At 65.4% G+C, this 57,051-nt stretch carries 45 protein-coding genes, 1 tRNA gene, 6 other RNA genes and 3 pseudogenes (2 of these 55 cut by a window edge); 31 read left to right on the top strand and 24 right to left on the bottom strand.

Annotated features, from left to right (window positions below; translation table 11 throughout):
* Positions 1-1,200: the 5' portion of a tyrosine--tRNA ligase gene (gene tyrS, locus ACZZ0O_RS03265; RefSeq protein WP_463592214.1), read on the bottom strand. Its footprint begins 12 nt before the window's first position; 1,200 of the gene's 1,212 nt are visible here — the first part of the coding sequence; it begins with the start codon at positions 1,198-1,200; its stop codon lies beyond the left edge, outside the window.
* A 170-nt stretch (positions 1,201-1,370) separates the two neighbouring features.
* On the opposite strand from tyrS, the gene ACZZ0O_RS03270 reads away from it, so the two are divergent.
* Both ACZZ0O_RS03270 and ACZZ0O_RS03275 read left to right on the top strand, forming a co-directional pair.
* The gene (locus tag ACZZ0O_RS03270; protein WP_055847426.1) at positions 1,371-2,789 is read left to right on the top strand and encodes a M23 family metallopeptidase; all 1,419 of its coding nucleotides are present in this window, start codon (positions 1,371-1,373) and stop codon (positions 2,787-2,789) included.
* Between the two features lie 500 nt (positions 2,790-3,289).
* Positions 3,290-4,423, top strand: a complete 1,134-nt coding sequence (locus ACZZ0O_RS03275; RefSeq protein ID WP_463592215.1) for an anhydro-N-acetylmuramic acid kinase — start codon at positions 3,290-3,292, stop codon at positions 4,421-4,423.
* A gap of 416 nt (positions 4,424-4,839) precedes the next feature.
* Here the strand turns inward: ACZZ0O_RS03275 and ACZZ0O_RS03280 are convergent, their stop codons facing one another.
* From ACZZ0O_RS03280 to ACZZ0O_RS03290, 3 genes are all read right to left on the bottom strand, one after another.
* On the bottom strand, positions 4,840-5,067 hold the full coding sequence (locus tag ACZZ0O_RS03280) for a hypothetical protein (protein WP_055847421.1): 228 nt from the start codon (positions 5,065-5,067) through the stop codon (positions 4,840-4,842).
* Positions 5,068-5,125: 58 nt separating this feature from the next.
* Entirely contained in the window at positions 5,126-6,421 is a 1,296-nt protein-coding gene (locus ACZZ0O_RS03285; protein WP_463592216.1) for an AmpG family muropeptide MFS transporter, read from the bottom strand.
* Positions 6,422-6,677: 256 nt separating this feature from the next.
* Entirely contained in the window at positions 6,678-7,478 is an 801-nt protein-coding gene (locus tag ACZZ0O_RS03290) for an exodeoxyribonuclease III (protein WP_463592217.1), read from the bottom strand.
* A 122-nt stretch (positions 7,479-7,600) separates the two neighbouring features.
* Here ACZZ0O_RS03290 and pyrE point away from each other — a divergent pair, with 122 nt between their 5' ends.
* From pyrE to ACZZ0O_RS03340, 10 genes and pseudogenes are all read left to right on the top strand, one after another.
* Positions 7,601-8,260: an orotate phosphoribosyltransferase gene (gene pyrE, locus ACZZ0O_RS03295; protein WP_463592218.1), complete on the top strand. Its 660-nt coding sequence runs from the start codon at positions 7,601-7,603 to the stop codon at positions 8,258-8,260.
* A 22-nt stretch (positions 8,261-8,282) separates the two neighbouring features.
* Positions 8,283-8,948 (top strand): hypothetical protein, encoded by a 666-nt coding sequence (locus tag ACZZ0O_RS03300; protein WP_463592219.1) that lies wholly within the window; start codon positions 8,283-8,285, stop codon positions 8,946-8,948.
* A 115-nt stretch (positions 8,949-9,063) separates the two neighbouring features.
* Positions 9,064-9,861, top strand: a complete 798-nt coding sequence (locus ACZZ0O_RS03305; protein ID WP_055847409.1) for a ParA family protein — start codon at positions 9,064-9,066, stop codon at positions 9,859-9,861.
* Entirely contained in the window at positions 9,861-10,790 is a 930-nt protein-coding gene (locus tag ACZZ0O_RS03310) for a ParB/RepB/Spo0J family partition protein (RefSeq protein ID WP_055847405.1), read from the top strand. The genes ACZZ0O_RS03305 and ACZZ0O_RS03310 overlap by 1 nt, the downstream gene beginning before the upstream one ends.
* A 25-nt stretch (positions 10,791-10,815) precedes the next feature.
* A pseudogene (locus tag ACZZ0O_RS03315) lies at positions 10,816-11,103 on the top strand (helix-hairpin-helix domain-containing protein); the annotation flags it as partial.
* A gap of 89 nt (positions 11,104-11,192) precedes the next feature.
* Positions 11,193-11,921 carry a suppressor of fused domain protein gene (locus tag ACZZ0O_RS03320; protein ID WP_463592220.1) on the top strand — a complete coding sequence of 243 codons (729 nt, stop codon included), beginning with the start codon at positions 11,193-11,195 and terminating at the stop codon, positions 11,919-11,921.
* A 40-nt stretch (positions 11,922-11,961) separates the two neighbouring features.
* Positions 11,962-12,927: an SDR family NAD(P)-dependent oxidoreductase gene (locus ACZZ0O_RS03325; RefSeq protein WP_463592221.1), complete on the top strand. Its 966-nt coding sequence runs from the start codon at positions 11,962-11,964 to the stop codon at positions 12,925-12,927.
* Between the two features lie 261 nt (positions 12,928-13,188).
* Positions 13,189-13,911, top strand: a complete 723-nt coding sequence (locus ACZZ0O_RS03330) for a glycosyltransferase family 2 protein (RefSeq protein WP_115563215.1) — start codon at positions 13,189-13,191, stop codon at positions 13,909-13,911.
* Entirely contained in the window at positions 13,911-14,252 is a 342-nt protein-coding gene (locus tag ACZZ0O_RS03335; protein WP_055847392.1) for a lipid-A-disaccharide synthase N-terminal domain-containing protein, read from the top strand. The genes ACZZ0O_RS03330 and ACZZ0O_RS03335 overlap by 1 nt, the downstream gene beginning before the upstream one ends.
* A 220-nt stretch (positions 14,253-14,472) precedes the next feature.
* Complete coding sequence (locus ACZZ0O_RS03340; RefSeq protein ID WP_463592222.1) at positions 14,473-15,012, top strand: hypothetical protein; 540 nt, start codon at positions 14,473-14,475, stop codon at positions 15,010-15,012.
* A gap of 131 nt (positions 15,013-15,143) precedes the next feature.
* On the opposite strand, the gene ACZZ0O_RS03345 is transcribed toward ACZZ0O_RS03340, so the two are convergent.
* The 3 genes from ACZZ0O_RS03345 to coaBC are packed head-to-tail and all read right to left on the bottom strand — an operon-like array spanning position 15,144 to position 19,231.
* Complete coding sequence (locus tag ACZZ0O_RS03345; protein WP_463592223.1) at positions 15,144-17,489, bottom strand: phosphomannomutase/phosphoglucomutase; 2,346 nt, start codon at positions 17,487-17,489, stop codon at positions 15,144-15,146.
* A gap of 12 nt (positions 17,490-17,501) precedes the next feature.
* Positions 17,502-17,969 (bottom strand): dUTP diphosphatase, encoded by a 468-nt coding sequence (dut, locus tag ACZZ0O_RS03350; RefSeq protein ID WP_055847387.1) that lies wholly within the window; start codon positions 17,967-17,969, stop codon positions 17,502-17,504.
* Entirely contained in the window at positions 17,966-19,231 is a 1,266-nt protein-coding gene (gene coaBC / locus ACZZ0O_RS03355) for a bifunctional phosphopantothenoylcysteine decarboxylase/phosphopantothenate--cysteine ligase CoaBC (RefSeq protein ID WP_463592224.1), read from the bottom strand. Before coaBC ends, dut begins: the two co-directional genes overlap by 4 nt.
* 96 nt (positions 19,232-19,327) lie before the next feature.
* On the opposite strand from coaBC, the gene radC reads away from it, so the two are divergent.
* The 6 genes from radC to ACZZ0O_RS03385 all read left to right on the top strand — a co-directional run bounded on the left by radC (position 19,328) and on the right by ACZZ0O_RS03385 (position 24,293).
* The gene (gene radC / locus ACZZ0O_RS03360; RefSeq protein WP_055847382.1) at positions 19,328-20,005 is read left to right on the top strand and encodes a RadC family protein; all 678 of its coding nucleotides are present in this window, start codon (positions 19,328-19,330) and stop codon (positions 20,003-20,005) included.
* Between the two features lie 86 nt (positions 20,006-20,091).
* A complete protein-coding gene (argS, locus tag ACZZ0O_RS03365; protein ID WP_115514128.1) occupies positions 20,092-21,780 on the top strand; it encodes an arginine--tRNA ligase in 1,689 nt (562 codons plus the stop codon).
* Between the two features lie 172 nt (positions 21,781-21,952).
* Positions 21,953-22,831, top strand: coding sequence for an SPOR domain-containing protein (locus ACZZ0O_RS03370; protein WP_463592225.1), 879 nt, complete (start codon positions 21,953-21,955; stop codon positions 22,829-22,831).
* Between the two features lie 5 nt (positions 22,832-22,836).
* Positions 22,837-23,370, top strand: a complete 534-nt coding sequence (locus ACZZ0O_RS03375) for a hypothetical protein (protein WP_463592226.1) — start codon at positions 22,837-22,839, stop codon at positions 23,368-23,370.
* A gap of 61 nt (positions 23,371-23,431) precedes the next feature.
* Positions 23,432-23,505, top strand: a non-coding RNA gene (locus ACZZ0O_RS03380) — sX9 sRNA.
* Positions 23,506-23,537: 32 nt separating this feature from the next.
* Positions 23,538-24,293: an SDR family NAD(P)-dependent oxidoreductase gene (locus ACZZ0O_RS03385; RefSeq protein WP_323538886.1), complete on the top strand. Its 756-nt coding sequence runs from the start codon at positions 23,538-23,540 to the stop codon at positions 24,291-24,293.
* Positions 24,294-24,489: 196 nt separating this feature from the next.
* On the opposite strand, the gene ACZZ0O_RS03390 is transcribed toward ACZZ0O_RS03385, so the two are convergent.
* From ACZZ0O_RS03390 to speA, 5 genes are all read right to left on the bottom strand, one after another.
* Entirely contained in the window at positions 24,490-25,614 is a 1,125-nt protein-coding gene (locus tag ACZZ0O_RS03390; RefSeq protein ID WP_115514132.1) for an acyltransferase family protein, read from the bottom strand.
* 431 nt (positions 25,615-26,045) lie between these two features.
* A non-coding RNA gene (locus tag ACZZ0O_RS03395) (sX9 sRNA) lies at positions 26,046-26,121 on the bottom strand.
* 136 nt (positions 26,122-26,257) lie between these two features.
* Positions 26,258-27,589, bottom strand: a complete 1,332-nt coding sequence (locus tag ACZZ0O_RS03400) for a glycosyltransferase (protein ID WP_463592227.1) — start codon at positions 27,587-27,589, stop codon at positions 26,258-26,260.
* Positions 27,582-31,562 (bottom strand): amino acid adenylation domain-containing protein, encoded by a 3,981-nt coding sequence (locus ACZZ0O_RS03405; protein WP_463592228.1) that lies wholly within the window; start codon positions 31,560-31,562, stop codon positions 27,582-27,584. The genes ACZZ0O_RS03400 and ACZZ0O_RS03405 overlap by 8 nt, the downstream gene beginning before the upstream one ends.
* A gap of 1,103 nt (positions 31,563-32,665) precedes the next feature.
* Positions 32,666-34,552, bottom strand: coding sequence for an arginine decarboxylase (gene speA / locus ACZZ0O_RS03410; protein ID WP_055847359.1), 1,887 nt, complete (start codon positions 34,550-34,552; stop codon positions 32,666-32,668).
* A 228-nt stretch (positions 34,553-34,780) separates the two neighbouring features.
* On the opposite strand from speA, the gene speE reads away from it, so the two are divergent.
* Positions 34,781-35,638, top strand: coding sequence for a polyamine aminopropyltransferase (gene speE, locus ACZZ0O_RS03415; RefSeq protein WP_463592229.1), 858 nt, complete (start codon positions 34,781-34,783; stop codon positions 35,636-35,638).
* A gap of 380 nt (positions 35,639-36,018) precedes the next feature.
* Here speE and ACZZ0O_RS03420 read toward each other — a convergent pair whose 3' ends face one another.
* Both ACZZ0O_RS03420 and ACZZ0O_RS03425 read right to left on the bottom strand, forming a co-directional pair.
* Positions 36,019-36,624, bottom strand: a complete 606-nt coding sequence (locus tag ACZZ0O_RS03420; RefSeq protein ID WP_463592230.1) for a PH domain-containing protein — start codon at positions 36,622-36,624, stop codon at positions 36,019-36,021.
* A 190-nt stretch (positions 36,625-36,814) separates the two neighbouring features.
* Positions 36,815-37,633 (bottom strand): outer membrane beta-barrel protein, encoded by an 819-nt coding sequence (locus ACZZ0O_RS03425; RefSeq protein ID WP_463592231.1) that lies wholly within the window; start codon positions 37,631-37,633, stop codon positions 36,815-36,817.
* Positions 37,634-38,246: 613 nt separating this feature from the next.
* On the opposite strand from ACZZ0O_RS03425, the gene ACZZ0O_RS03430 reads away from it, so the two are divergent.
* Positions 38,247-38,903, top strand: coding sequence for an RIO1 family regulatory kinase/ATPase domain-containing protein (locus ACZZ0O_RS03430; protein WP_463592232.1), 657 nt, complete (start codon positions 38,247-38,249; stop codon positions 38,901-38,903).
* 12 nt (positions 38,904-38,915) lie between these two features.
* On the opposite strand, the gene ACZZ0O_RS03435 is transcribed toward ACZZ0O_RS03430, so the two are convergent.
* The 4 genes from ACZZ0O_RS03435 to ACZZ0O_RS03450 all read right to left on the bottom strand — a co-directional run bounded on the left by ACZZ0O_RS03435 (position 38,916) and on the right by ACZZ0O_RS03450 (position 42,295).
* Positions 38,916-38,989, bottom strand: a non-coding RNA gene (locus ACZZ0O_RS03435) — sX9 sRNA.
* A gap of 82 nt (positions 38,990-39,071) precedes the next feature.
* On the bottom strand, positions 39,072-41,042 hold the full coding sequence (locus ACZZ0O_RS03440) for a beta-N-acetylhexosaminidase family protein (RefSeq protein ID WP_463592233.1): 1,971 nt from the start codon (positions 41,040-41,042) through the stop codon (positions 39,072-39,074).
* Positions 41,043-41,806: 764 nt separating this feature from the next.
* Positions 41,807-42,181 carry a P-II family nitrogen regulator gene (locus tag ACZZ0O_RS03445; RefSeq protein WP_202863455.1) on the bottom strand — a complete coding sequence of 125 codons (375 nt, stop codon included), beginning with the start codon at positions 42,179-42,181 and terminating at the stop codon, positions 41,807-41,809.
* A 37-nt stretch (positions 42,182-42,218) separates the two neighbouring features.
* A non-coding RNA gene (locus ACZZ0O_RS03450) (sX9 sRNA) lies at positions 42,219-42,295 on the bottom strand.
* A gap of 183 nt (positions 42,296-42,478) precedes the next feature.
* Between ACZZ0O_RS03450 and ubiK the strand changes: the two genes are divergently transcribed.
* The gene (ubiK, locus tag ACZZ0O_RS03455) at positions 42,479-42,766 is read left to right on the top strand and encodes a ubiquinone biosynthesis accessory factor UbiK (protein WP_055847344.1); all 288 of its coding nucleotides are present in this window, start codon (positions 42,479-42,481) and stop codon (positions 42,764-42,766) included.
* 13 nt (positions 42,767-42,779) lie between these two features.
* Positions 42,780-44,300, top strand: coding sequence for a YifB family Mg chelatase-like AAA ATPase (locus ACZZ0O_RS03460; protein ID WP_463592234.1), 1,521 nt, complete (start codon positions 42,780-42,782; stop codon positions 44,298-44,300).
* Between the two features lie 3 nt (positions 44,301-44,303).
* Here the strand turns inward: ACZZ0O_RS03460 and ACZZ0O_RS03465 are convergent.
* Positions 44,304-44,382, bottom strand: a non-coding RNA gene (locus ACZZ0O_RS03465) — sX9 sRNA.
* 266 nt (positions 44,383-44,648) lie between these two features.
* Here ACZZ0O_RS03465 and ACZZ0O_RS03470 point away from each other — a divergent pair.
* Positions 44,649-45,158 (top strand): lipocalin family protein, encoded by a 510-nt coding sequence (locus ACZZ0O_RS03470; RefSeq protein WP_161963980.1) that lies wholly within the window; start codon positions 44,649-44,651, stop codon positions 45,156-45,158.
* 300 nt (positions 45,159-45,458) lie between these two features.
* A non-coding RNA gene (locus ACZZ0O_RS03475) (sX9 sRNA) lies at positions 45,459-45,531 on the top strand.
* Positions 45,532-45,728: 197 nt separating this feature from the next.
* On the opposite strand, the gene ACZZ0O_RS03480 is transcribed toward ACZZ0O_RS03475, so the two are convergent.
* Entirely contained in the window at positions 45,729-45,905 is a 177-nt protein-coding gene (locus ACZZ0O_RS03480) for a hypothetical protein (RefSeq protein ID WP_005989247.1), read from the bottom strand.
* Positions 45,906-46,289: 384 nt separating this feature from the next.
* Here ACZZ0O_RS03480 and ACZZ0O_RS03485 point away from each other — a divergent pair.
* Both ACZZ0O_RS03485 and ACZZ0O_RS03490 read left to right on the top strand, forming a co-directional pair.
* Positions 46,290-47,883: pseudogene (locus tag ACZZ0O_RS03485) on the top strand (EAL domain-containing protein).
* A 301-nt stretch (positions 47,884-48,184) separates the two neighbouring features.
* Positions 48,185-48,301 (top strand): annotated as a pseudogene (locus ACZZ0O_RS03490) (lipocalin family protein); the annotation flags it as partial.
* 385 nt (positions 48,302-48,686) lie between these two features.
* Here ACZZ0O_RS03490 and ACZZ0O_RS03495 read toward each other — a convergent pair.
* Positions 48,687-49,808 (bottom strand): fatty acid desaturase family protein, encoded by a 1,122-nt coding sequence (locus tag ACZZ0O_RS03495; RefSeq protein ID WP_115514138.1) that lies wholly within the window; start codon positions 49,806-49,808, stop codon positions 48,687-48,689.
* 9 nt (positions 49,809-49,817) lie between these two features.
* Positions 49,818-50,894, bottom strand: coding sequence for a ferredoxin reductase (locus tag ACZZ0O_RS03500; RefSeq protein ID WP_463592236.1), 1,077 nt, complete (start codon positions 50,892-50,894; stop codon positions 49,818-49,820).
* A gap of 93 nt (positions 50,895-50,987) precedes the next feature.
* Here ACZZ0O_RS03500 and fabR point away from each other — a divergent pair, with 93 nt between their 5' ends.
* Positions 50,988-51,635 (top strand): HTH-type transcriptional repressor FabR, encoded by a 648-nt coding sequence (gene fabR / locus ACZZ0O_RS03505; protein WP_055847328.1) that lies wholly within the window; start codon positions 50,988-50,990, stop codon positions 51,633-51,635.
* 455 nt (positions 51,636-52,090) lie between these two features.
* Here the strand turns inward: fabR and ACZZ0O_RS03510 are convergent, their stop codons facing one another.
* A complete protein-coding gene (locus ACZZ0O_RS03510) occupies positions 52,091-52,354 on the bottom strand; it encodes a hypothetical protein (RefSeq protein ID WP_463592237.1) in 264 nt (87 codons plus the stop codon).
* 398 nt (positions 52,355-52,752) lie between these two features.
* Here ACZZ0O_RS03510 and ACZZ0O_RS03515 point away from each other — a divergent pair.
* The 4 genes from ACZZ0O_RS03515 (at position 52,753) to ACZZ0O_RS03530 (ending at position 56,594) form a co-directional block, all read left to right on the top strand.
* Positions 52,753-52,819 (top strand) — tRNA-Arg (locus ACZZ0O_RS03515).
* Between the two features lie 354 nt (positions 52,820-53,173).
* Positions 53,174-54,295 (top strand): slipin family protein, encoded by a 1,122-nt coding sequence (locus ACZZ0O_RS03520; protein ID WP_463592238.1) that lies wholly within the window; start codon positions 53,174-53,176, stop codon positions 54,293-54,295.
* Positions 54,296-54,352: 57 nt separating this feature from the next.
* Positions 54,353-55,576 (top strand): RtcB family protein, encoded by a 1,224-nt coding sequence (locus ACZZ0O_RS03525; RefSeq protein WP_463592239.1) that lies wholly within the window; start codon positions 54,353-54,355, stop codon positions 55,574-55,576.
* A 217-nt stretch (positions 55,577-55,793) separates the two neighbouring features.
* A complete protein-coding gene (locus ACZZ0O_RS03530) occupies positions 55,794-56,594 on the top strand; it encodes a hypothetical protein (RefSeq protein ID WP_463592240.1) in 801 nt (266 codons plus the stop codon).
* A gap of 233 nt (positions 56,595-56,827) precedes the next feature.
* On the opposite strand, the gene ACZZ0O_RS03535 is transcribed toward ACZZ0O_RS03530, so the two are convergent.
* Positions 56,828-57,051, bottom strand: partial view of an alpha/beta hydrolase family protein gene (locus ACZZ0O_RS03535; protein WP_055847320.1) — the final stretch only. Its footprint extends 640 nt past the window's final position; the window shows 224 of its 864 coding nt (coding positions 641-864); the start codon falls outside the window, past its right edge — the gene reads right to left on this strand; its stop codon occupies positions 56,828-56,830.

Genomic DNA, 57,051 nt, shown 5'->3' on the forward strand with positions numbered 1-57,051 from the left:
CAGCAATACCCTAGCGAAATTGCGCTTGCCCACCTGGATGACGGCTTCGAATCCTGGGCCGAAGACGCGGCCGGCATCCTCGATCACCTCACCGTCGATCTTGACCGCACGCTCCTTGAGCTTGCGATTGGCCTCTGAGTTGCTCGGCGTAAGCCCGGCAGCCGTCAGCAGGCTGGCGATCCGCAGTCCTTCCGCCGGGACCACGACCTCCTGCAGCGGCAGCAGACTGGTGTCGCCCTGCCCTGTGACCACGGCGTGCCAGCCGGCGATGGCCTGTTCGGCTGTCGCTGCATCGTGGAAACGCGTCGTCAGTTCGCGGGCTAGGCGCAATTTGACATCGCGCGGGTGCAGTTCACCGGAAGCGACCTGCTCTTTCAGGCGTGCCGCCTCGGCCACGCCGATGTCGAAGGACAACAGATCGATCCAGCGCCAGGTCAGCTCGTCGCCGATCTTCATGGTCTTGGTGACGATATCGATCGCCGGCTCATTGATACCGATGTAGTTGCCCAGCGACTTGGACATCTTGGCGACGCCGTCCAGCCCTTCCAGCAACGGCATGGTCAGCACGACCTGTGGTGCCTGGCCGTAATGCTCCTGCAGACCACGGCCCATCAACAGGTTGAACTTCTGATCGGTGCCGCCCAGCTCGACGTCGGCCTTCAACGCCACCGAGTCGTAGCCTTGCACCAATGGATAGAGGAACTCGTGGATGGCGATCGGCTGCTGGCCGGCGAAGCGCTTGGCGAAATCGTCGCGCTCGAGCATGCGCGCCACGGTGTGCTGGGCGGACAGCTTGATCATGTCGGCGGCGCTCATCTGGCCGAACCACTCGGAGTTAAAGCGTACTTCGGTGCGCTCGCGGTCCAGGATCTTGAAGACCTGCTCTTCATAGGTGCGGGCATTAGCTAGCACATCTTCGCGACTGAGCGGTTTGCGGGTGACGTTCTTGCCGCTCGGGTCGCCGATCATGCCGGTGAAGTCGCCGATCAGAAAGATGACCTGGTGACCCAGCTCCTGAAATTGCCGCATCTTGTTGAGCAACACGGTGTGGCCCAGGTGCAGATCCGGCGCCGTGGGGTCGAAGCCGGCCTTTACCCGCAGCGGGACGCCCGACGTCAGGCGGGCTTCAAGCTGATCGAGCTTGAGAATCTCGTCGGCGCCACGGCCGATGAGTGCAAGGGATTCTTCGATAGTGGCCAACCACAGACTCCAGCGGCGTTTGCCGTCAACAACGTGAATGATGTTAAACGCGGGTTAATTCCGCGCCAAGTGAAAATAATGAACAGGCTCAATGGTTTGACGCGCTGTTACAGGCTGTCTATGGTACCGGCGATTGGGCTCGCACTTCGAGCCAGCGAGGAAATCCAACGATGCAGAACTCAGAGCAGGGCCGTGCACGCAAACGGCGCTTTCAAGAACGCCTCCACGTCCTCCACGACACTGCACTGCATCGCAAGCTCAAGCAGCACCTCCCGGCCGCGTTCAACGACCGTTGGACGCGCCGCCACTGGATCCACGCCAGCCTGTTCGCGACCATCGGCGCGATGGTGGCCACGATCGTGCCGGGTTTCTCCAATGCCATCGACACCCCGCTCTCCAGCCATTCCACGCTGGCATTGCCATTGCCTCCGCTGGTGCCTAGCCGCAAGCAATTGGCGCCGAGCACCGAGTGGGAAATCCTGCAGGTCAAGTCGGGCCAGACGCTGAGTACGTTGTTCGGGGAGTTGGGAATCCCGACTGCAGTGATGTATCAGGTGCTGGCGCATCCGGGCACCAAGGAGGCGCTGACCAAGCTGCGCCCGGGGACCGAGATTGCGTTCGATCTGCCGACGCCGGGTGAGTTACGAGCGCTGCGCTTTGATCGCGACGACAGCCATCGGGTGGAATTGCGCCTATTGGGCGACAGCGTGCGCGAAAAGGTGACCGAGCGCGCGACGACCACGCGCACCGTGGTGGCCAGCGGTGAGATCAGCAGTTCGCTGTCCGCCTCGGCCGGCAAGTCCGGGCTGTCGCCAGCTGCGGTGGCGATCATGACCGACGAGATCTTCAAGTACGACATCGACTTCGACAAGGATCTGCAGCCGGGCGACCGTTTCAGCGTGGTGATGGATGAAACCTGGCGCGAGGGCGAGCGGATCAACACCGGCGACATCCTGGCGGCGACCTTCACCACCGGCGGCAAGACCTACACCGGATTCCGCTTCGAGCGCGCCGGCAAGCCGGCCGAGTATTACGACATCACCGGCCGGCCGTTGAAGAAGAGCTTTATCCGCATGCCGGTGGCGTATAGCCGCATCAGCTCCACCTTCGGTGCGCGCAAGCATCCGGTGCTGGGCACGATGCGCATGCATAAAGGTGTGGATTACGCGGCCGCGTCGGGCACGCCGATCATGGCGGCCGGCGATGCGCGGGTGGTGTTCGTCGGCACCCAGCGCGGCTACGGCAATGTCGTGATCCTGGATCACGGCAAGAACTACAGCACGCTGTACGGGCACATGTCGCGCTTCGGCAAGGTCAAGGCCGGCCAGCGCATCAATCAGGGCACGGTGATTGGCTATGTCGGCATGACCGGCCTGGCCACCGGCCCGCATCTGCATTACGAATTCCGGGTCGCCGGGCAGCAGCGCAACCCGATGTCGGTGACGATGCCGCCGCCGGAGCCGCTGCAGGGCGCCGAACTGGCCGCCTTCCGTGCACAGACCGCACCGGCCATGGCGCGCATCGAAGGCATGGAAAAGATGATCTATGCCGATGCCAACAAACCCGCCAAGAACAAGTCGCGCGGCTGAGGAACACAGCGGACATTAACCGGTGCGGGTCGCACTGGTCCGCGTGCCGCCGTGCCGAGCGACTGCAGTTGCGCGAGTTCGCTTGAGATCTGCGGGGCGCTCTTGGCAGTGCCCATGGTCGGCACGCGTGTCCGCGCCGACCAGCACGTCAGCACGTCAGCACGTCAGCAAACTGTTGCAATCAGCGGAAGCGGTGAAGACGTCAGCGCCGCATTGAAAGCAGCTGACAAAGCTACGGTGCAGCCAACAGACGGGCGCGGACGGTGCTCGTTGCAGCAGCTCACCCTCGTACACTCCGGTTTTTCCGCGTCGTCCATCCCCACCTGACGATTGCTCGCGACGCTTTGCTCGCCGCTCCTAGATGGTCGCGTGGATTCCTGTCTGCTGGCGGCCTTCGCTTGTAAGGGTCACCGCCCTTCCGGGCCAGCCCATCGACAGGCCAGTTGACTGGCCTCCCTGAGCTGCACAAGCTGGGTGACCGCTGCGCAATTGGCTCTGGCATGACTGTTCTGGAACACGAAAACTCCCCGCTGTATCTGGGCCTGATGTCGGGCACCAGCGCCGATGGCATCGATGCTGCGCTGGTGCGTTTTGCCGATGACCGCCACTGTCGTTGCGAACTGGTGGCAGGCATGACAGTGCCGTGGGCACCGCAGCTGCGCGAGACGTTGGTGGCGCTGGGCCAGGGCGCCGAGACCATCGCCATCGATGCGCTGGGCCAGCTGGATGCGCAGGTAGGCCTGGCCTTCGCGGACGCGGCCAATCAATTGATCGACACCTGTGGCATCGCGCGACAGCACATCCGCGCAATCGGCTCGCATGGGCAGACCATTCGCCATCGGCCGACCGGCGACCCAGCCTTTACCTGGCAGATCGGCGATGCGAGCCGGATTGCCGAGCACACCGGGATCACCACGGCGGCCGACTTCCGCCGCCGCGATGTGGCGGCCGGGGGCCAGGGCGCGCCGCTGATGCCGGCGTTTCATCTGGCGATGCTGGGGGCTGGCGATGAAGACCGCGCCGTGCTCAATCTGGGCGGGATCGGCAACCTGACCTTGATTCCGCGCGACGGCAGGGTGCTGGGCTTCGACACCGGCCCGGCCAATGCGTTGCTGGATAGCTGGTGCCTGCACCATCGCGGCACGGCGTTCGACGCCGAGGGTGCGTTTGCTGCCAGTGGCAGTGTGGATGCGTCGTTGCTGCAGGCGTTGCTGGCCGACCCGTGGTTTGCGCTGGCGCCGCCCAAGAGCACTGGGCGCGAACATTTCCATCTGGCCTGGGTGCGGCAGGCGATGGGCAGCGCGACGCTGCAGGCCGCCGATGTGCAGGCCACCTTGCTCGAGCTCACTGCCGCTACCGTGGCCGATGCCTTGCTGCGCCTGCAGCCGCAGACCCGCCGCGTGCTGGTGTGCGGCGGCGGCGTGCGCAATCCGGTACTGATGGCGCGGCTGGCGGCGCGGCTGCCAGGTGTGGTGGTGGAATCCAGCGCACGACACGGGCTGGACCCGGATTATCTCGAGGCGATGGGATTTGCATGGCTGGCGGCCGAGTTGCTGGCCGGGCGCCCGGCAAATCTGCCTTCGGTCACCGGGGCTGCGGGGCCGCGACTGCTGGGGGCGATCTATCCGGCGTGAATCGCCACACGACCAACGCTGGCACCCTAAGCCAGGGGCCCGCGCTGGCGCAACGCGCCAGGTTGCCAAGGCCAATGCAACGCGGTGGTCCTGAAAACACGCAAGCTTGCCGGCCGCTATCGAGCCGTAGCGCTCAGTGAGTGATGCATGGGCGGTAATCCATGGCAACTGCATTCATAACGACTGGCTTGGCCTGCGCAACTGGATGCATCGATTGAGCTGAAGCTCTACGACGAACACCTTGCAAGGCGCGCAGGTAGAGAGTGACCGCGGAGAGCGGCTAACAAGATAACTGCGCGCACCGCCAGGCGGGCGCGTGCAGTGCTGGCAAGCCTTGCTTACCACACGCAACTGCGATTCTGAGCACGCGTTCGGCACCCATCCGAAGACTGTCCGCGCCGTTTTTGTCAGCCGCTCTAAGGCGTGTTGCCGGCCGGCAGCGCCTTGAGCGCGGCGATGGCTTCGGCCAGGGCATCGACTTCCGGGTGCTGCAGGCCACCGGTGACTTCGAACTCGCTGGCGAACAGGCCTTGTTCGAGCAGATGCATGACGGTCTGGTGCTGGGTCCAGCCGCGTGCGACGGAAATGCGGCGGATGCGGTCTACCAGCACCGGATCGATATCACGCAACACCAGATCGGTCATGCCCTTCCTCGTGCGATGGATTGCCCCGCCGGCATCATCGGCAACCTTGGCGGACGTTTCAATCCGGCCGCCGGTCGTGTGCCAGCAAGCGCGGCCATAGCCAGGCCAGCAGCGCCAGGGTGGGAATCACGGTGAGCGCGCTGAGGATGAAGAAAGTGCTGTATGAGGTGGCCTGGACCAGGAACCCGGACACGCCGCCGGCGAACTTGCCCGGCAGATTAGCCAGCGACACCAGCAGTGCGTACTGGGTAGCAGTGAAGTTGCGATCGGTCAGCGACGACATAAAGGCCACCAGCACGGTGGCAGCAAAGCCCTGGAACAGGTTGTCGGCACTGAGCGCGGCGTAGAACGCCCACAGCTTGCCCGGGTTATGCGCCATCAGCAGGAAGGCCAGATTGGACAGCGCCACTCCCAGCGAGGCCACCAGCAACATGCGGCGAAAGCCGAACGCCGCCACTGCGGCACCACCGGCGAAGGCACCGGCAATGCCGATCCAGACACCGAACAGCTTGGAGACGGTGGCAATGTCGGCCTTGGTATAGCCGGAGTCCAGATAGAACGGGCCGGCCATCACGCCGATCACTTGGTCGGGGAACTTGTACAGGCCGACGAATAGCAGCAGCACAATCCCCAGCGCCAGGCCATTGCTGGAAAAGAAGCTGGAAATGGGCTGCCAGAATGCACCCGCAACGTCGACGCGGCGTACCACGGTGGCTTCGGGGCGGTCCGGCTCCCGGCATACCAGGGTGGTGATGATCGGCAGCACCATTAACGCCGACATGCCCAGGTAGGCCCAGGTCCAGTCGAGGTATTCGGCCATGTACAGCGCACCCGCGCCGCCCAGGATCAAACCGACGCGATACCCCAGCGTGTAGGTCGCGGCCAACGCGGCCTGTGCGGTCTCCGGGGCGATCTCGATGCGATAGGCATCCACAACCGAATCCTGGGTGGCGCCCCAGAACGAGGCGAACAGCACCCAGCTCACCAGCCCGGTGACGCTCAGGTCCGGCCGCGAAAACGCCAGTGCGACCAGGCCGATAGTCACGCCGATCTGCGCGACCAGCAGCCAGGACCGGCGACGGCCCAGGAAGGCGGTCAGCGGAAACGCGTAGCGGTCGATCAGCGGCGCCCACAGGAATTTGAGCAGATAGAAGAAGCTGGCCAGGCTGATCAGGCCGATGCTGCCCAGGTCCAGGCCGACATCGCGCAGCCGGGTCGACAGCGTCTGCGAGGCGATCAGCAGGAATGGCAGCCCGCTGCCGAAACCCAGCAGCGCCATGGTCGCCGCCGATGGAGTGGCGAATGCCTGCCGGATGCCGCGCAACCCTTTGTATTTTGGCGCGGGCTTGGTCATGCGTGCAGCCGGTGGAAGCGATTGGCGAGCGATACGGCCGGTGGATTGTCAGCGGCCGGCGCGCAGGCCGAGCTCCCGGAGGCGAGCAGGCCGGTCCAGAGGGGATGCCCAATACCTGCACTGACCAGACCCCAGCAGCGACGTGCTGTCCATATGCCGATCCTCATCGCAGCCATGTCTCTGTTGGTTGCAGGCACTGAACCAATCGACCGTCCATCCTTACCGGTCGCAGCGCCGGCCGGCTGCACGCGCTCACTCACTGCGCGTAATCCACGATATACGGCGCGTGATCGGAGAAGCGCTGCTCACGATAGATCGCGCAGGCCTGCAATGCGTCGCGCAGGCCGGGGGTGACCAGCTGGTAGTCGATGCGCCAACCGACATTGTTGGCGCGCGCCGCGCCGCGATTGCTCCACCAGGTGTAGTCCTCGCCCTGCGGATGCAGGACGCGGTAGCTGTCGACCCAACCACGGCCGTCGGCGGCGCTGGCTTCGCTTGCCGCGTCGGCGCACAGGCCATTGAGCCAATCGCGCTCGGGCGGCAGGCAGCCGGAATTTTTCTGGTTGGACTTCCAGTTCTTGATGTCCAGCGCCGAGCGCACGATGTTCCAGTCGCCGCACAGCACGTACTGGCGACCACTGACCAGCCACTCGTCCAGGATCGGCCGTAGCCATTCCATCACCTGGAACTTGTAGCCCTGGCGCAGCTCGCCGGAAGACCCGGACGGGATATAGAAGGACACGACACTCAGATTGCCGAAGCGCGCTTCGATGTAGCGGCCTTCTTCGTCGAACTCCGGCCAGCCCAGCGCGGTGCGCACTTCGTCGGGCGCGCGCTTGGCGTAGATCGCCACGCCGCTGTAGCCCTTCTTGGTGCTGGCATCGCGAAACCAGGCCTTGTAGCCAGCGGGCAGGAATTCCGGCCCGGTCAGCTGATGCTCCTGCGCCTTGGTTTCCTGGATGCACAGCACGTCCGCGTCCTGGGTGGCGAACCACTCGAAGAAACCTTTGCTGGCGGCCGAGCGCAGGCCGTTGGCGTTGAAACTGATGATGCGCATTGGGGGCCGGGAATGGGGAGTCGGGAATAGGGAATGGTAAACGCATCGCGCACCGGCAGCCTTCCTTGTGCGGCTGGGGTAGGCTTTACGATTCTCCATTCCCTATTCCCCATTCCCGTCCAATGACCGACCACCGCACCCGTTTCCTGCAACTGGCCCTGGGCGCCGATGCCCTGCGCTTTGGCGAGTTCACGCTCAAGTCCGGGCGGCTCAGCCCGTACTTCTTCAACGCCGGGCGCTTCGATTCCGGGGTCAAGACCGCGCAGCTGGCGCAGTGCTATGCCGATGCGATCGATGCGGCCGGGGTGGAGTTCGACCTGCTGTTCGGCCCGGCCTACAAGGGCATCCCGCTGGCCACCGCGCTGGCCTGTGCCTATGCCGGGCGCGGGCGCGATCTGCCGCTGGCGTTCAACCGCAAGGAAGCCAAGGATCATGGCGAGGGCGGCACCCTGATCGGCGCGCCGCTGGCCGGGCGCAAGGTGCTGATCGTCGATGACGTGATCACCGCCGGCACCGCGATTCGCGAGGCGCTGGGCATCATCCGCGCCGCTGGCGGTACGCCGTCCGGCATCGTGGTGGCGCTGGACCGGCAGGAGATCGCCTCCGAGCAGGACCGCCGTTCGGCGGCGCAAGCGGTGGCGGCCGAGGCCGGCATTCCGGTGATCGCGGTGGCCAACCTGGCCGATCTGCTTGCTTTTGCGGCAGGAAACGCCGACCTTGTCGGCTACTGGGAACCGCTGCTGGCCTATCGTGGCCGCTACGGAACCGACACCACAGGCTGACGGCAGGCGACAGGGGGCTGCGATGATGCCGAAACACAGACGTTTGGCGTTACTCGCTGCCGTGACCGTGGCTGTCATGGCCGTGCCGGTTGCTGCGCAGGACAAGCCGGCCGCCAAGAAGCTGTACTGCTGGAACCAGAACGGCGCCCGGGTGTGCAGCGATACGCTGCCACCGGAGGCGGTGAATCAGGCGCGCGACGAGTTCAACGTCAAAAGTGGCATGCGCAGCGCCGAGGTACAGCGCGCGTTGAGTAGCGACGAGCGCACTGCGGCCGCGGCCAATGAGCAACAACGCCAGGCCGACCTGGCCGCCGAGCAGATGCGCCAGCGCACCGATCAGGCCATGCTGATGTCGTATCAGAGCGAGGACGATCTGCGCCGGGTGTTCAACGAGCGCATCGCCATCGTGGACAACAACATCCACACCGCACGCTTCAATGTCACCAGCCTGCGCGAGGGCCTGGCCAGCATGTTGCGTGCCGCCGGCGACCGCGAGCTGGCCGGCCAGGCAGTGGCCGACAAGCTGGCCGGCGACATTCAGCAACGCCATCGCGAACTGATGGCGCAGTTGCGGCTGCAGACCAGCTTCGAGCAGCAGCGCACCGCGCTGGACGGCGAAATTGCCGACATCCTGCAGCGCTACCGCGCCATGAAGGAACCGCCCGGCGCCACCGCGCCCACCGGCTGAACCGCACAGGCGGCATTCCCGCTCGCCTGCCGCGCCGCTGCGGGCGGCATTTCCCGATCCGACGCCCTGCCCGCATAATGGCCGGTCTTACTCCTTGCCCACGAGGCTCTCCCGCATGGCCCGGATCATCGCCATTGCCAACCAGAAAGGCGGCGTCGGCAAGACCACGACGGCAGTCAATCTGGCGGCCGGCCTGGCGCGCGCGCCCAAGCGTGTGTTGCTGGTGGATCTGGACTCGCAGGGCAACGCCACCATGGGCAGCGGCATCGACAAGCGCGATGTGGCCGCCTCAACCTGCGATCTGCTGCTGGGCGAGAACACCGCTGCCGAGATCCGGGTGACCGCGCCGGAAGGCTTCGACCTGCTGCCGGGCAACATCGACCTGACCGCTGCCGAGATCCAGCTGATGGATCAGGGCGAGCGCGAGCAGCGGCTCAAGCGCGCGCTGGCGCCGATCCGCGACGAGTACGACTTCATCCTGATCGACTGCCCGCCGGCGTTGTCGCTGCTGACGCTCAATGCGCTGACCGCGGCCGACTCGATCATCGTGCCGATGCAGTGCGAGTACTACGCACTGGAAGGGTTGACCGCGCTGCTGGAAACCATCGAAGCGCTGCGTGCCAACCTCAACCCGGCGCTGGAAATCGAAGGCGTGCTGCGCACGATGTTCGATATCCGCAACAACCTGGCAAATGCGGTGTCGGCCGAGCTGACCGAGCATTTTGGCGACAAGGTGTTCCGCACCATCGTGCCGCGCAACGTGCGCCTGGCCGAGGCGCCCAGCCATGGCCAGAGCATCCTCGGTTACGACCGCACCTCGCGCGGTGGCGTGGCGTACCTGGGGCTGGCCGGCGAAATCGTGCGCCGCCAGAACGACCGCAACAAGGCCGTCCGGCCCGTGGAGACCGTCTGATGAGCAAGCCGCCCCTGGCAAAGAAGCGCGGTCTGGGCCGTGGCCTGGAAGCGCTGTTGGGACCGAAGGGCGCAGCAGCGGCAACGGCACCTGGCGCAACCAGCGAAGACGCGCTGCAGCCGGGCGACACCCTGCGCCAGTTGCCGGTGGGACAACTACAGCCGGGCAAGTACCAGCCGCGCCGGGAGATGGACGAGGTCAAGCTGGCCGAGCTGGCGGAGTCGATCAAGGCGCAGGGCGTGATCCAGCCGATCGTGGCGCGCGCATTGGGGCCGGCGCAGTTCGAGATCGTGGCCGGCGAACGCCGCTGGCGCGCCTCGCAGCTGGCCGGGCTGAGCGAAGTGCCGGTGGTGGTGCGCGAGCTGGACGACCGCACCGTCATCGCGATGGCGCTGATCGAGAACATCCAGCGCGAAGACCTCAACCCGCTGGAAGAAGCGCAGGCGCTGCAGCGGTTGATCGACGAATTTTCGCTGACCCACGCCGAGGCTGCCGAAGCGGTGGGCCGCTCGCGGGCGTCGGTGTCCAACCTGCTACGACTACTGGAATTGCCGGTGGCGATCCGGGTGCTGCTGGAAACCCGCCGTCTGGAAATGGGCCATGCGCGTGCGCTGCTCACCCTGGCGCCGGAACTGGCCAGCAAGCTGGCGCAGGAAGCGGCCGACCAGGGTTGGTCGGTGCGCGAGGTCGAACACCGCGCGCAGCAGTTCGCCGCCGGCAAGGTGCCGGGCTCGCTGCGCAAGGGCAAGCCGGTGACCGCTGCGCCGCAGGCCGATATCGCCTCGCTGCAGACCGAGCTGTCCGAATCGCTGGGCACCAAGGTGGTGTTCAATCACGGCCGCGGCGGCAAGGGCAAGCTGGTGATCCATTACACCGACCTGGACACCCTGGAAGGCGTGCTGGAACGCTTGCGCACCCGCAAGGGGTGATGCAGCCAGCGCAGGAGAATTAGCGATGCATCCCGCCAAAGTGGACCGCGCGCATCTACTGCGTCTGACCGACTTGCCCAACGTCGGGCCGGCCTGCGAAAAGGATCTGCAGCGGATCGGCATCCGCATGCCGGCGCAGCTGCACGGCCGCGATGCCTATGACATGTACGCCCAGCTCTGCCTGCGCACCGGCGTCACCCATGACCCGTGCGTGATCGATGTGTTCCTGTCGCTGGTGCGCTTCATGCAGGGCGAGCCGGCACGCAATTGGTGGGACTTCAGCGCCGAGCGCAAGGCAACGTTGGCAGCCGAGCGCGCAGAGGCGCCAGCCACTGCACCGCTGCCGGCGCGCCGTGTCGCCAATACCGGCACTGGCAGCAGCAACGACGGCAAACACCGCCCATGAGCCACGCCGACGCGACGATCAGCTCGTCCGGCAGCCCGGTCCTGCATCACGCGCAGGCCAAGGACTTCGAGCCGGCACGCGGCGAAGAAAGCATCGAGCAGATCAGCGCGCATATCGAGCAGCACCTCGGGCCGATTGCGAACGTATTTCATGAAATCCTCTCCGACACCGTGCATCTGGACGTGCACATCGTGCCGCCCAATGCGCACTTGTCGTCCCTGCGCCTGGTGACCTCGGGCATGAGCGATCTGCCGATGACGCTGCCCGACGGAGTGGAGGCGCCGCGCTACATGGAGCTGATGCTGAGCCTGCCGGCCGACTGGCCGATGGACCAGCGCGACTTCGACGACGAGCGCCATTACTGGCCCATCCGCCTGCTCAAGAACCTGGCGCGGCTGCCGCACAAGTTCGACACCTGGCTGGGGTTTGGCCATACCGTTCCCAATGGCAACCCGGCCGAGCCGTATGCGCCGGGCGTCGCCTTCGACGGCGCGATCGTGCTGCCGCCGCTGAGCGCGCCGCCAGAGTTCGCACATCTGCGCATCGATGCCGACAAAACCATCGCCTTCATGACGGCGGTGCCGTTGTATCCGGAAGAAATGGCGTTGAAGCTGAGCCAGGGCAGCGATGCACTGCTGGACCGCTTCGATGCCAGCAAGATTCAGGACAACATCGACCTGCGCCGCCGCAACGTGGCAAAGAAGCGCTTTTTCGGGCTGCTCTGAGCGCTGCTTCCCTCCCTTTGATGTTTTCAGGACCACTGCCATGACCATCCTCGTCACCGGCGCTGCCGGTTTCATCGGCGCCTACACCTGCCGCGCACTGGCTGCGCGTGGCGAGAACGTGGTGGGCCTGGACAACTACAACAGCTACTACGACCCGCAGCTCAAGCGCGACCGGGTGGCGGCGTTGTGCCCGCAGATCGACATCCGCACGCTGGACCTGACCGACCGCGAGGGCCTGGCGGCGCTGTTCGACGAGATCCAGCCCACCCGCGTGGTGCATCTTGCCGCACAGGCCGGGGTGCGTTATTCGCTGGAAAACCCTTCGGCCTATGTCGACAGCAACCTGGTCGGCTTCGTCAACATGCTCGAGCTATGCCGGCACCGCGGTGTGCAGCACTTGGTGTATGCGTCCAGCAGCTCGGTCTACGGCGATTCGGCCACCCCGCCATTTTCCGAAGACCAGCGCGTGGACCAGCCGCGTTCGTTGTACGCAGCCACCAAGGCTGCCAACGAATTGATGGGCTATACCTATGCGCAGCTGTACGGCTTGCGCGCTACCGGGCTGCGCTTTTTCACCGTGTATGGCCCGTGGGGCCGGCCGGACATGGCGCCGCTGATCTTCAGCCGCGCGGTGCTGGCCGGACGCCCGATCGAGGTGTTCAACCACGGCAAGATGCAGCGCGACTTCACCTTCGTGGCCGATATCGTGGCCGGCGTGCTGGGCGCGCTGGACACCCCCAGCGGCGAGGTGATCCCGCACCGGGTGTTCAACCTGGGCAACCATACCCCGGTGGAACTGGAATATTTCATCGACGTGATCGCCCAGGCCGCGGGCCGCCCGGCCGAAAAGGTCTACAAACCGATGCAACCAGGCGACATGATCCGCACCATGGCCGACACGCAGCGCGCGCAGGCTGCGTTCGGCTTCGATCCGGCCACCCCGGTGGAACGCGGCTTGCCGCAGGTGGTGGAGTGGTGCCGCAGCTACTTCGGCGAGCGTGCCTGAGCCCATCGCAGCCGCGTGGTACTCAGGCAGCACGCGCCCTGCGTGTGTTCGTACACTACGATGTGGTGAGTCCTGGGGCACGCCGACGGATGCAGGCTTGCGCCGTTCGATAGCCGCGTTGATTGCCTGCTACGAACGCTACAGGCCGTTTTGCGCGCGCTCCACTGCACATAACGCGCCTCAGCTTCATGCCTGGCTCAGACGGTCAGGGCACAATGCGCGATCTTTTTTGCTCAGCCATCATCGGGCCACCACGAATCCATGAGCCAACCTCAGCTTTCCGTCGTCGTCCCGGTGTTCAATGAGCGCGATAACGTCGCAGCCCTGATCGGCGAAATCGTCGTCGCCTTGCGCGGCCTGGTGGCCTTCGAGATCGTCTACGTCGACGACCATTCGCGCGACGACACCCTGGCGGTGCTGCAAGGCCTGAAGACCACCACGCCGGAACTGCGGGTGCTGCACCACGTGACCCAGAGCGGCCAGAGCACCGCAGTGCGCAGCGGGGTCAAGGCCGCGCGCGCCAGCTGGATCGCCACGCTCGATGGCGACGGCCAGAACGACCCGGCCGACATCCCCAAGCTGTTGATCGCGCGTAGCCAGGCCGAGCCGCAGGTCAAATTGTTCGCCGGCTGGCGGGTCAACCGGCAGGATTCCGGGTCCAAGCGCTGGGCCAGCAAGTGGGCCAATGCGATCCGCTCGCGCATGCTGCAGGACAACACGCCCGACACCGGCTGCGGCATCAAATTGTTCGAGCGCGAGGCGTTTCTGGACCTGCCCTACTTCGACCACATGCACCGCTACCTGCCGGCACTGATGCAGCGCGCCGGCTGGCGCACGGTGAGCGTGCCGGTCAACCACCGCCATCGCACCGCCGGCGTGTCCAAGTACAACAATCTCAATCGCGCGCTGGTCGGCATCCGCGATCTGCGCGGCGTGGCGTGGCTGATCACCCGCAGCAAGCGCACCGTGGCGGAGGAGCGTTGATGGAACCGACCTTTCTCGACCAGCAGCTGACCTGGCTGTACTGGACCGGCATCCACGTTACCGGCTGGAAGCTGATCGGCTATGTGGGCGCGCTGATGTTCGGCGGGCGCTGGCTGGTGCAGTTCGTCGCCTCCAAGCGTGCCGGCAAGCCGGTGATTCCGCGGATGTTCTGGTACATGAGCGTGGTCGGCAGCCTGATGACGCTGAGCTACTTCGTGTTCTCGGCCAAGCAGGATTCGGTGGGCGTGCTACAGAACATGTTCCCGGCGTTTACCGCGTTCTACAGCCTGTATCTGGATGTGAAGCATCGCGGCTGGAAGCGGGATCGGGCGGAGCATTGAGTGGCAGGGATTTGGGATTTGGCTAACGGCTAACGGCTAGCGTGTTGAGTGGATGCTGTTGTCGCTGCAAGTGATGCTTTGGGTTCTGTGCGACCGGCTGTGACCGCAGCGGCGCCGACAATCGATGCGTTTGTCCGGACATGGCGATACGCGATTGACTGACCTGAGACCGCGCCGGCGGCCGATGTCGCTGCGCTGAGGCCGTGGGCACGCTGTGGTCATGCCCAGCGCCCTGCTCCATCGCCCGTTTGCCGTGTCCACACCTGCCATAACGCATTGGCATCTGCGCCTGCACACACATCAGCACGTACCGCTGTTTTCGGACTGGCGCTGCGCGCGTGCAGCGGCCGCCATCCTGGCGATGCCACGCAGCTGGCTTGGTGCGCAGGTGCTGTGTTGGGTGTTGCTGCCAGAGATGTGGTGCGCCTTGCTGCAGGCGCCAGATAAACCCACCGTGCTGCACGCAGCGACTGCTGCACGGCAGGCCGCCGGCGAAGCGATCAATCGTGCGCGCGGGCGCGGCGGCACGGTCTGGCAACCGGAGATGGAGGCGAGCGCGCTGGCGTTGCAGGTCGATTATCGGCAATTCGCCCGCAGCCTGATCGCCCTGCCGTTACATGCCGGCCTGGCGGAGCGGATCGGCGCGTACCCGTACTGGGACGCGGTGTGGCTGTTGCCCGATGCGCGGGCTGCGGCACGGCAACCTGCATCGGAAGCCGCCGCCGCTTGCCTGGCAAGCGCGGGCGGCACAAGAACGTGATCGTGCATGCTCGTTCGATATCCGTCGGCAAGCGCCGAGTCGATGCGCGGCGGTTATGCCGCGCATCAGGCACCCCAGCTGGCCGTGAGCGCGGCCCACGCGGTGGGCGCACTTCCCTCAGCGTGCGCGGCTCAGAACCCCAGCGGGTGCTCGGGCAGCAATGCCTGCAATTGGCTGCGGAACAGCGCGCGGATGCGCTCCAACGCAGCGTCGGTGTCGGCTTCGAAACGCAGCACCAGGATCGGCGTGGTGTTGGACGCACGCACCAAGCCCCAGCCATCGACAAAATCCGCGCGCAGGCCATCGATCGTCGACAAACGCGCCGATTCGAACGGCGACTCGTCCCCGGCTTGCGCGCGCTCGACAAAGCGCGCCACCAGCGCATGCGCATCGCCCTCCACAGGCACCTTGATCTCCGGTGTGGACACGCTTTCCGGCAAGGCATCCAGCACTTCGGAGGGGGTTTCCTCGCGCTGGGCCAGGATTTCCAGCAAGCGCGCAGCGGCATAGATGCCGTCGTCGAAGCCGTACCAGCGTTCCTTGAAGAAGAAATGCCCGCTCATCTCACCGGCCAGTTCGGCATCGGTCTCGCGCATCTTGGATTTGATCAGCGAATGCCCGGTCTTCCACATCAGCGGGCTGCCGCCGTTGCGCAGCACGTAGTCCGACAGCTTGCCGGTGCACTTCACGTCGTAGATGACCAGGGCGCCGGGGTTGCGCTGCAGCACGTCGGCGGCGAACAGCATCAGCAGGCGGTCGGGGAAGACCACCTTGCCTTCCTTGGTGACCACACCCAGACGGTCGGCATCGCCATCGAAGGCCACGCCGATGTCCGCATCGAAGCGCTGCACCATCTTCACCAGATCGTCGAGGTTGTGCGGCTCGCTCGGGTCGGGGTGATGATTGGGGAAAGTGCCGTCGATATCGCAATACAGCGGCACGACCTCGGCACCGATGGCTTCCAGCAGACGCGGCGCAATCTCGCCGGCCGCGCCGTTGCCGGCATCCACCACCACCTTGATCGGGCGGTCCAGCTGCACGTCGTCGGCGATGCGCTGGATGTAGGCATCGCTGATGTCGCGCTGTTCCAGCTCACCCGGCGTGGCTGCGGTATGCAGGCGGCCTTCGTTGATGCGCTGATGCAGCTCGGCGATTGCAGCGCCGGACAGCGTCTCGCCGCCGATGACGATCTTGAAGCCGTTGTAGTCGGGCGGATTATGGCTGCCGGTAACCGCCACGCAGCTGCCGGCGCGCAGTTCATAGGCGCCGAAATACACCACTGGCGTGGGCGCCAGGCCGATGTCGGTCACGTTGCAGCCGGCACGCCGCAGGCCTTCGATCAGGCCATTGGTCAGCTCCGGTCCGGACAGACGCCCGTCGCGCCCCACCACCACATCGCGCAGCCCCTGCGCCTGCATCACGCTGCCGATGGATTGGCCGATCAACGCGGCAACGCCTGGATTGAGGTCTTTACCGACCACGCCGCGGATGTCGTAGGCGCGGAACATCTCGCTGGCGATCTGCACCGCCGGTACCAGCGGCGGCGGCGCAGGCGCTGTCGCCTCGTCCAGCACGCGCACGTCGCTGGCAAGGCTGGCGTCGTGCTGAAGGCTTTGACTGAAGGTCGGTTCGTCGGTGGCCGACTCGCCGGCAACGCGGCGACGCGGCAGCGCCACCCGGCCACGGCTGGCCAGCACCAGCAACACGGCGACGATGACCAGCAACGCGGCGACGATGGCGCAGCCAAGCGCGCCCAGGCCCAGTGGCCCGCTATCGCTTTGCGGGACTGCAGCAGCCACACGCAGGCCGCTGGAGCCGAGCGGTTTTGCCAGTGTTTCGGCCGCATCGGCCAAGCTCACGTCGCCCTGCTGGGCCACGTTGTAGCTGCCCTGGCGCAATGCCAGGTAGGCGCTGCCGGGCACCGCGATCGCATCCAGCGGGCCGGTCAGGCGCAGCACCGGCAGCCGCGCATAGGCCACCGCGGGCTGTGCACCCAGACGCACCGCGGCGGCTACACCCAGACGCACCTGCTTGGCATCGCGCACCACATGCACTTGCGCACGGCCCGCCACCAACGCCGATTCGAGCAGACTCAGCCGCGCATAGCCGAAATCCTTGGGGTTGGCATAGGCCGCCGCCAGATCGCCAGGCAGCACCTGTACGTCCTCGGCGCCCTTGAAGCGCTCGCGGATCGCCGAGGCGGCCGCCAACGCGTCCCCATTGGCCAACGCACTGGCCACCGGCGGCTGCTTGAGCACGGCATCGAGCTGGGTGGCCTGCGCCGCCATCGCCTTGCCAACATCCTGCACGGCGCGGTCGCGTGCCTGTGCCAGGTTCTGGGCGGCCGCATCCTCACGCCATTGCGCGTAGCTGCTCCAACCGAACCAGGCGGCCAGCAGCAACAACATGCCTCCCAACACCGGACCACTCGTACGCACGCTCGACATCCCCTGCCTGCGCTCGTTCGCCTTGCTCATGAGACTCCCCCGTCAGCGCACGCCGGTGTGGCCGAATCCACCCGCTCCCCGCGCGCTGTCCACGAAAGTATCCACCACTTGCAAGCCTACGCGCACGATCGGAAGGATCACCAATTGCGCAATCCGGTCGCCCGGCTCGATGGTGAAGGCCTCGCGGCCGCGATTCCAGGTGCTGATCAGCAGCGGGCCCTGGTAGTCGGCATCGATGAGTCCGGTGCCGTTACCCAGCACGATGCCGTGGCGGTGGCCCAGCCCGGAGCGCGGCAGGATCACCGCGCACACCTGCGGATCGGCCAAATGGATCGCGATACCGCTGGGAATCAACGCCGCATCGCCTGGCTCCAGCGTCATCGGCGCTTCCAGCGCGGCGCGCAGGTCCATGCCGGCGCTGGCTTCGGTGGCGTAGGCCGGCAGCGGCCAGACATCGCCGAAGCGTGGGTCGAGCAACTTCACCTGCAAGGAGTGGGTCGGGTGGCTCATGCCTGCAATCTCTCCGCGATCAGGGCCAGCAGTTGGTCGGCCAGTTCGGTCTTGCTGCTGGTGGGAAATGCGCGCTCGCCGCCCTGCCAATAGGCGGTGGCGGCATTGTTGTCGCTTTCGAAGCCGCCGCCGACGATCCCCACCTGGTTGGCGATGATCAGATCCAGCCGCTTGGCTGCCAGCTTGCCACGCGCGTAGTGCTCCACGTCGTGCGTTTCGGCCGCAAACCCGACCACCAGCTTGAGCGCGCCGGTCTGCGCGGCGACCTCGGACAGGATGTCCGGGGTGCGCACCAGTTCCAGGGTCAGCGTTTCGCCGGTCTTCTTGATCTTCTGCGCGACCACGCGCTTGGGCGTGTAGTCGGCGACCGCAGCGGCGCCGATGTAGATGTCGGCCGGGAACGCACCCAGCACCGCATCGCGCATCTGCGCAGCCGAGCGCACGTCGATGCGCTGCACGCCGACCGGCGTGACCTGGTGCACCGGCCCGCTGACCAGCACCACCTCGGCGCCCTGGCGCGCAGCGGCGGCGGCCAGCGCGTAGCCCATCTTGCCGCTGCTGCGGTTGCCGACGTAGCGCACCGGGTCCAGGTCTTCGAAGGTCGGGCCGGCGCTGATGACGATGCGCAGGCCGTCCAGCTCGGCGCTGCTGGGCACGAAGGCGGGCGCGGCAGTGCCTGGCGATGCATCGGCAGGTGCAGTGGCAGTGGCGGCCAGCGCGGCAATGATCGCCGCCGGCTCGGCCAGGCGGCCGGGACCTGACTCGCCTTCGGCCAGCGGGCCGTCGTCGGGGCCGACCACCGCCACGCCACGCGCACACAGGGTCGCGATATTGGCCTGGGTCGCCGGGTGCAGCCACATCCGGTGATTCATCGCCGGGGCCACAGTCAGCGGCGCGGTCGTGGCCAGGCACAGCGTGGTGACCAGGTCGTCGGCCAGCCCGTGCGCCAGGCGCGCGAGCAGATCGGCGGTGGCCGGGGCCACGATCACCCGGTCGGCCCAGCGGGCCAGTTCGATATGCCCCATCGCCTGCTCGGCGGCGCTGTCCCATAGCGTGGTGCGGGTCGGTTGCCCGGACAGCGCCTGGAAGCTCAGCGGGGTCACGAATTGTTGCGCGCCGCTGGTCATGGCGACCTGCACCTGTGCGCCGGCGTCGCGCAGGCGACGGACCAGTTCGAGCGATTTGTAAGCGGCAATGCCTCCGCCGACGCACAGCAGCAAACGCTGTCCGTCCAGGGGGCGGGCCTGAGTGGAGCCGATCACGTCGGAGTCGTCCTACGGTTACAAGGACAACTAGATTAGCCGATGCCCCCGCTTGGCCTGATGGGCGTCGGCGATGAGCACCGCCAATCTCGCCATATGCACATACACGACTGGCCCACCAACGAACGCCCGCGCGAGAAACTTCTGGCGCGCGGGGCTCCTGCCCTCTCCGATGCGGAGCTGCTGGCGATCTTTGTCGGCTCCGGGCTGCGCGGCCAGGATGCGGTCCAGACCGCGCGCGATCTGCTGCACCGCCACGGCCCGCTGCGCCTGTTGCTGGATCGCCCGGCCAAGGCCCTGGCGCGCCTGCCTGGGCTGGGGCCGGCCTCGGCGTGCAAGCTCAGGGCCGCGATGGAACTGGCGCATCGTCACCTGATGAGCGAACTGGAGCGTGGCGAGGCCCTGAGCGACCCGCCCAGCGTGGGCCGCTATTTCTCGCAGCGGCTGCGCGCGCGGGCCTACGAAGTGTTCGCGGTGCTGTTTCTGGACAACCGCCATCGCGCGATTGCCTTCGAGGAGCTGTTCACCGGCACCATCGACGGCGCAGACATCCATCCGCGCGAAGTGGTGCGGCGGGCGCTGCTGCACAACGCTGCGGCGGTGATCGTCGGGCACAACCATCCGTCCGGCAATCCGGAGCCGTCCGAGGCTGATCGCGCGGTCACCCAGCGCCTGCTGCAGGGCCTGGAGCTGGTGGATATCCGCCTGCTCGACCACTTCGTGATCGGCGATGGCCGCCCGGTCTCGCTAGCCGAGCGCGGCTGGCTGGAATGAGACCGCCGCGCCGACCTGAACCATCGGCCGGACCGTGTGCCGCGCGGTCGGGTAAAATCGCTGGTTTGGTTCCAAGCAGATCCCACGTGAAAGCCCTACTCCGCGCACTGATCGGCCAAGGCATCGAAGCCTTGCGCGCCAACGGCACCTTGCCCGCCGACACCCTGCCGCCGGATTTTGTGGTCGAGCGGCCCAAGACACGCGAGCACGGCGACTTCGCCACCAATGCCGCGATGCTGCTGGCCAAGGCCGCGCGCAGCAACCCGCGCGCCCTGGCGCAGGCGCTGGTAGCCGCGTTGCCGGCCAGCGACGACGTCGCCAAGGTCGAGATCGCCGGCCCCGGCTTCATCAATTTCCATCTGGCGCCCACCGCGTATCAGCGTGAAGTGGCGCATGTGATCAAGCAGGGCCACGACTACGGTCGCGGGCTGGCCGGCAACGGCCGCTCGGTGGGCGTGGAATACGTCTCGGCCAATCCGACCGGCCCACTGCACGTCGGCCATGGTCGCGCCGCGGCGATCGGCGACAGCCTGGCGCGCGTGCTCGATGCCAATGGCTGGAACGTCAAGCGCGAGTTTTACTACAACGATGCCGGCGTGCAGATCGAGAATCTGGCGCTGTCGGTGCAGGCGCGCGCGCAGGGGCTTACCCCCGACAGCGCCGGCTGGCCGGAAAACGGCTACCGCGGCGACTACATCGCCGATGTCGCAGCAGCCTATCTGGCCGGCGACAGCGTCGATCTGGAGGGCCACCTGGTCAGCGGCACCAAGGACCCGGCCGATCTTGAATCGATCCGTCGCTTTGCGGTGGCCTATCTGCGCAACGAACAGAACCACGACCTGGCCGCGTTCCGCGTCGACTTCGATATCTATTTCCTGGAAAGCTCGCTGTACAAGGACGGCAAGGTCGAAGAAGCGGTGCGGAAACTGATCGCCTCCGGCCATACCTACGAGGAAGGCGGCGCGCTGTGGTTGAAGTCCACCGACTTCGGCGACGACAAGGACCGCGTGATGCGCAAGTCCGATGGCACCTATACGTATTTCGTGCCGGACGTGGCCTATCACCTGACCAAGTGGCAGCGCGGCTATGAGCGTGCGATCACCGAGCTGGGCGCCGACCACCACGGCTCGCTGACGCGCGTGCGCGCCGGCCTGCAGGCGATGGAGCTGGGCATCCCGCAGGGCTGGCCGGAATACGTGCTGCACCAGATGGTCACGGTGATGCGCGGCGGCGAAGAAGTGAAGCTTTCCAAACGTGCCGGCAGCTACGTCACCCTGCGCGACCTGATCGAAGAAACCAGTGCCGATGCGGTGCGTTGGTTTCTGATCGCGCGCAAGCCCGATTCGCAGCTCACCTTCGATATCGATCTGGCGCGCGCGCAGAGCAACGACAACCCGGTGTTCTATGTGCAATACGCGCATGCACGGGTGTGCAGCGTGCTGCGCCAGGCGCAGGAGAAAGGCTTCAAGTACGAGCAGGCCAATGGATTTGCACAGCTCGCTCGGCTGGACGACGAGCATTCGCTCAACGTGATGCTGGAGCTGTCGCGCTATCCGGAAGTGGTGGAAATCGCCGGCCAGGCACTGGAGCCGTACCAGATCGCGCAGTACCTGCGTGAATTGGCGCATGCCTTCCACACGTGGTATCACAACACCAAACTGCTGGTGGACGATGCCGCAGAGCGCGACGCAAAACTCACTCTCGCCGTGGCGACCCAGCAGGTGCTTGCCAACGGCCTGGAATTGCTCGGCGTCAGCGCCCCGGAAAAGATGTAAGCCACTGGAAGTCGCCAGGCAGGCGTGGGGCGCACGCCTGCCTGCGCAGTGAGCAGCGGTATCCACCATCGCCCGCGCATCCGTTGCACCGCACGCGGCAGACGCAGCGGCAGCGATCGCCGCACCAAGCCGGGCGCACCGCCCGCAACGACACGATTCGGAGAAGTGGTAGATGGCAGCACGACGCGGTAAGAGCCAGGCACGACGCAACACCAGCAATGGCACCCCCGGTTGGGTGTGGTTGGTGGCGGGCGCCGCGATTGCGGCAGTGATCTTCCTGGCCGCACCCAACCTGTTCAAGAAGGACGGCGACGGCTTCCTGCGTGTGGGTCCCCGCGCCAATCCGGATGCACAGCCCGAACCGGTGGCCGATGCAGACACCGATACGCCGGCCGAGTTGCCCAAGCCCAGCACGCAAGTGCCCAAGCCGCAGCCCAAGCCGGGCGATGCGCAGACCCAGTACGACTTCTACACCTTGCTGCCCGGCAAGGAAGTGCAGATGTCCGACGCCGAGCTGGCTGCCAGTGCGCGCGCCGAAGAAGCCGCACGTGCGCGTGCTGCGCTGGAAGGCAAGCCTATCGCGCCGGCGCCAGGTGCAGCAGCCAGCGTCGCGTCGGCCGTACCCGCAGCCAGCGTACCGACGCCCTTGAAAGAAACGACCGCCAGCGCGCCCAAGCCGTTGCCGGAAGCCGCCCAGACACGTCCGGCGGCAACGCCGGCACCGGCCAGCACCGCGGCACTCACCACGCCGGCCGCTGCGGCACCGAAGCCTGCGGCCACGGCAACAACGACGCCGATAGCCCCGGCCCCCACCGACAACACCCGTTACATCCTGCAGGCCGGCTCGTTCGGTGCTTCCGGCGACGCCGAGTCGACCAAGGCCAAGCTGGCGATGATGGGCCTGGCCGCGCGTGTGGAATCGGCCGACATCAGCGGCAAGACGGTCTACCGTGTGCGCATGGGGCCGTACGGCACCGCAAGCGAATTGGCCGAAGCCAAGCAGAAGCTCACTGGCAGCGGATTGCCTGCCATCGCGATCAAGGCGCAGTAACCGCAGTGATGCGCCGCATCGCTAACGCGTTGTTCGGACTGCTTGCACTGATCGGCACGGCGCAGGCCACCGAGCAGATTCCCGACCACATCCAGATCGATGGCCAGCAGGCACTGCTGCTGGCAGAGCCCCTGTCCGGGCAGCTGGACGACCCCGCTACCTGGAAGCGCTTCGTCGCACAGGCGGGCAGTTCGCTGGGCGGCTGCAGCGCCAACTGGCGTGGCTATCAGGCGTTCTGGCGCGTGGACGCAGAGCAGCTGGTGCTCGATCGCGTGGTGCTCGGTGCTTGCGCCGAGGCGCCGCCGGAGCTGCCGCTGTCGGTGCTGTTTCCCGGCCAGCGCGCGCCGGTACCGGCGGTGTGGGTGGATGGCGAACTGATCGCCGCGCTGCCGGCTGCGGAGAACGCCACGTCCGACGCGCCCGCCGGCTATGTGTTGCTGCGGCTGCGCCGGGGGCATGTGGTCGCCCGCGAATCGCTCACCGCAGACATGCTGCGCGCACGCCATGCCGCAGCCGCACGCCCGGTTCCTGTGCCCTAAGCGCGGCTGACACAACCACTGCGCTCACCGCCCGGCGGGCGCGGCAGGTTGCCGGTGTGGCATGGACCACTCGTACACTTTGGTTCCAAGCGCGCCGCCCACATCCACCTGGCCAGTGCTCGCTATTTTCTAGCCGCTTTAAGCATCCCCCATCCCCTGGAGTTCCCATGTCCAAGACCGTCCTGATCACTGGTGCCACTTCCGGATTCGGCAGCGCCGCGGTGCGTCGCTTTGCCGCCGCCGGCTGGAAGGTCATCGCCACCGGCCGGCGTGCCGACCGCCTGGACGCACTGGCGGCCGAACTGCCCGCCGGCCAGGTGCACACCGCCGCGTTCGACATGCGCGATGCGCAGGCCTTGTCGTCCGCCATCGACGCGCTGCCGTCTGCATTCGCCGATATCGATGTGCTGGTCAACAACGCCGGCCTGGCACTGGGCACCGCGCCCGCGCAGCAGGCCGACCTTGCGCAGTGGCAGCAGATGATCGACACCAATGTCACCGCGCTGGTCACCCTCACTCACCGCCTGCTGCCGGCGCTGATCGCGCGTCGTGGCGCCATCATCAACATCGCCTCGGTCGCGGCGACCTACCCGTACACCGGCGGCAACGTCTACGGCGGCACCAAGGCGTTTGTGCAGCAGTTTTCGTTGGGCTTACGCGCGGACCTGCACGGCACCGGCGTACGCGTGACCTCGATCGAACCGGGCATGGCCGAAACCGAATTCACCCTGGTGCGCACCGGCGGCAACCAGGCCGCCTCGGACACGCTGTACCGCGGCGCCACCCCAATGACGGCCGAGGACATCGCCGAGCAGATCTTCTACGTCGCCAGCTTGCCGGCGCACTTGAATATCAACCGGCTGGAAATCATGCCGGTGACGCAATCGTTCGCAGGATTTCAGGTGGCGCGCGACGCGCAGTGAGGAAGCGACGCTGCGCCTGAGAGAACGCGCAGTGAAGATGCGCTGCTACATCCGCGGTGTGGCAGCGAAGGATCCAGCGCGCGTCGCGCGTGGTGAGCGATCACCCAGCGCGCGCTGCCGATCTACTGCAGACACAAGCGATCCTCGACAGCCGCGCACTGCGCGGCTTGTCTGTTCAACGATTCCGCAAGCTGCGCTACGCCGACTCGGGCATGCCGCGCGATCCCGCACGGCTGCGCAGCAACACACCACGCAGCCGCAGGAAGGGGCGCTCCACGCTGTAGTGCAGCAACGCGCCCGCCAGCAGCGCCACCGCGCCATACACCGCAAATGCCAACACGCCACGGCCCTCCAATGCCGCGCCGAACCAGGTCTGGGTCACATGGAACATCGCCTTGTGGGTCAGATACAGGCTGTAGGAAATCGCCGCCAGCCATGCCGCACCGGGCACCCGCAACCGGCCAAACGCGCTATTGGCAGTGCCTGCCAGCACCAGCAAGGCCAGCCCGAACGAGAGCACCGGCCAGCCCAGCGCATTGCCGATCAGGCCGGTGCGCTCGCGGAACAACCACAGTGCCAGCGCCATGACCGCAACGCCGGCAAGCAACCACGTGTTGCCGCGTTGCTGCAGACGTTGCCAGACCTGCGGACGAAATACCTTGATCACCGCGAGCACCACGCCGGCCAGCAGGCCGTCGAGACGGTTCCAGGTGGGGTAATAGAGATCTTCGACAAACCAGTTGCGCTGCTGACCGCCGCCCACCTGATCCAGCGCCGTGTTGTGCAGCCACACGCTGGTACGCAACGCGATGCCGGCCACCACCACGGCCACGCATAACGCGATGAACCGCCCAGCCGACGGACGCCGCAACAACAGCGTGGCCAGCAGCGGAAACACCAGATAGAAATGCTCCTCCACGCACAGCGACCAGGCATGCGAAAACGCCGCCTGCTGGCCGTAATCGACCAATAGATTCAAGGTGAAGGTGGCGAACATCCACCATGGCGCCAGCCCAGGCGCTTCGCGCACGCCGGGCCACGCGATGTACACCAGCAACACCACCGCAAACGCCGGCAGGATGCGCAACGCGCGCCGCAGATAAAAATCTTTGAAGTCCAGCCGCTGCCCGCGCGCCAAGGGTGTCAGCACCTGGCTACCGATCAGGAACCCGCTGAGCACGAAGAACAGGTCCACCCCCATCCAGCCATAGCGCGACAGCCACGCCCAGTCAGGCCCCAGCCCACCGACCACAAACGCGTGGAACAGCATCACCCAAACGATGGCGATACCACGCAACAGGTCCAGGGCGGGATAGCGCATGTGGGCGATCAGCAATCAGGGAGGACCGATTGTGCCGCATGACACACACCCATGCGTAGGTTGCGCAAGGTGTGCGTGGCCTGCGGCGCTGCGGGTAGGCAAGACCGAAGGTGACAACACAATAGATGCTGCCTCACGCACCGGAGGCAAGCATGGGCATGCAAGGCATCGCGGCAGCCAGGTGACAGACACCGCACTCAACGGCAGGCGATCGCTGCGACGAACGTACACAGACACAACCGCGTGGTAGCGCGCGGTTGGCAACGTTGCGCTGACGTCACGGCGTGTTGCTGCACTTGCGCGGCTTGGGGAGAGGCGCATCGCCATGCGGCAGCGATGTGGTTGGCCGCTACGGCTGACGCCGGCCGATGGCAGCCTTGCGTTCAACGCACGGCCTACCACCCAATTGCATTACGCCGGCGATGTGGAGCGGCTAACGACGCATAGCGAGCAATCGTCAGGCGATATGCACGGTGCGCTCAAAACCAGCGTGTGCGAGTGGCACATGCCGCAACGAGGACCCGCCGTGCCCGCCTGACGGCGAGCGCGGTCGTTTGTTCGCCGCGCTTATCCTGCTGGCGCATCGTGCTCCCCTGTCGGCGAGCACGATGCACGGCTTGACGCCGATGCAGCACTCTCGGCCTCAGGCCATCGCCGCCTGCGCAATCCGTGTCACCGGCGCTGCCGCGTTCAACAGCCCCCAGGCTTCCAGTTGATCGACCGCGTTGCGCACGCCGTCTTCGTCGCGAATGCGCTGGCCCAGCGCGCGTGCCGCCGCGCGCATGGTCGGCGTGCTGGCCTGGCGCAGGGCTTCGGCCAGCGTCTCCGGCTGCAAGCCGACACGCGCCAGCGCTGGCGGCGCTACGCCACGTCCGGCCATGCAATACGCCCAGAACGGTTGGTCGTAGCCGAACGGCAACACCACCGACGGAATCCCCGCCGTCAGCGCCGCGCCGGTGGTGCCGGCGCCGCCGTGATGCACGGCCGCCGTCACGCGAGGAAACAACCAATCGTGCGGCGCCTGTTCCAGATGGAAGAAGCGCTCGGCGTCATCCGCAGCCGCTGTATCGGTCGCCGCCAGCCCGCCCCAGCCACTGGCCAGCAATGCACGTTGACCGGTCAGGCGCACGGCGGCCTTGACCGTGGCGGTGAGCTGCATCGCATCGCTGCTGGGCATGCTACCGAAGCCGATATACAGCGGCGGCGGCCCGGCCTGCAGAAACGCCTGCAACTCAGCCGGCGGTTGCCACTGCGGCTGCGGCAGTTGCCAGAATCCGCAGATCTGCGCGCGTTGCGGCCAGTCCGGCGGACGTGGGCACAGCTGCGCGCTGTAGCCGTAGATCACACGTATCGCGGTGCGGTCCGGACCGCGCCACGGATACGCCGGCAGCCCCAGCGCCGGACGCACGATGTCGTTGAGCGCAGGGCGCATGAATTGCCAGCCGGCAAACCGCACCGCGTGGTGCAGGGCTACATTCACCCGCCCGGGCAGACGCACATTGGGCATCATCATCAACGGCAGATGGCGCGAGGCGGTGAGCGGTTGCAGTTGCGCGAAGCACACCGGCAGCCCAAAGGCCTGGCCCAGGCTATGGGCCAGAAAACTTGCGCTGCCGACGCCCAGGATCAAGCCGGCATCGGCGCACGCCGCACTGCCCTGCGCTGCCCAATCGGGCGCCCAGCTCAGCAGCTGCGCGCGCAAGGTGCCCCAGATGCCACGCCAGCCGCCGCGCATTTCTGCGACATCTGGGTTGCCTTGCAACAATTTCTGGTGGTCGCCGCTGAGCGGGAAAAACTCCAGACCGTTGGTACGAATCAGCGCTTCGAAGTTGCTACTGGTCAGTACCCGCACCGTGTAACCGCGCTGCTGCAAACCGCGTCCCAGCGCGATGATCGGGCGCACATCGCCGTGCGTGCCCAGGGTGGCGATCACGATCGGGCGGTTGGCTGCAGCGGATGCAAGAGACTCAAGCATATTCGGTCACCCCGTCGTTGGCACTGGCGATGCGGGTATTGCGATGCGATACCTGTGCGCTGGCATCGTGCAGCAGTGCACACAGCGTTGCCGAGTGCGCGGCCGACAGCATCGAGTGGTGGTCGCTGTCCAGGGCGTGCAGGTGCAGCGTACGCACAAAGGGGCGCCATGCCTGCGGCCGGTAATCCACCCACTGCGCATCGTCCCCACCGGAACTCATCCGCACGGCTGCTTCGACAAACAGCACATCCTGATTCAATACGCGGGGACGGTGGCGTCGCGCCAGATGCAGGTGATGCTGGGTCACCGCGCCCAGGTCGTCCAGCAGCGTGGGGCGTTGCTCCAGCAATTGACGCACCGCCGGTACATCGTTCAGTCCGTAGTGATCGCACAACAGGCTGGCCAGCTGCGCCACCGTGGTCGGCATCGCTTGGTCGTGCGCCAGTGTCAGCCCCAGCGCATGCACCGATGCGCGCACATTTTCCGCTTCGGGCAAGGCAGCGGCCTGCTCCAGGTGCGGATAGCTGTCGAGCATCGCCAGCAGTTCGACCTGTTCGCCAAGATCGTGCAGCTCGGCCGCAATGGCGTGCGCGATCAAGCCGCCCAACGACCAGCCCATCAAACGGTACGGGCCATGCGGCTGCACGCTACGCAGACGCGCCAGGTAGTCGCGGGCGATCGCTTCGATGCTTTCCGAACGATGCTGCGAGTCGCTCAATCTCGGCGACTGCAACACGTACACCGGCCACTGCGGATCGAGCTGGCCAAGCAAGGTGAGATACGACCAGCCCAGGCCGATGACCGGATGGATGCAGAACAACGGCGTGGCACCCGCGCTGCCGGCACGCAGCGGCAACAGCACGCTCAGCGGGTCGTTCGTTGTCTGCGCACTGCGTTTGATCACTTCGGACAAACCGGCAATCGTCGGCGCATGGAACAGCGCGCCCAAGGGCAAGTCAACGCCGAACAGTTGCGGGAAACGTGCCGCCATTTCCGCCGCACGCAGCGAGTCGCCACCGAGCTCGAAGAAATTATCGTCCACCCCCACCACCTCGATGCCCAGCACTTCCTGCAACAGGGCTGCAAGCTGCTGCTCGAGTGCGTCGCGCGGCGCCACATGCGCAAGCTTGGGCAGCGCGCCCGGTGCAGGCAATGCGCGGCGATCCAGCTTGCCATTGGCTGTCAGCGGCAACGCCGGCAATGGCATCCACAGGCTCGGAATCATCGCCGCCGGCAAACGCTGCTGCAAATGGGCGCGCAGCAATTCGCTCGACGGCGTGTTGCCATGCTTGCCCACGACGTAGGCGAGCAGCTGCACGGTGTTGTCGCCATCGCTGTGTGCAACCACCGCCACCTGCGCCACCTGCGCATGCAGCAGCAGCGCATTTTCGATTTCCGCCGGCTCCACGCGGTGACCGCGGATCTTCAGTTGCGCATCTGCTCGACCGATGAATTCCAGCAGGCCGTCACGGCGCTGACGCACGCGGTCGCCGGTGCGGTACATGCTGCTGCCGTCATTGGCAAACGGGTCGCGCAGGAAGCGCTCGCTGGTGAGTTGGCGCTTGCCGCGATAGCCCTTGGCCACGCCCGCGCCGCCGATATAGAGCTCACCGACCGCACCGGTCGGCAAGGGTTGCCGCTGCGCATCCAGCACGTAAACGCGCGTATTGAGCAGCGGCCTGCCGATCGGCGGTGCGGTGGCATCAGCCAACTGCAGCGGCATGATGGTCGACCAGATGGTGGTTTCGGTTGGTCCGTACAACTGGGTCAGGCGCCCAACCCGGCTCAGCAATTGCGTCGCCAACTCGGGCACCAAGGCCTCACCACCGACCAGCGCATGGATGCGATCTAGCGACAGATCCTGATTGGCCAGCAGGATGCGCCACAGCGACGGCGTGGCCTGCACCAGACTGATCTGCTCGTGGGCAATCAGGCGCGACAGACCGCGCGGGTCGTGACTGATGCCGGCCGGTGCGATGACCACGCGCGCCCCCACCAGCAACGGCAGATACAGCTCAAGCCCGGAGATATCGAAGGTGATGGTGGTGACGGCCAGCACGCGGTCGCGCGGACGCAACGCCAGCTCGTGTTCCATCGCATGCAGGAAATTGAACAGGTTGCGATGGCTGATCTCCACGCCCTTGGGCGTGCCGGTGGAGCCGGAGGTGTACAGCACATACGCCGTCCCATCCGGGGTCGCCATCGGGGCGATCGCCGCTGGCAAATGCGCCGGGCGCGGGTCCAGCCACACCATGCCGCCGAGCAGATAGCGCTCGCACAATGCCGGCTCGCAGACCAGCGCAATGGCGCCGGAATCGTTGAGCATCTGCCGATTGCGCGCCGCCGGGCTTTCCGGATCCAGCGGCAGATAGGCCGCACCGCTCCACATGATGGCCAGCAGGGCCACCAGCAGATGCTCGCTGCGCGGCAATGCGACCGCAACCACATCGCCGGGGCGCACCCCATCGGCCACCCACTGCGCAGCGATCCGCGAGGCGAGCTCGCACAGCGTGGCGTAATCCAGCGTGCGGTTGTCGTACTGCACGACAACCGCCGCAGGCATCATCTCGGCACGCTGCAACATGCCGTGCAACAACGTGGCAGCTTCCGGCAACGGCGCGGCGGTGTGATTCCAGGTGTGCAGCAAACGGTGGCGCTCTTCATCGCCCAGCACGTCCACCTCGCCCAGCGCGCATTCCGGGTTTGCCAGCACGGCATCGGCCAGATGGGTCAGACGGCGGCAGTGTTCGGCCAGCTCGTCGCTGTCGTACAACGCCGGATTTGCGTCCAGATCGAAGCGCAGGGCCGCGCCGTCGCCACGCTCGTAGCAGAAGATGGTTAGATCGTCGGCCGGGCCGTTGCATAGGTTATGCGGTATCGCATACGCCTCGCCAAATCGCAGGGCGTAATCGAAGGCTTCGATATTGACGGCAAGGCGTGCGAACTTCTGGTCGATGCCGAACATGCCAATGTCGCGACGTACATCCTCGAAGCGATATTGCTGATGCCGCAAGGCATGCCTGACCACCGACGCGACCTGCGCAAACAACGCATGGATCGGCTGCTGTGGGTCCATCTTCAGGCGCAGCGAAATCACATTGGCCACCAGCCCGGGGGTCTGCCGGTAGCGCGCATTGATGCGGCCGGTCACCGGCATCGCCAGCACCAGATCTTCGGCACCGGTGCAGCGATAGTAATAGGCGGCGATCAGCGAGATCAGCATCTGCGGCAAGCTGGCGCCGTAGTGCTTACCCATCGCGCGCAGACGCACCACCTGCTGCGGCGAAAACTGCCCGGTGCCGCGCAACAGCCCGGTAGACAGATGATTGCCGGGGCGTGCCAGGGTTGCCGGCGGCGGCAGATCGGCCAGCTGCTGCATCCAGTACTCGCGATCGCGCTGGAAGCGGTCGGAGGCGCGGTACTGCTGCTCCATCTCCACCAGCGACAACGCGCTGCCGTACTGCGCAGGTTCCGGCTCCAGCTCTGCGGCGTACGCGTTATATAGCACCGACATGCGCTGCATCATGATCGATGCGCAATAGCCGTCCATCACCAGATGGCTGACGCACTGCACCCACATATGATGATCTTCGCCGAGCCGGAACACCGCGCAATGCCACAACGGCCCATGCTCCAGGTCTTCCGGTTGACGGATTTGTTCGTCCACCCAGTGCTCGGCGGCATTGCGCGGCGCGGGATCTTCGCTGACGTTGAAGTAAGGAACCGGCGCGGTGTACTCGGGCAGGATCACCTGCTGCGGCACGCCATCGTGCTCCACGATGCACAGCCGCAGCGTGTCGAACTCGCGCGCCAGCTGCAGGGTGGCGCGGATCAATAGCGCAGGGTCCAGCGGACCAAACATTTCCAGTGCTTCCGACAGCATCAAGGTGTTGTCGGTATGCAACTTGCTGGCCACCCACAGGCCGCGTTGCGCTCTGGTCAAGGGAAACAGTGGGGCGACATCGGCGTGCATTGCAAGCATCCTTTTGTGTGGCGCGCGGTCGCCCGGCGGACCCTGGCCGCGTTGCGGTCACAGTGACGCCGGATCAGCACCTAAGTAATAAAACGCAAGATAGAAAGCACCATCGACTGTCGGCAGATGCCGGCAATACACGGTGGAAACGCACAATGGGCACGCACAACGAGGCGACAGGCACAATCGAAACTTCGACGTGCAGATATCTGATTAGAGCAACTTGTATCCCGACAAGTTAAACGAACACTAACAATTCGTTCGCGGGCAGAACCGTGCAAAAATCACGAATTGCATGTGATGTGCAAAAATTTTTAACCGAAGTGTGATTTCAACTAGTGTTCTGCATGCATAGCGGCAGGCAAATGCGATGCGACAACGATCCGCATTGGAAGAAAACACCGCGAATACAGCACCCAATGCGCAAACGCTCTGCGCCCGGCAGCAAACAGACGCTGCGCTTATCGCGTTACTCGCAGCGAGCACCGCGCATAAGACCAGTGCGCGCACCAGCGTTGATACGTCTGCATTTCGTGCAAATCACTGCGTAAAACAGCGGGTATTTGGCAACACGCGCTAGCTGCAACGGCGGCGCATGACGTGCAGATCATTTGAGCGCAACGAAGGAGGGGATGCGGCGTTCGCGCCACCTCTAAGGATCGCAACGCATAAGACCAGTGCACATGCCAGCGTTGATGCGCCTGCGTATTGTGCAAATCACTGCATGAAACACGGTGCTTTCTGCAGCAACGCTGCAGGTGGGCGCACGATCACGCAAGCGTCGTCTGCTTGTCATCGGCATGCAGCGTCGCTGCGTTTTGCTGATGTGGCGCTGCGCAGATCGCAACCCATGGTGCGGCTGAGCTTGCCTGGTATGGGCTTACGCCTAGCTGCCATCAAGACAGCCAGTGACGGCTGCCTGGCTGCCAGCTATGCGGTCAGGATCGAGTGCGACGCGGCGGACGCCGGTCGCAGTAGTGCGCTGTTGGGTAGTGCCGCCGCCACGTGCTCTGCGCGGGCTTCCACGCCTGCAGCGCACGACGCGGATTGTTTGAAAACAGGATCGGCGCGCTGCGGTACAGGCCCGCAGCGCGCGCTATGCATCAGCCCAACGGTTCGTCGGACAGATAGGTATAGCCGGTCAGGCCCGCCTCCAGGGCGTCGTGCAGTTCCTGTGCGCGCGCGGGCGGCAGTTGCGCTGCAGCGATGCGTTCGGCATAGGTCGCGCGCAGCGTCTCCAGCTGATACCCCACGTAATCCAGCATCACATCGGTGGTATCGCCGCGACGCTGCTGCACGATGCGATAGCCATCGCCGTCCACGGCCACTTCCACCGCATCGGTATCACCGAATAGGTTATGGATATCACCCAGGATTTCCTGGTAAGCACCGACCAGAAAAAACCCAATGCGGTAGCTCTCGCCCGGATTCAACGCATGCAACGGCATCGAGCTGTCCAGACTTTCGTTCTCGACATAGGTCTTGACCATGCCGTCGGAGTCGCAGGTCATGTCGGCGATAATGCCGCGCCGCTGCGGCGCTTCGTTCAAGCGTTCGATCGGCACGATCGGAAACACCTGATCGATCGCCCACACGTCCGGGATCGATTCGAACACGCTGAAGTTGACGAAATACTTGTCTACCAGCCGCTCGTTGAGCTCATCCAGCACCGGGCGGTGGCTCTTTTCATCGAAACTCAGCCGCGCCCGCACGCCATGCGCGATGGCGTAGAACAGGTCGTCGATACGTGCGCGGTGGGTCAGGTCGATCTGGCCCAGTGCGTAGGCGCTCAAGCCTTCGGCATGGAAGTGCTGGGCTTCCTGGAACAGTTCCACCGCCGGGCGCACATCGAGCTCGTCATGAATCTCGCGCAGGTGGCGAATCGCCGCCGGCTCGTCGTCGTGCGCATCCGGCACGCGGCCTTCCTGGGCCTGCTCCACTTCGGACACGTTGGCGATCAGCACCGCATGGTGCGCGGTCATTGCGCGGCCGCATTCGGTGACGATGCGCGGCGGGGTCAGGCCGTGTTCTTCGCAAGCGCTGGCCAGCGGCTGCACGATATTGCTGGCGTACGAATGCAGGCCGTAATTGATCGAACAATAGCTGCGCGAGCGGGTGCCTTCGTAGTCGATGCCCAAACCGCCGCCGACATCCACATGGCTGATCTTGGCGCCCAGCCGCGACAGTTCCACGAAATAGCGCGTGGCCTCGCGCATGCCGTTGGCGATGTCGCGCACGTTGGAAATCTGCGAGCCCATATGGAAGTGCAGCAACTGCAGGCTGTCGGCGTACTCGGTGTCGCGCAGCGTCTTCCACAAGTCCAGCACCTGACGCGGCGACAACCCGAACTTGGCCTTGTCGCCACCGCTGTTCTGCCACTTGCCCGCGCCCAGCGACGCCAGCCGCATGCGCACGCCAAGGCCCGGCTTGACGTCCAGCGCGCGCGCTTCTTCCAGCACCAGCTTCAGCTCGGAGGGCTTTTCGATGACGATGAAGGTCTGCAGGCCGAGCTTGCGCCCGATTAGCGCCAGGCGGATGTATTCGCGGTCCTTGTAGCCGTTGCAGACGATCAGCCCGCCCGGACGCGACAGCGCCAGCACCGCCATCAGCTCCGGCTTGCTGCCCGCTTCCAGCCCGAAGCCGTCGCCGTGATGGCTGGCCAGGGTACCGGCCACGCCGCGGTGCTGGTTGACCTTGATCGGGTACACAGCCGTGTAGCCGCCGGCGTAGTCCCACTCCGCTTGCGCCTGCGCAAAGGCCGCCTGCAGCTTGCCCAGGCGCTGGCCCAGGATGTCGGGGAAGCGCACCAGCAGCGGCAGCTTGGCACCAGCCGCGCGCGCGGCGTCCACCACCTCGGGCAGCGACACCGATGGGCCGTCGACGGTAGGCGTGACCACGATGTGTCCGGCGGCGTTCACATCGAAATACCCATCGGCCCAGTGCGGGATCGAGTAGGTCTTGCGGGCTTGGTCGAGGGACCAATCGCTCATTTCGTTGTCTCGGCAGGGGCAAAAGGGCGTGAATTGTAACGCCTGACATGCAGACGGTCCGTTACAATCCGCGCCGACTTCACGCCCCTCTCCTGCTGGAGCGGGGTGATCTGCGGGGTCGGCCGCCGCGCAGTTTGGCTGCACGCGGCTGCGCCCTCCCCTCATCCGGCGCTTTGCGCCACCTTCTCCCGGTGGGAGCAGGGACAGCCCCTTCTTTTAGGACTTTGCATGAGCGCCAACGACAACTGGTACATCGAACACTTCCAGCCGACCGGCTCGGCGATTGGTTTTCGCATCAGCGGCAAGCTGGACGAGGTGCAGTCCCCGTTCCAGAAGATCGAGATCTACCAGACCACCGATTGGGGCAAGCTGATGCTCATCGACGGCGCGGTGATGCTCACCACCCGCGACAATTTTTTCTATCACGAGATGATCAGCCACCCGGCGTTGTTCACCCACGCCGCGCCCAAGCGCGTGGTGATCATCGGCGGCGGCGACTGCGGCACGCTGCGCGAGGTGCTCAAGCACTCGGGCGTGGAAAGCGCCACCCAGTGCGATATCGATGAGCAGGTCACACGCATGTCGGAGAAGTATTTCCCCGAGTTGTGCGACTCCAACCACGACGCACGCGCCGAGCTGTTGTTCGACGACGGCGTGGCCTACATGGCCAATTGCCCGGCCGGCAGCGTGGACATCGTGATCGTCGATTCCACCGACCCGGTGGGCCCGGCCGAAGGCCTGTTCAACAAGGCTTTCTACGACAGCTGCTTCAAGGCGCTGAAGGACGACGGCATTCTGGTGCAGCAGTCCGAATCGCCGCTGGCGCTGCTGGACCTGATCAACGAAATGCGCACCGAAATGGGCAAGGCCGGCTTCCAGTCGTTCAAGACCCTGCCGTTCCCGCAGCCGTGCTACCCCACCGGCTGGTGGAGCGTGACCATGGCCAGCAAGCAGCCCAAGGCCGACTTCGCCTTCCGCCAGGCCGATGCGCAGGCCAAGGGCTTCGACACGCTGTATTACACCGCCCACCTGCATACCGGCGTGCTGGTTTCACCGCCGTTCGTGGCCAAGGCGCTGGGCGAGTAAGGCAGTCCGACCACCACGAGCGCCGCACTGCGCTCGCGGTGGTGGTTGATCACACGATCCGCAGCCATTACTTCGATGACGGCGCTGCCACACCTGGTTGCGCTGGTGGGAGGATCGTTGCGATGAGGCAACCGTTGCAACGACGGTTGAGCGCACTGCATTGCGACAGCGCAGCTGGGCGACGAAGCGCAGATGCCAACACTGCTGTGCTCACCGCCATGCAGCCGCGTTCGCCGCGCACAATCGGTCTCTGCCGCGCGTCCAGGCCAATTCCGAGTGCGCCGTCCGTCTCCACATCACGCCGGCTACTTATCAGCCGCTTCAAGGCCTACACAGGCGGCCTCGCGTGTCCGCTCAAGCATGCGCGCAGAGCACGCAGCTCATAGCCGCGCCAATACCTCAGCCTTCTTGGCATCGAATTCCTGCTGGGTGACCAGCCCGGCATCCAGCAATTGCTTCAACTTGCCCAGCACCTGCACCGGGTCGTCCATCGCCGGCGGTTGCGCTGCCGGGGACGCTTGCATGTGCGCTGGCGGCGCATGCACCACCACGCCACCGGCCGCCACGCGCAGTTTTTCGATTTCCAGCTGCTGACGTTTTTCGTAGGCCACCTCTTCCACCTGCTGGGCGTAGGCGTAGATGCGTCGCGCCTGCCGCTTGGGCAGGCTGTCGATCGCCGCAATACGGCCTTGCACGGTGCGGCAGGTGATGGTGGCGCCCAGCATCTGCTCGCTCAGTTGCACATCCTGGACATCGCGCCACGGGAAATCCTGGAACGTCATGCCGAACAGGGTTGGCCGCACCACGATGAATCGACGGTTGGTCAGCACCACCGCATCGGGCGACAGATTCATCACCATTTTTTTCTGGATCCCGAGATAGGCGACCTGCTCGTCTGCGGTCAGCAGCTCGATCACCTTGGGCAGGATCTTGCCGGCGGCTACCGGGTTCTGTTCGTCTGTCAACAACTGCGCCACTGCGTTCATCTGCTCTCACCACCGGCTGATCACCGCGTTGCGCACGACACTACAGCAGGCTGCATGGACGCCTCTGCAACACAGGCTGGTCAGCTGAGGCACGCGTGCTACGTGTGTCCAGATATCGCTGTCAGGATGCGTCGCCGGAACGCAAAAGAGCGGACGTTGCCGTCCGCCCTTTTGCGAGCATCCACTTCACTCAGAAGCGGACTTCGGCGCCGACGCTTAGTACTTCCGCGCGGTTGATCGTGATGTCTTCGTAGTCGTCGTAATACTCATCTGCGTAAAGGTAATTCGTATAGAGCGCGCTCAAGCTGAAGTGCTTGCCGATGTCTACTCCGAGGCCGGCGCCGGCATACGCGCCGTAGACGCGCTCGGTATAGTCCTCGCCCTTAGCTTCGCCTCCCCAATACCCAAGCCGCACGACGGCAAACACCGGGCTATCGCCGAAGTTGAAGCGCGCCGTTCCACCGACGCTGCCGAAATCCACCGTAGGAATGACGACAAACCCATCCGCATCCTTGGAGCCATCCACCTTTCCGGTTGCCGCCTCAATACCGATCAACGTGACCGGTCCTGCGCGCCAGCGATAACCGACGTTGAAGCCCACCATGTCCTGCTTGGTGCCTTCGAACACTTCAGCTTTGCCGCCTTGTGCGCCCAGGAACATGCCGCTCTTCAGACGTGGATCCTCTTCGCGCGGCATTGGCGGCACATAGGCCGGTGCAGGCGGCGCATCCACCGCAGGCGTCTGCGTGGTGACGGTGGCAAATCCGCCAGTCTCCTCGGCCACATTTGCGCTTCCGCTTCCACCGACGGCCGTCGGCGCGCCGCCGTTGCCGGCGTGCGAGGGCCGCGACAGCGGCGCGGCCAGTGCAGAGTTGCCCTGCGTGCCTGCCTGCGGTTGCGTTTGCTGTTTCCGGTAGCTGTCCCAGCCGCGCGACAACGATTGCGCCGAGGCCTGTGCCGTGACGCCAAGCGCCGTGCAGGCCAACAGCAGTGTTGCAGTCTTTTTCATCGCATTCCCCATGAGTGGTCCTCCCTCGTTCCCGCATCCGTGCGCACGCAGGCGGACCCGACGGCGTCTGGAAGTGGCGCAGTTGCCGTCATCTTTCCGGGAGCGTCCCCGCATCACTGCACTGCCCAAGGCACCGGCCGTGGCACATCGGCGTGGATGTGCGCGACGCGCGCGTGATGCAGCCCCCTGACCGCAGCGCGCACAGTGTCTGGAGTCTCATTGCCTGTCAAGAAGCGCTGAGACGCGCATCGACAGACGGTCCGTTGGAGTGCGGCTTTGACGTGTTCCAAACCGAGGCCGACAACCCCGCCAACCGATCGCCACCTCCCGTCCCGGTCTCGCGCAGATGGCGACGCGGCGGTCGTGTCGCGTGTGCCGGCAGCTGTGGCGTGGCGCTTCCGCAGTGCGCGGCAGCCCAGTGATTTTGGAAGGACCTGAGGGCTCCAAACGACTGAATTGCAAGGCCGTTCCATGTTCGGAACATTTCATTTGTTAAACAAATGTAATTTCAATACTCGCAAGTTCTAAATTTGCGTGGTCCCGATCCCTTGTGATCCCCTTGGACCTGCGTCACGCGTGACACCTCCGCGCCGCCAGGGTCCGGAGAACTGTCATGCATTACCAACCGCTGGATGTGTCCAGCCTGCAGGTCGTCACTCCCGTGTTGCTCAAACAGGGCACACGTCTGCTCGAGCCCAACGTCTACCGCACCCATCTGGACGGGCAACTGGCCGTCGTCAAGGACTACGGCCGTTATCGCCGCACGCTGCTGGCACCCATCGCCCGACTGATGGTGCGCCATGAAGCACGCATGCTGCGCCGCCTGCACGGCTGGCGGCATGCCCCGGCCCTGCTTGGTACGTTGGGCGGCCTGGCGCTGGGGATGGAGTTCATTCCCGGCGACACGCTCAGCGCCAGTGCGGTGGTGGGCCAGGAGGTCTTCCAGCAATTGCAGCAGGCGCTGCGTCGCCTGCATGCATTCGGTATCACCCACAACGATCTGCACGGCACCAACGTGGTGGTCAGTGCCGGGGTGCCGGTGTTGATCGATTTCACCTCGGCGTGGCGGTTCCCGCGCTGGCTGCGGCGCGGCACGGTGGCGCGGCAGCTGCAACGCAGCGACGTGGCCAATTTCCAGAAGATGCGCCAGCGCCTGGCCGGGATCGCGCCCACCGCCGACGAGGCCGCACGCAGCGCCGAGCCGGGCTGGGTGCGTGGCCTGCGCGGCGGCTGGACGCGGCTGTATCGCCGCCTCAAACGCGACACGTAAACACCTAAGAGCGGCTCACAAAATCTAGCGAGCAGTCGTCAGGCAAGTGCGGAGGGCGCGGAGCAACCGGTGTGTACGAGTGGCATTTGCCGCACCGCGCGCGCGCCACGTCCGCCTGGCGGTGAGCACCGTCGTTTTGTTGGCTGCTCTTAATCGCCCGCAGCGCCGTCAGTGCTCTACCGCTGCCGATCCGGCTGGCACCTTGTAGGCGATCAGCGTCGGTGCGTCTGCCACGAAGCGGTCGAGCACACCATCGGCGATCTTGACCGGCCCACCGAAGCGCGTGGCGCCGGGAATCGAGGGGACGGCCGCGGCCTTGGCGGCCACTGCGGCAGCATCGGCAAACAACGCCGGCGCCGCGGTATCGCCGCGATTGGCCGCATCCAGGCCGGCGGCGGTCTGCTGCAGCGCGCGGCCCCAGCTTTCCATCGCGTCGAGCCAGGGGCGCGATTGTTCGGCAAAGCCCTTGTCGGCCACGCCGTCGCGAATAATCTGCGGCGCGGCGGCGATGTCGTCGGCGGTGCGCGCCAGCGTTGCAATGGCCTGACTGCGCGCCGTGGCATCGCCCAACGCGATCGCCTCGCGCACCTGGTCGAGCACGGCCTTCAGACGCGGCGCCTGCTCCTGCCACGGCTGGCTGCCGAAGGTGGGCGCCAGATGCTGGGTGTCGAAGAAGGTCAGCAATGCTGCCGTCACGCGCGCATCGCCACCGGCCAGATCCCGCGCTGCCGCATGCCAGGTGCGCTGCGCGTCGTAGCCTTTGTCGTTCCAGGCGAACGCAGTCAGCCCCATCACTGCGACGCGGCTGGGCACTTCCTGGTTCATCGGGTTGGAGACGATGCCGGACAACTCCGCCGACAGCCCGGCCTCGCGGCGCGCATATGGCGCCATCAGCAAGCGCCCGGCGGAGGTTTCGAAATCGTTGACCGGGTAGTTATCCCACAGCAGTGTCTTGCGCCCGAATGCCTTGGTCGCCGCGCGCGCATCGGGGATGGAAATGGCCGGCGGCACCACGTCGGTGCCGGTCCACTGCACCACGATCTTTGGGTCCAGATGCTTGCGCAGCGCCTCCTTGTACGGGCTTTCCTTGGCGTCGAAATACTCGGTGGGCACCATGATCAGTTCCGACGCAGCATCGTGGCGGGCGACCAGATCGGCCTGCACCAGATTGAGCAGATGCGACTGCGCGATGCCCGCCGCCTGCGCACCGGACTCGCCGAAGGTGGTCTTGTCGCGCTCGCAGTTCCACTTGGTGTATTCGATATCGTCCAACGCCACATAGAAACTGCGCACGCCCAGCGCGCGGAACGCATCGAACTTGCGCAGCAACGCCTTGGCGTCGGCCGGATCGGAAAAACACACACTTGGCCCGGGCGAAATCGCATAGACGAAATCGACATGGTTGCGCTTGGCGGTGGCCGCCAACGTGCCCAGCGCCTTCAAGGTCGCTTTGGGGTACGGATCGCGCCAACGGTCGCGCGCGTACGGGTCGTCCTTGGGGCTGTAGATGTAGGTGTTGGCCTTGGTGCGCGCCAGAAAATCAATGTGCTTGCTGCGGTCGGCCATCGACCACGGCGCACCGTAAAAGCCTTCGATCGTGCCGCGGATCGGCATGGCCGGGTAATCCTGGATGACCAGCGCCGGGATGGCCGGCCGCTCGAGCAACTGACGCAGGGTCTGCACGGCATGGAACAGGCCATCGCTGTCGTGTCCGGCCAGCGTGATCAGGCTGCCGCCGCCCAGCGCAACGCTGGCCAGCGTATAGCCTTCGGTATGGGTGTCCTGCGTGGCCTTGCTGCGCGTCAGTGCATCGCGCACCACCGCCGCCTCGCCGGTGCCAATGACGATATGCGGGCGATCGAGCGTGGTCGGCAGGCGCGAGGCGGTGGCGATCTTGCTGACGCCGGCCGACCCGAGCAGGCGACGCACCAACGCGACCGAGGCCGGGTCCGCGCCCGGCGCGACGACCAGCACCACCGACCGGCCCAAGCTGATCGTCTGCCCATCCAGCACGATCGATACCGGGGTCGGAAACAGCGCCGGCTGAGTGACCGGCGCGGCCAGTGCAGGCGCGGCTAGTCCCACTGCTACCAAGACCGAGAGCAGGCGCAAGCCCGACTTCCTGTTGCGTCGCTTCATGTCCGAACTCCGGTATTGGAATGGTATTACGGCCTAGAGTAGGCAAGTCGTTGCGTGGCGACAAGCGTGGCTTGGTCTTGGAGGGTCGAGCCTGGGTTTGGCCGCGTTTGCTACCAGCGAATGCGCCGTCCGGACCGAAAGGAACTAGGCGCGCCGGCCATAGACTGCGGTATTGAAATGGTATGAAACGCGGGGCGATTGGCTTCGTCAGGACCACGCTTGCGGTAGCAGCGAGCCCACCTGAAGCGGCGGCGAGACGGGCTGCATCGCCAAATTGGGCATGGGCGTACTCGCCGCTCCACCAGCGCGCGGAGGCCATGACGAAAGCCGCCAAGACGCCACGCTGGCGCCGGAACCGACCTGAGTCGTGGCACATCGGATGTAGCGGTCGCGCAGTCAGACTCGCATGCGGTCCACCGTGACAGGCGCGCGGCAATTATCCCCACCGTTCCGTTTTGCCCCTAACGCGTCATCGCCGCGTGCATCAATCGATCGGCGCGCGTGGTGTAGGCGTTGTAGAAGTCCTGATGCGCGCGTCGACAGCGCCAGCACTTTCAGCATGCGGCGGACGCCGCCGCTACGTCAGTGACAGGCGCATTGCAGCCATTCCGTTCTGCCTGCAACACGGCCTTGCCCAGCGCATCAATCGGTCGGCGCATGCGCTGTCAGCGTTGAAAAACCACTGGTACGCGCGTCAATGCCGTGAGCATCTTTCAGCACGCAGAAGAGGCGCCGCCACATCGAGGCGCCCCGCGCGAACGGCCTTACAGCGCGTCGCTATCCAGCTCGCCGGTACGGATGCGCACCACGGTGCCGAGGTCGTACACAAAGACTTTGCCGTCGCCGATCTTGCCGGTGCCGGCGGCGGCCACGATGGCTTCGACCACACGCTCGGCCTGGTCGTCGGTCACCGCCACTTCGATCTTCACCTTGGGCAGGAAATCGACCACGTACTCGGCGCCGCGATACAGCTCGGTGTGGCCCTTCTGCCGCCCGAAGCCCTTGACCTCGGTCACCGTGATGCCCGCCACGCCGCAGCCGGCGAGTGCTTCGCGCACATCGTCGAGCTTGAACGGTTTGACGATGGCCATGATCATTTTCATTGATGCAGATCCCAGGGCATGACGGGCGCGCAGCATACCGTGGACGGCTGCAACACTCACCCATGCTTAGAGCGGCTAACAAAAACGTGGCGAGCAGTCGTCAGGTGAATGAGGACGGCGCGGAGGAGCCGGAGCGTACGCGTGGTACATGCCGCACCGAGCACCGGCCGCGCCCACCTGGCGGTGAGCACAGCCGTTTTGTTCGCTGCCCTTAGCCGCCGTCACCGCGGCCAACAACCGAATGGGACTATCCTTACCGCCTGCCGACTGCCTTGCCGATGTCCCGTGTGTCCCGGCCTGCACTAGGCTTCCTACGGACCTGCGGAGAACACCATGATCGATTTCAATCAGCTCGACGACCTCGCCCGCCGCCTCAGCGACCTGGTGCCGCCGGGCCTGCGCCAATCGCGCGAAGAGCTGCAGAGCACCTTCAAGGGCGCACTGCAGGCCGGCCTGGGCAAGCTCGACCTGGTCACCCGCGAAGAATTCGATGTGCAACGTGCAGTACTGCTGCGCACGCGCGAAAAACTCGACGCGCTGGAGCAGGCCGTCGCCGCACTGGAAGCGCGCGCACCGGGCGCATCGCCCAGTGCGGCGCCCGGTTCCTCCGACACTCCCTGACGAGCCCTCCACCATGAGTCTGGCGCTGGTGCACAGCCGTGCCCGCGTGGGGGTGCACGCGCCTGAGGTTCGGGTGGAAGTGCATCTCTCCGGCGGCCTTCCCTCCACCCAGATCGTGGGCCTGCCCGAGGCGGCGGTGCGCGAATCACGCGAACGCGTGCGTGCCGCCTTGCTGTGCGCACAGTTCGAATTCCCGGCACGGCGCATCACCATCAATCTGGCGCCAGCGGATTTGCCCAAGGACGGCGGCCGCTTCGATCTGCCGATCGCGCTCGGCATCCTGGCTGCCAGCGGGCAGATCGACCGGCAGGCGCTGGCCGATTACGAATTCATCGGCGAGCTCGCGCTGACCGGCGAGTTGCGTGGCGTCGATGGCGTGCTGCCGGCCGCACTGGCCGCCGCGCAGGCCGGGCGACGGCTCATCGTGCCGCTGGCCAATGGCGCCGAGGCCGCCATTGCCGGGCACGTCCAGGCTTTCACCGCACGCACGTTGCTGGAAGTCTGCGCCGCCCTCAATGGCACACAGCAGGCGCCTGCTGCCGAACTGGCGGTGGCAGCGGTGGGCGCACGTGCCCTGCCCGACATGGCCGACGTGCGTGGCCAACCGCACGCACGCCGCGCACTGGAGATCGCCGCAGCCGGTGGCCATCACCTGCTGCTGGTCGGCAGCCCCGGATGCGGCAAGACCCTGCTCGCCTCGCGCCTACCTGGCCTGCTGCCGGAAGCCAGCGAAGCCGAAGCCCTGGAGACTGCCGCAATTACCTCCATCAGCGGCCGCGGACTGGACCTTGTCCGCTGGCGGCAGCGCCCCTACCGCGCCCCGCATCACACCGCCAGCGCCGTCGCACTGGTCGGCGGCGGCACGCATCCGCGCCCCGGAGAGATCTCGCTGGCCCATAACGGTGTGCTGTTTCTGGATGAACTTCCAGAGTGGCAACGACAGACGCTGGAGGTGCTGCGCGAGCCGTTGGAATCGGGTCTGGTCACGATCTCGCGGGCAGCGCGTAGCGTGGATTTCCCAGCACGGTTTCAACTGGTGGCGGCGATGAACCCATGTCCTTGCGGGTGGGCCGGCGATGGCAGCGGGCGGTGCCGCTGCAGCAGCGACAGCATCCGCCGCTATCGCAGCCGCATCTCCGGGCCGCTGCTGGACCGCATCGACCTGCATGTCGACGTGCCGCGGTTGCCGCCACAGGCATTGCGCAGCGGCAACCTGGGCGAAGACAGCGCCAGCGTTCGTGCGCGTGTTGTTGCCGCGCGGCAGCGCCAGCTCGCACGCAGCGCGCTGCCCAATGCGCAACTCGATCAGCCGGACACCGATCGCCATTGCCGGCTGCACAACGACGACCAACTGCTGCTGGAACGTGCGATCGAGCATCTGCAGCTGTCCGCGCGCTCGATGCATCGCATCCTGCGCGTGGCGCGCACCATTGCCGATCTGGACGACAGCGCCACCATTGCCACACGCCACCTGACCGAAGCGATCGGCTATCGCAAGCTGGATCGCGCACTGACTGCCGCCAGCGCGGCGTAGCGCGGCGCACAAAAGGTAGCGAGCAGTCGTAAAGCGGGTGTAGACGGCGCACTCCAGAACCGCAAGTAGACGAGTGGCCCGTACCGCACCAGAGCGCCGGCCGCACCCACCTGGTGGTCACGCAGTAGTGATGTGAGCCGCGCTTGGCTGGCTGCGCCGACAACGGTCGATCGCGCGCCACCGGGCAGAAGCAACCAACAGCTTATGCACGACGTCGACAACCGACAGTCGCCGTCAGTGGCTGCGTGAGCGATGGCGCGCATCTGACAGCCGGTCGCGGCGCGTCCCAACATCCACTTCATGGCCATGCACGTACAACGTCTGCCATCCCCTTGAGCAGAGGCCGTCATGAGCCGATTTCCCGAACTGATCACCGTTGCGTCGCTGGATCTGAACCGCTATCTCGGCACCTGGTACGAGATCGCCAGATTGCCGATCCGCTTCGAGGATGCGGACTGTACCGATGTGTCGGCGCACTATTCGCTGCAAGACGACGGCACCGTGCGCGTGCAGAATCGATGCCTGACCGCGGCCGGCGCGTTGGAGGAAGCGGTCGGTCAGGCGCGCGCCATCGACGCGACAAACGCCCGGCTCGAAGTGACTTTCCTGCCCGAAGGCCTGCGCTGGATTCCCTTCACCAAGGGCGATTACTGGGTGATGCGGGTCGATGCGGAATACACCGCCGCATTGGTGGGCAGCCCTGATCGCCACTATCTGTGGCTGCTGGCGCGCCTGCCGCAGTTGGACGAAAACATCGCCCAGGCCTATCTGGCGCATGCGCGCGAACAGGGGTTCGACCTGGCGCCACTGATCCACACCCCGCACACCGGGCGGCTGACCGAGCAACCGCTTCCCTGAGGATGCGTGGCGATCACTGCTAATGCGCGGCGCACGTCAGCCGCGGCCTGGGCATGCACTCCGCAAGATGCGGCTGGTCCTCGACTCCCAGTACACCGCTGATCAGCGCGCGGCATGCACCACATGCAGACAGCACGCCCATAGGCGCTGAGCGCGACGTGTTGTCAACGAAGTCGTCCTGCATCGGGCCCACAGGCCAGGCATCGGTACAAGCTGCCGGCAGCATTGCTAACTGAGGGCGGCTAACAAAACGACTGCGCCGCCATCAGGCAGGCGCGGCCGGTGCACGGTGCGGCCTGGACCACTCGCAAACTCCTGCTCCGAGCGCGCCATCCATACCCAACTGACGACTGCTCGCCACGGGTTGTTAGCCGATCCAAAGCACCACTGCGATCGAGCACTCCGCTGCAGACAGACCCGGCGACTCAACCCCATAAAACAACGGCCGGAGCATGGAAACCGCGCCGCACTAAACTGCGCCGCTTCTCCGCTCCGGCCGCTTCGACTGCGGCGATTGCCGGGGTGACCAGGTCGCCCGTTGTCATCAACCGTTGCACTCAACGGCCCTACTCAGCCGTTGAGCGTGCCCAGATCCTTGGCGGCGGCCTGCGCGCCCTCCAGGCTGTCGAAGGCCACGCCGGTGTCGCCGACCACGTACTTGACCAGTTCGCCATCGCGCGTGGTTTCGTGCATCTTGAAGATCGGTACCGCATCGGTGCCGCCGACGCGTTCTTTCTGCGTTGTCATGGGTGATTCCTCCAGTGAGAGCGCCTTGCAGGGGACCGGGTGGTCCCGCAGCCCGCGTTGGCGAGCGCAGACGTACCGACCCTAACGCGCACCTGCGTGCAGGCGCGTGAATCCAATGGCTGTGGCAACTGCCGCAGCGCACATGCACCTGGCGGCAGAAAAATTACGTCGACTTCGCTCGACGGACGCGCGCAATGCACGCGTGTGTCGTACATTCGCGACGTGCAGCCTCATCCGTCCATATCTGTGGTCCACATCACGCCGCTACGGCGCGCTAAGGCGCGCGGTAATCCAGCCGTGGCGTACGCGCAGATCGTGGTCCACCGCCCCGGTTACACGAGGCCGCGCGCATGAGCTGGCCCCCATGCCGATGCGGGTGGTGACGTGAAGCGTCAACGCATCATCAGTCTGACCGTGCTGCTGGTGCTGCTGTGCGCAACGCTTCCGATCGGTCTGTCCTACTACCTGGCGTGGCGGCTGGCGTTGTCGCGCGAAGAAAGCAGACTCAGCCAGCTGGCAGCGCTGTCGATCCGGCGTACCGAAACCGCCTTCGACGAAGCTCATGGTGCCTTGCTGAGCATGGCCAGCCTCACGGATGCCGTCCTGCTCGCCGGCGCATCTGGCGCAGATGCGCGCGCTGGTGCTGACCAACCACTACATCGTGGAACTGGGACATTTCCAGCAACGCCGCTTGCGCTGTACCTCATGGGGGCAGCTGCCCGACAGCATCCCGCAGACCAGCCCGGACTTCGTGGTCAAGCGCGGCATCGCGGTGACCACCCGGCTGTTGCCGCTGGCCAATCCGCAGCATCCCTTGATGGCACTGCAGCTTGGCGACTACAACGTCCTGATCAACCCGAACACGCTGACCGACATCAACATCCCGCCCGGCCTGCAGCTGGCGATCGGCACGCCCGACGGGCACCTTCTCAGCAGCACCGGCACCGCCGCCGAACAGTTGCTGGTGACGCCACTCGACGCCACCGGCACCGACACCGACACCGACATCCGCAGCATCGCCGACGCGCAGGTGCTGTCCGGCCGCGACCGGCGCGGCGACTGGGCCGCGGTGGTCACCGAGCCTGCCGCCTATCTGCGCGGGCCGCTGGCCGCCGCACGGCTGCAGGTGGTGCCGGCCGGCATCGCGCTGGCGGTGCTGCTGGTCGGCCTGGTGCTGTGGGTCTCACGACGCCGCTTGTCGCCGCTGGCACGGCTGGAGATCGCGGTGCAGCGCGGCGAATTCATCGTGCATTACCAGCCCATCATTGCGCTCGACGACGGCCGTTGCGTCGGTGCCGAGGCGCTGGTGCGCTGGCAACAGCCGGACGGCGTGCTGGTGCCGCCGGATGCGTTCATTCCGCTGGCAGAAGAGAGCGGCCTGATCCTGCCGATCACCGATCTGGTAGTGGCCGAAGTCATCCGCGACCTCGGCCCCACCCTGGCCGCAGATCCCGCGCTGCATGTGGCCATCAACGTCTCGGCCGGCGACATCAAGAGCGGCCGTGTGCAGTCGGTACTGGCGCAGGCGCTGCAAGGCACCGGGGTGAACAGCGGGCAATTGTGGGTGGAGGCGACCGAGCGCAGCCTGATGGACATCGATGCGGCGCGCACCACCATCACCCATCTCCGCGGTGCCGGCCATACGGTGTCGATCGACGACTTCGGCACCGGCTATTCGAGCCTGCAGTATCTGCAAGGCTTGCCGCTGGATGCGTTGAAGATCGACAAGTCGTTCGTGGACACCATCGGCACCCACTCGGCCACCAGTTCGGTGACCGCGCACATCATCGAAATGGCCAAGACGTTGCAGCTACGTACGATTGCCGAAGGCGTGGAGCGCCAGGAGCAACTGGATTACCTGCGCGCACACGGCGTGGATCTTGCGCAGGGCTGGCTGTTCTCGCGCGCGCTGCCGGCCACCGGCTTCATCGCGTATCACGCGCAGGCGCGCAGCGTTGCCGCGCACGGTTTCAAATAGGCAACCACTGCCTTCAAGGCATCCGGCAAACCGCTTCGATGCCTTGAAGACCACACGCAGGATCTAGGCTGCACTATCGCGATGCTTGGCTCCGCCTGGCACGACTGGGACGCTCAGGCTCATCACCGTCATCGGGCTGAAATCCTGCAATCGCTGCAATCACTCACGATGTGGCCTGGTGTCGAAGTGACGCTCGCAACCACGGCGCTGTCGCTGGGCCCACCTCGTCAGTACACCGGATCGGTATCTATCGCTCGCCTGGCCGAGATGACGCGCGTGCGTCGCATGCAGACACGTGGCCTTGGACGAAAACATCGCCCAGGCCTACCTGGCACATGCGCGCGAACAGGGGTTCGACCTGGCGCCACTGATCCACAACCCGCACACCGGGCGGCTGACCGAGCAACCGCTTCCCTGAGGATGCGTAGCGATCACTGCTAGTGCGCGACGCACGTCAGGCGCGGCCTAGGCATGCACTCCGCAAGGTGCAGCCGGTCCTCGACTCCCAGTACACCGCGATCAGCGCGCGGCATGCACCACATGGCCACAGCTCGCCCATCAGCGCTAACGCACAAACTGGCCTGCTGTCGAAGTGGCGATCGCAAGCACTGCGCTGTCGCTCAGCCACCCTCACCCGTGCACTGGATCCGGGTGCATCGCTCGCCAACGCCGACCATACGCGTGGGCCGCATGCAGACGCGTAAGTGCAGCGCTCACCCACCACGTCTTGCTGCATTACTTGCCGTCGCGGCGATAAGCCACATCAAAAAAAAGGCCGCCAATGGCGGCCTTTCTCGTATCACTCAAGCGCTTTGCAGCGCAGCGCCGCGTTGGCGCACCGGCTTGGGCCGGCTCGGGAAGGCATGCCGCACGATCCGCCACATCACCTGGCCAAACTGACGCGGCAACGAGCCGGTGTTGTAGTGCTGCCCATAGCGCGCGCAGATCTGCTTCACCTCGACCGCAATCTGTGCGTAACGATTGGCCGGCAGATCCGGATAGAAATGGTGTTCGATCTGGTGACTCAGATTGCCCGACAGCACGTTCATCAGCTTGCCGCCGGTCAGATTCGACGAGCCGCGCAACTGACGCAGATACCAATGGCCGCGCGACTCGTTACGGATCGACTCCTTCGGAAACACTTCCGCATCGGCGGTGAAGTGGCCGCAGAAAATGATCACGAAGGTCCAGATGCTGCGCAGCATATTGGCCGCCAGATTGCCTAGCAGCACGGTCAGGAAGAACGGGCCGGCCAGCAGCGGGAATACGATGTAGTCCTTGAGCATCTGGCGGCCGATCTTGCGGCCCACCGGCAGGAACGACGCGCGCAATTCGGCGGCCTTCATCTTGCCCGCGAACCAGCGGCCCAGGCGCAGGTCCTGAATGGCCACGCCCCATTCGAACAGCAGCGCAAACACCACCGCGATAAACGGCTGCACCAGGTAGAACGGGCGCCAGCGCTGTTCGGGGAAGATGCGCAGCAGGCCGTAGCCGATGTCGTCATCCATGCCGCGAACGTTGGTATAGGTGTGGTGCTTGAAGTTGTGCGTCTTGCGCCAGTTGTCGCCGGTGGCAACGATGTCCCACTCGTAGGTGTTGCCGTTGAGCTGCGGGTCGCCCATCCAGTCGTACTGGCCGTGCATGACGTTGTGGCCCAGCTCCATGTTCTCCAGGATCTTGGACAGCGTCAGCAGCACCACGCCGGCAATCCAGGCCGGAATCAGCACGCTATGCACGAACGCACCCAAAAACAGCAGCGCGCGGCCGGCCACGCCGGTCCAGCGCACGGCAGCCACGATGCGGCGGATGTAGCGCGCATCGGCGGCGCCTACCTGCCGCTGCACGCGGGCGCGGATGGCATCGAGTTCGTCGCCAAACGACTGCAGTTCGGCGGCGGACAGGGCACGGTTATGAACTCGGCTCATGAAGATTCCTTACAGATCCAGGATCAGGTCAGTGCTCGGGGCACTGATGCACAGGCGCACCTGTGCGGTGGGTTCGTTGCTGCGCTCACCGGTCAACAGGTGACGCGTGGTGCCGGACTGACGCGCGCAGGCGCAGCTGTTGCAGATACCCATGCGGCAGCCGTGTTTCGGGCGCAGGCCTTGCGCTTCCAGCCCTTCCAGCAGCGACTGGCCACGCGGCAGGGTGAGCGTACGGCCGCTGCGTGACAGCTGGACCTGGACGTCGCCGGTTTCGCCGTCGTCCAGCGTCGGCACGCTGAAGGCTTCGGCCTGAAACGCCGCTACCTGGCCTTCCAGTCGTGCACGCGCCGCCTGCACGAATCCGCCCGGGCCACAGGCCATGACGTGACGTGCGGACAGATCGGCGATCTGCTCCCACGCATAGCTGTCCACGCGCGCCGCCGGCGTCGCACCCTCGCGGGTGGTCAGCACCTGCACGCGCAGACGCGGATGCGTGGCGGCCAGCGCCTCGAATTCGTCCAAAAAACAGGCTTCATCGCGCTGACGCACCCAGTACAGCAGGTCCACATCCACCGGCATGCCGGCGTGCGCGGCCGCACGCAGCAGCGCGCGCATCGGGGTGATGCCCGAGCCTGCGGCCAGCAGCAACAGCGGGGTGGGCGCGGCCGGCAGCAGCATGTCGCCAAAGGCCGGGTCCAGCGACACCACCGTGCCCAGCGCCGCATCGTGCGCCAGATAACGGCTCACCAGCCCGCCTTCGATCGCCTTGACTGTGATCGCCAGGCGGCCATCGGCCATCACGGTCGGGCTGTAGCTGCGCAGCAGACGGCGGCCGTCGATCTCCACACCCACGCTGACGTGCTGGCCGGCCTGCAGGCCCTGCCAGTGGCCATTGGCCTGAAACACCAAGGTCACCGCGTCGCGGCTGGCGGTGTTGCGTTCGACCAGACGGGCCATGGGCCGATCCAGCGTCCACAGCGGATTGATCCGGGTTGCCCAGAAATCGAACAGCTGTGGCGACACCAGCCGGCGCGCCAGCCGTGTAGGCAGCGGGGACTTGCTCTTGGGAGTGGGTGCCAGGCTCATAGGTTGCACTATACGCATGCATGCACACACGTGTATACAGTTGTATATCGACCAGAGGGGCTATGATTCATCCCCACGCCCGGCTGCTGCCTCATGACCTCCATCGCCCTGCCTTCCCACGACGCGCCGCCGTCACGCAAGCCGGCGATTTCACGCGAGGACCTGATTGCCGCGGCGCTGTCGCTGATCGGCCCGCACCGCAGCCTGTCCACGCTGAGCCTGCGCGAAGTGGCACGCGAAGCCGGCATTGCGCCAAACAGCTTCTACCGCCAGTTCCGCGATATGGATGAGCTCGCGGTGTCCTTGATCGATCTGGCCGGGCGCTCGCTGCGCACCATCATCGGGCAGGCCCGCCAGCGCGCCACCTCCACCGACCGCAGCGTCATCCGCGTGTCCGTGGAAGCGTTCATGGAGCAATTGCGCGCCGACGACAAGCTGCTGCACGTACTGCTGCGTGAAGGCGCGGTGGGCTCGGACGCCTTCAAGCAGGCGGTGGAGCGCGAGCTGACCTACTTCGAAGACGAATTGCGCGTGGACCTGATCCGTCTGGCCGCCGCCGATAACGCCAAGTTGCACGCGCCGGCGCTGGTGTCCAAGGCGATCACCCGCCTGGTCTTTGCGATGGGCGCGGTGGCGATGGACTCGCCGCCGGAAAAAGACCCGGAACTGATCGAACAGATCTCGCAGATGCTGCGCATGATCCTGACCGGCGCGCGCACGCTGGGCACGCACGGCGGCTGAGCACAGCGCATCGCGCGTAGTGGTCAGATCAGGTGTCGACGGCGTGCTCATCACCGCCGCGGATACGTGGCGCACGCGGCATGACGTACCAATCGTGTTCGCCTGGCACTGAGCTCCGTCGTTGTATTCGTCGCGCGCATTCTTGGTACGGCAGCCTGCTGCCAGCGCCCGGGTTGCGCCTTTCGTAGTGAATGACCGGACGCGCAGTTGTGCGCGGCAGGCGCGCGACTGGCACGAGGTCGGCAACGGCAACTGCCTTACATCATGGTTGCGACCGCACATTCCCAGACGCCACTAACCGCGCACCATCGGCCACGAGTGCAACTGCATGCCCGCCCGCATCCGTGCAATGGGAATACCACTTGTCTGCACAGCCGCGCATCGACAGTTCCTGCGCAACGTGCGTCGATGATTATCCAATCGACCCAAGCCTTCGTCATTCGGAATCTGCACTTTCAATCCGCACATTGCCAGCACCCCAAAAAAACATAATCAATTATTTTCATAAAGTGCTTGCATAACCAAAAACCTGCAGGTAATGTTCGCGCCCTACGCAGCACTGCCTGCACCCGGACCTGACCCACGCTCATGCACACCAGCCATTTCATCGAACGCAATCGACTGCCCGGCGCGCTTCGCGCGGCATCCTTTGCGTGCACGGCCAAACAGGACGTGCGCACCATCATCGGCTGATGTCCTGATTCAAGGAGATCGGTCACCCGATCTCCGAGGCTCGCGAACGCCCTCGGATGCTGCATCCGGGGGCGTTTTTCGTTGTGCGTTCGTCGTGAACCTGTAGATGACCGCAGTTGAAACCCGGGCACGGACTGCCCGACAACAGGGATGTTGGATTGCCACGAGGCGCGATAGCGCTGTGCCCAGGTTTCGGGCACGGGTGGTGTGTGGTCATGCACCGACTGAATGACCGTTTGAATAAAACGGCCATCGGAAACAATGCGAAAGATCGTCAGCGGACTGGAGTTTATTCCAGCTGGTGCGCGCGGCTGTGCCGTGGCGTATACCGATCATCTTTCTCGTGTTTCTCGTTTTGGGTATGGCTCGTGGTCGAGCGGCGGCACTATCCGCAGGCGCGGTTCAATTCCGCATTACCCACCACTGGATAGCTCAGAGGGTAGAGCAACAGATTTCTAATCTGTCTGTCGCGGGTTCGACTCCCGCTCCAAGCAATGACCTTCCCGGTCATCTCGGGGACGCAAGTCCCTTTACGGAAACGCCCATGCTGCGTGCATTCAAGCAATGCATCGCGTGAATGCACACAGCAGCGGCGACGTCGCCGGGCGGTTGCCCTGGACGCGTCACCCTGCGCTCAGCCCTGCCTTCGCAAACCATCGCGCAGCTGCGGCAACGCATCGGTAGGCGCCAACAGCGCAGCGTGCCCCGCACGGCCGCCGTCACCGGCGTTTCCACCTTCCAACGCCGCGTTGCATCGGCACACGTTTGGCCATCAGTCCGATCCGGGCGGCAAAACGGCAGTACCTACGGATCGGACCACCAGAGCCAACCCAAGGAGAAGTGTCATGTTCTGGACCAAGAGGGTCGTGATCGGCGACGGCGAGCGCGGCCTGGTGTATCGAAATCGTCGGTTCGAGCGCGTGCTCGTGCCCGGTGTCTACCGCCTGTTCGACCCGCTGAGCCGTACCGAAGTCAGCGTGCAAAACATTCACAGTGGCGACGAGGTCGGCCGCGATGCCGACATGCTGATTGATACGCTGGGCGCCGCATTGCCGCAGCACTTCGTGCTGGCGGACATCGGCACCGCGCAAGTGGGCCTGCTGATCCGCAACGGTAAGCTCGACCAGGTCCTGGCACCGGGCACCCGCGCGCTGTATTGGCGCGGCGGCGCCACCGTCGAGGTGCAGAGCCTGCCGTTGGGCGACGGCCTGCAGGTGCCGGGCGATGTGCAGCGGCGCCTGCGCCAGCTCGGGACCGTGTCGCGCGTGGCCGTGTGCATGGACGTGCCCGCTGAGTCGCAAGGGCTGGTATTCGTCGACGGCAGGCTGATGGCACCTTTCGGCCCCGGTGCGTACGCGTTCTGGAATTTCCAGAAGAACGTGACCACCGAGGTGATCGACCTGCGTGTGCAATCGGTGGAGGTCTCCGGCCAGGAATTGCTGACGCGCGACAAGGTGTCGTTGCGAGTCAATCTGGCAGCGAGCATGCGCGTCACCGATGCGGTAGCAATGCGGACGCGTGTGGCCAAGGCGGGCGACTACCTGTACCGGGAATTGCAGTACGGGTTGCGCCGCGCGGTTGCGGCCAAGACGCTGGACGAATTGCTGGGCGACAAGGCATCGCTGGACGCGGATATCTTCGGCTACGTGCGTGGCAGCGTGGGCGGTTTCGGTATCGACGTGCTCGGCGTTGGGGTCAAGGACGTGATCCTGCCCGGTGAGATGCGCGAGATCCTCAATGCGGTCGTGCAGGCGGAAAAGCAGGCGCAAGCCAATGTGATCCGCAGGCGCGAAGAGGCCAATGCCACCCGCTCGCTGCTCAACACCGCCAAGCTGATCGAAGACAGCCCGGTGCTGATGCGATTGAAGGAGCTGGAGGCGCTGGAGAAGGTCACCGAAAAGATCGACAAGCTCACCGTGTTCGGCGGCCTGGACGGCGTGCTGAAGCAGTTGGTGACGCTCAGATAATCATGCGGGTGTGCGGCGAAAGGATTGGCCGCACACCCGCGCAAAGGAATGAACAGCATGAGTACTTCACAACATTTCGAATGGCTGCATGCCGAAGGCAGCACCACCCCGATCAAGGGCTGGGTGCGCGGCGTGCCGCTGGAAGAACAGGCGCATGCGCAGTTGCGCAATATCGCCGCCGTCCCGTTTGTCGGCCCATGGGTGGCGGTGATGCCCGACGTGCACCTGGGCAAGGGCGCAACCGTGGGCTCGGTGATCCCGACCCGCGGTGCCATCATCCCGGCGGCGGTTGGCGTGGATATCGGCTGCGGCATGGCGGCGGTGCGCACCACGCTGCGTGCCAGCGACCTGCCGGACAACCTGGCGCAACTGCGCTCCAGCATCGAGCGTAGCGTGCCGGTCGGCAACGGCCGTGGCGGCGAGCATCGCAACCTGCCCGACAGCATCGACACACGGATCGCGCAGTCGGGGCTGGTGCAGCGCCTGGAAGCGATCAAGCAGCAGCACAAGCGCATCCGCACCGACAAGCTGGCGTGCCAGATCGGCACGCTGGGCGGCGGCAACCACTTCATCGAACTTTGTCTGGACGAGACCGACGCGGTGTGGGTGATGTTGCACAGCGGCTCGCGTGGCACCGGCAACCTGATCGGCACCTACTTCATCGAGCGGGCGCGTGAGCAACTGGCACACCGCGTGTTGGGCTTTCATCTGCCCGACAGGGACCTGGCCTTCTTCATGCAGGGCGAGCCGTTGTTCGATGAGTACGTGGAAGCGGTGTCGTGGGCACAGGATTACGCCCGCGAAAATCGTGAAGCGATGATGGCGCGGGTGTTGGCGGAGATGCGTCACCGTCTGCCGAAGTTCCAGCTGGAGAAGCTGGCGGTCAACTGCCACCACAACTATGTCCAGAAGGAGACGCACCATGGCGAGGAATTGCTGATCACCCGTAAGGGCGCGGTGAGCGCACGTACCGGCGAGCTGGGCATCATTCCCGGCAGCATGGGCACGCGCAGCTACATCGTGCGCGGGTTGGGCAACGCAGAGAGCTTCCATAGCTGCAGCCACGGTGCGGGACGGGTGATGAGCCGAACCGCAGCGCGTGCACAGATCACGCTGGCTCAGCACCGCGAGGCGACTGCGCATGTGGAATGCCGCAAGGATGCGGCGGTGATCGACGAATCGCCAGCGGCATACAAGTCGATCGAGGCGGTGATGGCCGCGCAGCAGGATCTTGTCGAAGTGCTGCACACGCTGCGCCAGGTCGTGTGCATCAAGGGATAACCGAGGGCCGCAGTCGCGGCCCTCCTTCGTCATGTTTTTAGCGATGTCGCGGTTGCAAGCTGTCTGCGACCTCATCCGCACATGCGAATGCACAGTTCAGTCATGTCGCGATGGCACTCACATCAAAGCACAAGCGTTTCACTCTTGCGCCGCCATGGTTGCGCCACGTTCGCGGCCTGTCTTCGCAGGCTGCATCCATCAGGTAACCGGAGGCGGCATGAGCAATCTCGACAAGCAGGAACGCAAAGCAGACGCACAGGATTTGAACCGCGACCCGATCTCCGGTGCCCCGGGCTCGCATCCGGTTGGCGTGGGTGTGGGCGGCATCGCTGGCGGTGCGGCGGCAGGCGCACTGGCAGGCACGGTGTTTGGTCCGCTGGGCACGTTGATCGGTGCGGCCGCCGGCGTCGTGGCAGGCGCAGCTGCCGGTAAGGGCGTGGCCGAGCGCCTCGACCCGACCGTAGAAACCGAATACTGGCGCCAGGAGCATCAAAACCGCCCGTACTACAAAGAAGGCACCGACTACGACCGCGACTACGCCACCGTGTATGGCTTTGGCCTGCAGGCACGCGAGACGCGCCCGACCAGCACCTGGGAAGAAACCGAAGCCACGCTGGCGGGCGAGTGGCCGCGTCATCGTGGCGAATCGCGCCTGGAATGGGATGACGCACGTCTGGCTGCACGCGATGCGTGGGATCGCGCCGATCGCACCCACACCGTGTATCGCGATGGCGACACGCACTATGCCGGCCGTTTCGACAGCGCCAGCTACCGTGACAGCGAGTATTCGTATGACGACTATCGCCCCGCTTACCGCTATGGCATGCAGGCGCGCCAGCAGCATGCCGGCCGCCAGTGGGACGACCATCTGGAACGCGACCTGGGCGATGGCTGGGACCGCTTCAAGGCCGACTCGCGTTTGACCTGGGAAAAGGCCAAGCACGCTGTGCGTGAGGCGTTCGATTCGGACCAGCATGGCGATGCGGCACGTCGCAACCCGACCGATCCACGTGTGTAATCCGTAGCTCGTTTAGACTGCGGCGCATTGGCCGCGCTAAACGCCAGTGATCCGCAGTAGACCAGACGGGCCCGCGAGGGCCCGTTTGTTTGTGGGTTGCGGTGGGCCATAACCTGCAGCGCCTTCGTAGCATCTTGCGGCATCACGACGCCTTGCGCGTTCCGCATGGTCGGGATGGCCGCGCAACATGCTGCACCACGTGTGCCTGCACGGCGACGCAAACGCGCGGCACGTCAACCGGACGTGTTTTCCACCGCCCGGATATCGCCGCGAAACGCTAGCGCGTCCTGCCCCGTTGACGCTGCGTCGCCCTGCTGCTTGAGCAGTTGCTTGCGTGCAGCCACCACTTCCTTGGCCAATGCAATCCGGCGGCCCACTACCATTTCGGTCAACCAGTCGATCAGCGCGCGGGTGTATTCCTGCTGATGCTCCTTGACGCTCAACGCATGGTCGGCGC

It is taken from the genome of Xanthomonas sp. AC360, from assembly GCF_979258225.1.

What these genes read in the sequence shown, in the direction of transcription:
- ACZZ0O_RS03270 (WP_055847426.1), top strand. Translation starts at nt 1,371, where the DNA reads ATGCAGAACTCAGAGCAGGGCCGTGCACGCAAACGGCGCTTTCAAGAA.
- ACZZ0O_RS03275 (WP_463592215.1), top strand. Translation starts at nt 3,290, where the DNA reads ATGACTGTTCTGGAACACGAAAACTCCCCGCTGTATCTGGGCCTGATG.
- ACZZ0O_RS03280 (WP_055847421.1), bottom strand. Translation starts at nt 5,067, where the DNA reads ATGACCGATCTGGTGTTGCGTGATATCGATCCGGTGCTGGTAGACCGC.
- ACZZ0O_RS03285 (WP_463592216.1), bottom strand. Translation starts at nt 6,421, where the DNA reads ATGACCAAGCCCGCGCCAAAATACAAAGGGTTGCGCGGCATCCGGCAG.
- ACZZ0O_RS03290 (WP_463592217.1), bottom strand. Translation starts at nt 7,478, where the DNA reads ATGCGCATCATCAGTTTCAACGCCAACGGCCTGCGCTCGGCCGCCAGC.
- pyrE (WP_463592218.1), top strand. Translation starts at nt 7,601, where the DNA reads ATGACCGACCACCGCACCCGTTTCCTGCAACTGGCCCTGGGCGCCGAT.
- ACZZ0O_RS03300 (WP_463592219.1), top strand. Translation starts at nt 8,283, where the DNA reads ATGATGCCGAAACACAGACGTTTGGCGTTACTCGCTGCCGTGACCGTG.
- ACZZ0O_RS03305 (WP_055847409.1), top strand. Translation starts at nt 9,064, where the DNA reads ATGGCCCGGATCATCGCCATTGCCAACCAGAAAGGCGGCGTCGGCAAG.
- ACZZ0O_RS03310 (WP_055847405.1), top strand. Translation starts at nt 9,861, where the DNA reads ATGAGCAAGCCGCCCCTGGCAAAGAAGCGCGGTCTGGGCCGTGGCCTG.
- ACZZ0O_RS03320 (WP_463592220.1), top strand. Translation starts at nt 11,193, where the DNA reads ATGAGCCACGCCGACGCGACGATCAGCTCGTCCGGCAGCCCGGTCCTG.
- ACZZ0O_RS03325 (WP_463592221.1), top strand. Translation starts at nt 11,962, where the DNA reads ATGACCATCCTCGTCACCGGCGCTGCCGGTTTCATCGGCGCCTACACC.
- ACZZ0O_RS03330 (WP_115563215.1), top strand. Translation starts at nt 13,189, where the DNA reads ATGAGCCAACCTCAGCTTTCCGTCGTCGTCCCGGTGTTCAATGAGCGC.
- ACZZ0O_RS03335 (WP_055847392.1), top strand. Translation starts at nt 13,911, where the DNA reads ATGGAACCGACCTTTCTCGACCAGCAGCTGACCTGGCTGTACTGGACC.
- ACZZ0O_RS03340 (WP_463592222.1), top strand. Translation starts at nt 14,473, where the DNA reads ATGCCCAGCGCCCTGCTCCATCGCCCGTTTGCCGTGTCCACACCTGCC.
- ACZZ0O_RS03345 (WP_463592223.1), bottom strand. Translation starts at nt 17,489, where the DNA reads ATGAGCAAGGCGAACGAGCGCAGGCAGGGGATGTCGAGCGTGCGTACG.
- dut (WP_055847387.1), bottom strand. Translation starts at nt 17,969, where the DNA reads ATGAGCCACCCGACCCACTCCTTGCAGGTGAAGTTGCTCGACCCACGC.
- radC (WP_055847382.1), top strand. Translation starts at nt 19,328, where the DNA reads ATGCACATACACGACTGGCCCACCAACGAACGCCCGCGCGAGAAACTT.
- ACZZ0O_RS03370 (WP_463592225.1), top strand. Translation starts at nt 21,953, where the DNA reads ATGGCAGCACGACGCGGTAAGAGCCAGGCACGACGCAACACCAGCAAT.
- ACZZ0O_RS03385 (WP_323538886.1), top strand. Translation starts at nt 23,538, where the DNA reads ATGTCCAAGACCGTCCTGATCACTGGTGCCACTTCCGGATTCGGCAGC.
- ACZZ0O_RS03390 (WP_115514132.1), bottom strand. Translation starts at nt 25,614, where the DNA reads ATGCGCTATCCCGCCCTGGACCTGTTGCGTGGTATCGCCATCGTTTGG.
- ACZZ0O_RS03400 (WP_463592227.1), bottom strand. Translation starts at nt 27,589, where the DNA reads ATGCTTGAGTCTCTTGCATCCGCTGCAGCCAACCGCCCGATCGTGATC.
- ACZZ0O_RS03405 (WP_463592228.1), bottom strand. Translation starts at nt 31,562, where the DNA reads ATGCACGCCGATGTCGCCCCACTGTTTCCCTTGACCAGAGCGCAACGC.
- speA (WP_055847359.1), bottom strand. Translation starts at nt 34,552, where the DNA reads ATGAGCGATTGGTCCCTCGACCAAGCCCGCAAGACCTACTCGATCCCG.
- speE (WP_463592229.1), top strand. Translation starts at nt 34,781, where the DNA reads ATGAGCGCCAACGACAACTGGTACATCGAACACTTCCAGCCGACCGGC.
- ACZZ0O_RS03420 (WP_463592230.1), bottom strand. Translation starts at nt 36,624, where the DNA reads ATGAACGCAGTGGCGCAGTTGTTGACAGACGAACAGAACCCGGTAGCC.
- ACZZ0O_RS03425 (WP_463592231.1), bottom strand. Translation starts at nt 37,633, where the DNA reads ATGAAAAAGACTGCAACACTGCTGTTGGCCTGCACGGCGCTTGGCGTC.
- ACZZ0O_RS03430 (WP_463592232.1), top strand. Translation starts at nt 38,247, where the DNA reads ATGCATTACCAACCGCTGGATGTGTCCAGCCTGCAGGTCGTCACTCCC.
- ACZZ0O_RS03440 (WP_463592233.1), bottom strand. Translation starts at nt 41,042, where the DNA reads ATGAAGCGACGCAACAGGAAGTCGGGCTTGCGCCTGCTCTCGGTCTTG.
- ACZZ0O_RS03445 (WP_202863455.1), bottom strand. Translation starts at nt 42,181, where the DNA reads ATGCTGCGCGCCCGTCATGCCCTGGGATCTGCATCAATGAAAATGATC.
- ubiK (WP_055847344.1), top strand. Translation starts at nt 42,479, where the DNA reads ATGATCGATTTCAATCAGCTCGACGACCTCGCCCGCCGCCTCAGCGAC.
- ACZZ0O_RS03460 (WP_463592234.1), top strand. Translation starts at nt 42,780, where the DNA reads ATGAGTCTGGCGCTGGTGCACAGCCGTGCCCGCGTGGGGGTGCACGCG.
- ACZZ0O_RS03470 (WP_161963980.1), top strand. Translation starts at nt 44,649, where the DNA reads ATGAGCCGATTTCCCGAACTGATCACCGTTGCGTCGCTGGATCTGAAC.
- ACZZ0O_RS03480 (WP_005989247.1), bottom strand. Translation starts at nt 45,905, where the DNA reads ATGACAACGCAGAAAGAACGCGTCGGCGGCACCGATGCGGTACCGATC.
- ACZZ0O_RS03495 (WP_115514138.1), bottom strand. Translation starts at nt 49,808, where the DNA reads ATGAGCCGAGTTCATAACCGTGCCCTGTCCGCCGCCGAACTGCAGTCG.
- ACZZ0O_RS03500 (WP_463592236.1), bottom strand. Translation starts at nt 50,894, where the DNA reads ATGAGCCTGGCACCCACTCCCAAGAGCAAGTCCCCGCTGCCTACACGG.
- fabR (WP_055847328.1), top strand. Translation starts at nt 50,988, where the DNA reads ATGACCTCCATCGCCCTGCCTTCCCACGACGCGCCGCCGTCACGCAAG.
- ACZZ0O_RS03520 (WP_463592238.1), top strand. Translation starts at nt 53,174, where the DNA reads ATGTTCTGGACCAAGAGGGTCGTGATCGGCGACGGCGAGCGCGGCCTG.
- ACZZ0O_RS03525 (WP_463592239.1), top strand. Translation starts at nt 54,353, where the DNA reads ATGAGTACTTCACAACATTTCGAATGGCTGCATGCCGAAGGCAGCACC.
- ACZZ0O_RS03530 (WP_463592240.1), top strand. Translation starts at nt 55,794, where the DNA reads ATGAGCAATCTCGACAAGCAGGAACGCAAAGCAGACGCACAGGATTTG.